We start from the raw sequence: 56,530 nt of genomic DNA, 5'->3' as shown, positions 1-56,530 counted from the left end.
CCATGTAGAGCATGTCCCCCATGCCGAGCAATTGTTCGGCGCCCTGCTCGCCGAGGATCGTGCGGCTGTCGATCTTGGAGGTGACCTGGAAGGAGATGCGCGTCGGGAAGTTCGCCTTGATCGTGCCGGTGATGACGTCGACCGAGGGACGCTGTGTTGCCATGATGACGTGGATGCCGGCCGCACGCGCCATCTGGGCGAGGCGCTGGACGGCGCCTTCGATGTCCTTGCCCGCGACCATCATCAGGTCGGCCATCTCGTCGATGATCACGACGATGTACGGCAGCGGCGTGAGGTCGAATTCCTCCGTCTCGTACATCGCTTCGCCCGTCTGGCGATCGAACCCGGTCTGAACCGTACGGGTGATCGCTTCGCCCTTGGCGAGCGCCTGCTCGACGCGGGTGTTGAAGCCGTCGATGTTGCGCACACCGATCTTGGACATTTTCTTGTAGCGCTCTTCCATCTCGCGCACGGTCCATTTCAGCGCGACGACGGCCTTCTTCGGATCGGTCACAACAGGCGAAAGCAGGTGCGGGATGCCGTCATAGACAGAGAGTTCCAGCATCTTCGGGTCGATCATGATCAGGCGGCACTGATCTGGCCTGAGCCGATAGAGCAGTGACAGGATCATTGTGTTGATCGCCACCGACTTGCCCGAACCGGTGGTACCGGCGACGAGCAGATGCGGCATCTTTGCGAGATCGGCGATCACGGGCTCGCCGCCGATGGTCTTGCCGAGCGCCATGGCGAGCCTGGTCTTGGTCGTCTCGAAGTCGCGCGAGCCGATTAGCTCGCGCAGGTAGACGGTTTCGCGCCGCTGGTTCGGCAGCTCGATGCCGATGGCATTGCGGCCCGGAACGACGGCGACACGGGCGGCGATCGCGCTCATCGAGCGGGCGATGTCGTCGGCAAGGCCGATGACGCGGGAGGATTTGATGCCCGGTGCCGGCTCGAGTTCGTAAAGCGTGACCACGGGGCCGGGGCGAACGTGGATGATCTCGCCCTTGACGCCGAAATCCTCGAGCACGCCCTCGAGCATGCGGGCGTTCTGTTCGAGCGCGTCGGACGAAAGCGAGGGATCGCGGGTGACGTTCTTCGGCTCGGCGAGGAAGTGCATCGGCGGCAGCACGAAATCGCCGTCGTCGTCGACAAACGAGCGCTGAGCTTCGCGTTCGATGCGCTGGCCCGATTTGGGGCGCGGCGCCGGCGATGCGACGCGGGATCCGGCCTTGGCGAGCGCTGCTGCCTTCGGCGGAGCGGCTTTCGGCGCCCAGTCGGCGGCCACGTCGTCGTAGTCATCATCCGGCAGGATGCCGGCGGGGCGCTGCTCGTCGGGATCGAAGGGCGGATCGTCATCGTCGTCGGCCATGATCGGCGGCGGCGTGACGATGCGGCGTTCCGAGCGGTCGAGCGAAGGCTCGATACGGTCGGTGGAGGCCAGCGGTTTCGGCCGCGCCGGTTCGTTCAACGTGCCGAATTCGTCGTTGTTGAAATCATAGGGTTCGTCGTATTGGCGTTTAGCGCTTCGCGTGCCGCTCATGCCGAAGGCGCGCCGTAGGCGGGCCTCAAGCGTAAAGCGCATATGGGCGAGCGAGCCCATGAGCAAGGTGAACGGACCTTCCGCGTCCTCATCCTCGATTTCCTCGCCGACGGTGCGGGCCTTGCTCGGCGCGGCTTGCTCCGCCTGGGCTTCCTCTTGCTCCTCGCTGACGCCGATGAGGCCGGCGCTATAGATCAGGCACCAGGCAGCCGGGGCGGCGAAAAGGCAGGCGAGAACGGTGGCAAACGTGCCGGTCGGGAAGGCGCCGGTGAAAAGGGCCGGGAAGCGCAGGATCATGTCGCCGAAAACACCGCCGAGGCCGTTCGGAAGCGGCCAGGTAATCGGCGCCGGAACACAGCTCAGCGCCGCGCCCGCAAGCGCGGAGCCGACGAACCAGAAGCCGAGACGCTTGAATACCTTGTCGAACGGTTTGCCGCCGATGAGAACCAGCGCCCAGGCGACTGCGGGCAGCAGCGCGACGACGCTCGCCAGCCCGAAGAATTGCATGAAGATGTCGGCGAAGGCGGCGCCCGCATAGCCGAGCACATTGGTCGGCTCGTCCGAGGTTGCGTAGGAAAAGCTCGGGTCAGACACGTTCCATGTCGAGAGCGCCGCGACGGCGAGCGCCAGTGCGCCGAACAGGGCAAAGCCCGCCAGCGAGGCGACCTGTCGCCAAACGAAGGTGGCCAGCACGAACCGGTTGGAACGGCTGTCAAGCGTTGCGGGATTGCTTCTGCTCATGTTGCCTGTTGCCCGTGTCGATCCTGCGGAGCGCCGCGCGTTCATGGGTAGACCATGGGGACGTTCCAGTACTTTGATTCCGGAGCACCACGCCCAGCTTGGAAGGTTGCTGCGTGCGAGCGGGATGCTTCGGGCACATTGCGTGCCATGGAATCAACCTACGCGGAGTAGGGTTAATGCGACATTAACCATGAGCGTGTGCCGGTAAAATACCGATTGCGCGGCCGCCAGACAAAGGGGGCATCGGACAAAAAAGGCCCGGATCTTGGGGATCCGGGCCAGGAGCGGTCCGCAATAACCAGACGGACCGCGACGGGACTGTCGGCGGCGCCGCCCAAATGCAGGGGGCGCCGCAATCGCTTAGCTCGCGTGGTAGGCGGCTTCGCCGTGCGAGGAGAGGTCGAGACCCTCACGCTCGGCTTCGACCGAGACGCGCAGACCGACGATCGCGTCGACCACCTTGTAGAGGATGGCCGAGCCGATGCCGGACCAGACGACGGTGACGAGGACGCCCTTGAGCTGCGCCCAGACCTGCGTTGCCGTGCCGGCGTAGCCAGCAGCGAAGTCGGCGGTCGAGTAGTCGACGATGCCTGCGCCGCCGAGCGCCGGGTTGACGAGGATACCGGTTCCGATCGCGCCGAGGATGCCGCCGACGCCGTGGATGCCGAACACGTCGAGGCTGTCGTCATAGTTGAACTTGTTCTTCACCACGTCGACGAAGAAGTAGCAGACCGGCGAGACGATGAGGCCGAGAACGATCGCGCCCATCGGGCCGGCGAAGCCGGCAGCCGGCGTGACGGCGACGAGGCCGGCAACGGCACCCGATGCAGCGCCGAGCATCGAAGCCTTGCCGCGGACGAGCGTTTCAACCACGGCCCAGGAGATGATTGCGGCGGCCGTTGCGAGGAATGTGTTGATCATGGCGAGCGCCGCATAGGCATTGGCTTCGAGGTTGGAGCCGGCATTGAAGCCGAACCAGCCGACCCACAGCAGCGAGGCGCCGACCATCGTGAGCGTCATCGAATGCGGTGCCATGATCTCTTTCTTGTAGCCCGTGCGCTTGCCGAGCAGGATCGCGCCGACGAGACCTGCGATACCGGCATTGATGTGGACGACAGTGCCGCCGGCAAAGTCGATGGCGCCGAAGGAGAAGATCAGGCCGGTCGGGGCCGTGTAGGCGCTCGGGCCGCCCCAGAACCAGACCATGTGGGCGATCGGGAAGTAGACGAAGGTGACCCAGAGGACGACGAACAGCACGACGGCCGAGAAGCGGATGCGCTCGGCGAAAGCGCCGACGATCAGCGCCGGCGTGATGCAGGCGAAGGTCATCTGGAACACCACGAAGACGTATTCGGGAATGAAGACGCCCTTCGAGAAGCTTTCCGCGAGCGTCGTCGTGTCGACGCCGGCAAGGAACATCTTGGAGAAGCCGCCGATAAAGGAGTTGAGCGAACCACCATCGGTGAACGCCAGCGAATAGCCGTAGGTCACCCAGATAATCATGACGATGGCGGTGATCATCAGAACCTGCATCAGCACCGAGAGCATGTTCTTGGCGCGCACGAGGCCGCCGTAGAAGAGCGCCAGCCCCGGAACGGTCATGAGCAGAACGAGGATGGTCGACAGCAGCATCCAGGTGGTGTCGCCCTTGTCGGGAACAGGGGTTGCCGCAACGGCCTCGGCGGCGGCAGGGGCCGCCTCCTGGGCGAAGGCGACGACCGGCGCAAGCAGGGCGGCAGCGGTTGCGCCCAAGCGTCCGAGAGAGGTGGAAAGTTTGAACGATGACATTTGACAAATGCTCCCTGAACGGCGTGGTTTACAACGCTTCTGAATCGGTTTCGCCGGTGCGGATGCGAACGGCATGGTCGATCGCATAGACAAAGATCTTGCCGTCGCCGATCTGCCCGGTCTTGGCGGCAGAGGCGATTGCGTCGACGGCCTTGTCGACGATCTCCGACGGCACGGCGATCTCGACCTTGAGCTTCGGCAGGAAGCTCACGGCGTATTCGGTGCCGCGGTAAATTTCGGTGTGCCCCTTCTGGCGGCCGTAGCCCTTCACTTCGGTTACGGTCAGCCCTTGGATGCCAACTTGAGTGAGGGCTTCACGAACCTCATCGAGCTTGAACGGCTTGATAATGGCCATCACAATTTTCATCTGGTTTCCCATCCTATTCCGCCTCCGCGGAGGCCGTTCTCCTTGCTGCTTAAGCGCGCGAAGCGCCGGGCAACCGGAAACATACATTCAAGGGGCGTGCCAGATTCGATGGGTGGGCTTAAGCCTTTGAAAAAACGCGTAAAAATCGCATTCAGTGGAGTTTGTTCCACGGAATGCTAAAAAATCATCAGATCTTCAGCGTAAAAAATAGGCAGAAATTGAAAAATGCTCAATTATTGTTCAGTTGCCTTTTTGCGGATCAATCCTTCCTGCGCCACGGAGGCAATCAGCACCCCTGAGCGGTCGAACAGGCTGCCGCGCGTCATGCCGCGGGCGCCATGTGCACTCGGGCTGTCCTGGGTATAGAGAAGCCAGTCATCCATCTTCGAGGGGCGGTGGAACCACATGGCATGGTCGAGACTGGCGACCTGCAGGTTGCGGTCGAAGACCGAGGTGCCGTGGGCATAAAGAGAGGTGTCGAGCAGGGTCATGTCCGAGAGATAGGCAAGCACGGCCGCCTGCAGATGACGCTCGTCCGGCACGGTGCCGACAGCCTTCACCCAGACATCCTGTGTCGGCTGCAGCTTGTCGCGCGAGAAATAATGCTCAAGCGAGACCGGGCGGATCTCGATCGGCCGCGGCCGCTCCCAGTACCGGCGGATCGCCTCGGGCGCATGGACCAGGAATTTCTCCCTGAGCTCACGCTCGCCCGGCAACGTTTCCGGCATGGCCACTTTCGGCATCTCGAACTGATGATCGAAACCGTCCTCGTCATATTGGAACGAGGCCGACATGGAGAAGATCGCCTTGCCGTGCTGGATCGCCACCACCCGCCGCGTGGCAAAGCTGGAACCGTCGCGGATGCGATCGACTTCGTAGATGATCGGGACCGACGGATCGCCCGGTCGCATGAAATAGGCGTGCAGCGAGTGCACATAGCGGCCCTCGTCGACGGTCCGCTGCGCCGCCACCAGCGCCTGGCCGATCACCTGTCCACCGAAGACCCGCTGCCAGCCGACCTGGGGGCTTCGGCCGCGGAACAGGTTTTCCTCAAGCTTTTCGAGGTCGAGTATCGCAAGGAGCGCATCCATGGGCGTGGCAGTTTCGGCTGGGCGCGACATTTCGGCTGTCTCCGATGGTAGGAACGGCGATGGCATTGATCTATATAGCCATAGGAAAAATGCTCAAGTGCGATGGGCTCAAGTGCGACGGGAGAAGCGGATGATCGACGTGTTGATTGCCGGAGGCGGCTATGTCGGCCTGTCGCTTGCCGTGTCGCTGAAGAAAGCAGCACCCCATTTCGCCGTCACGGTCGTCGACGGCGCGCCGGAGGGCGCCTGGAAGAAGGACGAGCGGGCGTCCGCCGTCGCCTCGGCGGCCGAGCGGATGCTTCAGGTCCTCGGCGTCTGGGATGCGATCGTGCCCGAAGCCGAACCGATCCTCAGGATGGTGATCACCGATTCCAAGGCGGCCGATCCGGTACGCCCGGTTTTCCTCACCTTCGAGGGCGACGGTGGCGACGGACGCCCCTTCGCCCATATGGTGCCGAACACGGCGATGGTCGGTGCACTGCGCACCGTCTGCAAGGACCTTGGCGTTTCCATCCAGCAATCGTCGATGGTCGAGAGCTTCAAGAGCGGCGAGCACGCGGTCGTGGTCACGCTCGCCGGTGGTGAAACGATCGAGACGCGGCTTCTGGTCGCCTGCGACGGCGTTCGCTCCAAGCTGCGCGAGGCTGCCGGCATCAAGGTGGTCGAGTTCGATTACGGCCAGTCGGGCATCGTGACGACTGTCGAGCACGAACGCCCGCACGAGGGCACGGCCGAGGAGCATTTCCTGCCCGCCGGCCCCTTCGCCACGCTGCCGCTCAAGAACAACCGTTCGTCGCTTGTCTGGACCGAAAGCACCTTCGACGCCGAACGCCTCGTCAAGGCCGACGATTTCCTCTTCGAGGAGGAACTCGAGCGCCGTTTCGGCCACAAGCTCGGCCACCTCAAGGTCGTCGGCGGCCGCAGGGCGTTTCCGCTTGGTCTGACGCTTGCCCGCGACTTCGTAGCCCCACGCTTCGCGCTTGCGGGCGACGCTGCCCATGGTATCCATCCGATTTCCGGGCAGGGACTCAATCTCGGCTTCAAGGATGTAGCGGCGCTCGCCGAAACGATCGTCGAAGCGGACCGCCTGGGCCTCGACATCGGCTCGCTCGCGGTTCTCGAGCGCTACCAGAGCTGGCGGCGTTTCGACACATTCCGGATGGGCGTGACGACGGATGTCCTGAACCGGCTGTTCTCGAACGACATCACGCCGATCAGGATCGCCCGCGATGTCGGCCTCGGCATCGTCGATCGTCTTCCGTCGCTCAAGAATTTTTTCATCCGCCAGGCGGCCGGCGTCGCCGGCGAGGGGGACCCGCGCCTGCTTGCGGGCCAGCCGATCTGAGGGGTGTGAGAGAGCTTTTCGCCTGTTGCGCCCCTCATCCGCCTGGCACCTTCTCCCCGCCGACGGGGCGAAGGAGACTCACGGCATCTGCTCAGTTCCCTCTCCCCGCGAGCGGGGAGAGGGCTAGGGTGAGGGGCTGCCACCATTCACTCGACGATCGCCCTTATTGCTCCGACAGCTTCATGTCCGGGTGATAGTCCTTGCCTGCCACTTCCTTGACCACCGCCTGGCCGCACTGCATGTGCTGGGTATCGGCATTGAAGGCATAGGTCGGTGGGCCGTGCAGAGCCCATCCCTGATTCAAAGCCGCTGTCACCTTGTGGCAGAAGGAAGCGTCGTCAGGGCCCGTGAGGAAGCGGTAGAGTTTCAAGATTTCGCCTTTCGTTTTTCGATCATGTCCGCCTTGGCGGCAAGTTTCAGGGCCTGGTCGAGATGCAGCCGTTCGACCATGCGGCCGTGGAGATTGATCACACCCTTGTCGGCGTTTTCCGGCAGATCGAATGCCGCGATGATCGCGCGCGCCTCGTCGACCGCCGCCTGATCGACGCCGAAGTGCTCGTTCGCCGGACCGATCTGCGCCGGGTGGATGAGCATCTTGCCGTCATAGCCCATGTCACGCCCTTGGCGGCATTCTGCCTCGAAACCGTCGGCGTCGCGGAAATCGTTGAAGACCGCATCGATGGCGTCAAGTCCGCTACCGCGCGCGGTGAGCAGAACCTGCATCAGCCAGGGCACGAGATAGGTGCGGCCGGCATGCGCGGGAACGCGCGTCTCCTTTCTCAAATCGTTCAGTCCGACGACAAAGCAATCGAGCCGGCCGCCGAAGGTACGACCGGTCTCGGCGATCGCCGCGACATTGAGCAGGCCGCGCGGCGTCTCGATCATCGCCCAGAGCCTGAGGCTTTCAGGCGCATCGTTCTCCGCCAGCCAGTCGACAGCCACCTGGATATCGGAGGGGCTTTCGACCTTCGGCAAAAGGATCGCATCGGGGCTGGCGGCAACCGCGGCGGTGAGGTCCATCTGGCCGAAGCCGGATCCCAGCGCATTGACACGAATGACCACTTCGCAGTCGGGTCTGTTCTTCGAAAGATGCCGGACAAGCGCTTCGCGCGCTTCGCCCTTGTGTTCGGGAGCGACAGCATCCTCCAGGTCGAAGATCACGGCATCGGCGGCAAGCTGCCGGACCTTTGCCAGCGCACGGGAATTGTCGGCCGGAACGCAAAGCACGGAGCGGCGCAGGCGGGCGGGATGATGGTCGAGAGTTGTCATGATCCCGTTGTGCCCGCCTTTCGATTTTTGCGCAAGACGAGCGACTACAGCGCAGCGCGTCCAATCGGGCGCGCTAAGATCGCTGTAGCATTTGGTGTAAGGCTTCCCTCTTGCAAGAGGCGCATACAGCCCCCACATCGCTGGTAGAAAGGTGACCATCATGCAAAGCATCCGCTCTGTTCTTCTGACGGCCGCCGCCATTGCGATCACGCTGGCAGCCCTCGTCTTCACCGCCTCGCTTGCCGTGGCCCTTGCCGGCATCGCCGCCGTCGTCGCGATCGGCAGCGCCATCGCCGCCAGGCTCAACGGCAAGCCTCAACATGCGCGCGCCCGAGCGAACCCTACCGGCGAAAGACGCGAAATGCGGATCTGGAACGACGGACGCGGCACGATCATCGATCTGTGATGCCCAGCAGTTCAAGACGCTGCAACGGCCCTTGCGCGTCCGATTGGACGCGTGGCGCTGTAGAGGCGCAGATTTCCCTTCATTTCGGCGCAAAACTGATCTAAACGCTCTTCAACATTTCCGCTGAAACCGAAGGCCAAAGTCATGGAAAAGTTCGTCAAGCTCACCGGCGTCGCTGCGCCCCTGCCCGTTGTCAATATCGACACGGACATGATCATTCCGAAGGATTACCTGAAGACGATCAAGCGCACCGGTCTCGGCAAGGGACTTTTCGCGGAAGCCCGTTACAACGAGGATGGCACGCCGAACCCGGATTTCGTGCTCAACAAGCCGGCCTATCAGAATGCCAAGATCCTGGTTGCCGGCGACAATTTCGGCTGCGGCTCCTCGCGCGAACATGCGCCGTGGGCGCTCCTCGATTTCGGCATCCGCTGCGTGATTTCGACCTCGTTCGCCGACATCTTCTACAACAACTGTTTCAAGAACGGCATTCTGCCGATCGTCGTCAGTCAGGCTGACCTCGACAAGCTGATGGACGACGCCAACCGCGGTTCCAACGCCGTGCTGTCGATCGATCTGCAAGCACAGGAAATCACCGGCCCCGACGGCGGTTCTATCAAGTTCGAGGTCGACGCGTTCAAGCGCCACTGCCTGTTGAACGGCCTCGACGACATCGGCCTGACGCTGGAAAAGGCGAGCGCCATCGACAGCTTCGAGCAGAAAAACGCCGCATCGCGTCCCTGGGCCTGAGCGCTGGCGCCCATGACGCGCAAGCTCATCTCTTCCGGCTCCCCTTTTGAGAAGACGGCAGGCTATTCGCGTGCCGTCGTTAAAGGGGATTGGTGCTTCGTCTCCGGGACGACCGGCTACGACTACGCCACCATGGCCATGCCGGAGACCGTGGAGGAACAGGCGCGCAATTGCCTGAGGACGATCGAGGGTGCCTTGAAGGAGGCCGGGTTCTCGCTTTCGGACGTGGTGCGCAACCACTACTATGTCACCGACGCCGGCTTTGCCGACCGGGTCTTTCCGATCTTCGGCGAGGTGTTCGGCGATATCCGCCCGGCGGCGACGATGATTGTCTGCGATCTCATCCGCCCGGAAATGCTGATCGAGATCGAGGTCACGGCGTTTCGCGGGTAAGGTCGGTCCTCTCCAGCCGCCGTTCAGCGTAGTCCGAAGAGAAGCCCATGCAGTTCGAAGGCACCGCCGACTACATCGCCGACAAGGACCTGATGATTGCCGTCAATGCGGCAATCCGGCTGGAGCGTCCGCTGCTCGTCAAGGGCGAGCCGGGCACCGGCAAGACCGAACTCGCCCGCCAGATCGCCGCCGCCCTCGGCCTTGAGCTTATCGAGTGGAACGTCAAGTCGACGACAAAGGCACAGCAGGGGCTTTACGAATATGATGCCGTCTCGCGGCTGCGCGACAGCCAGCTCGGCGATGCCCGCATCAACGACGTGAAGAACTACATCCGCAAGGGCAAGCTCTGGCAGGCTTTCGAGGCGCCGCGGAAGACCGTGCTCCTGATCGATGAGATCGACAAGGCGGACATCGAGTTCCCGAACGACCTCTTGCAGGAACTCGACCGGATGGAATTCCACGTCTACGAGACTGGTGAGACCATCCACGCCCCGCACCGGCCGATCGTCATCATCACCTCCAACAACGAGAAGGAACTGCCGGACGCCTTTTTGCGCCGCTGCTTCTTCCATTATATTCGGTTCCCCGACGCCGAAACGCTCGCCCGCATCGTCGAGGTGCACTATCCGGGTATCCGCAAGACGCTGCTTTCGGCGGCACTCAACGCCTTCTACGGCATCCGCGAGGTGCCGGGGCTCAAGAAGAAACCCTCGACCTCCGAAGCACTCGACTGGATCAGGCTGCTTGTCGCCGACGAGATCGATCCGGCCGACCTGCGTGCCGATCCGAAATCGATGCTGCCGAAGCTGCACGGAGCGCTTTTGAAGAACGAGCAGGACGTGCATCTCTTCGAGCGGCTGGCCTTCATGGCGCGACGCGAGGGGTGAGGCCTGCATCGGCTACGATTTAAGGAAACATGCAGTAGAAGCGTTTTTCGTTGACCGGGCGCCACGCGCCGCGCTATCAAACGATCCGTGGTGATTTGGCCGGCCGGCTTGCAGCCACGTTAAAGAAATCGCTAAAGGGCCGAGGAGAACGGATTTCCGAGGACCGGTCGCGATGATTTTCGCCGCCGGTTTTTTTGTATTGATCGAGTGGACCCATGCCCATCAAGATTCCCGATACGCTGCCCGCCTTCGAAACCCTCGTGCATGAGGGCGTGCGGGTGATGACCGAGACCGTGGCGATCCGTCAGGACATCCGCCCGCTTCAGATCGGGCTCCTGAATCTCATGCCGAACAAGGTCAAGACCGAGATCCAGATGGCGCGGCTGATCGGCGCGTCGCCGCTGCAGGTGGAATTGTCGCTGGTCCGGGTCGGCGGCCACCGGGCGAAGAACACCTCCGAGGATCACTTGCTCGCCTTCTACGAGACCTGGGAAGAGGTGAAGGGGCGCAAGTTCGACGGCTTCATCATCACCGGCGCGCCGGTCGAGACGCTCGAATACGAGGACGTGACCTATTGGGAGGAGCTGAAGCGCATCTTCGACTGGACGGAGACGAACGTGCATTCGACGCTGAACGTCTGCTGGGGCGCGATGGCAGCGATCTACCATTTCCACGGTGTTCCGAAACATCCGCTCAAGGAGAAAGCCTTCGGCGTCTATCGCCACCAGAACCTGAAACCGTCCTCGGTCTACCTGAACGGTTTTTCCGATGATTTTGCCGTTCCGGTTTCGCGCTGGACCGAGGTGCGCCGAGCCGACATCGACCGCGTGCAGGAGCTGGAGATCCTGATGGAATCGAAGGAGATGGGCGTCTGCCTGGTGCACGAAAAGAAGGGCAACCGGCTCTACATGTTCAACCACGTGGAGTATGATTCGACCTCCTTGTCGGACGAATATTTCCGCGACGTGGATGCCGGCGTGCCGATCAAGTTGCCGCACGATTATTTCCCGCACAACGATTCGAGCCTGCCGCCGCAGAACCGTTGGCGCAGCCACGCGCATCTCTTCTTTGGCAACTGGATCAACGAGATGTATCAGACGACTCCCTACGAGTTGGAGAAGATCGGCACGGGAGACTGAGGCCGGATGTTCATCCCCTTCTTCCTCGAACTGAAGGCCGCGAAAATCCCGGTGACGCTCCGGGAATTCCTGTCGCTGATCGAAGGGATGGAAACGGGGATCGCGACCTTCGACGTCGAGGCCTTCTATTTCCTCGCCCGTGCGGCGCTCGTGAAGGACGAGCGCCATATCGACCGGTTCGACAGGGTGTTTCGGCATTGTTTTGCTGGGCTCGATGCGGTTTCCCCGTCGGAAACATTTGGCGAAGCGACCATTCCCGAGGAATGGTTAAAAAAGCTCGCCGAGAAATACCTGACCGAGGAGGAGAAGAAGCTCGTCGAGGCGCTCGGTGGTTTCGACAAGCTGATGGAAACGCTGCGTCAACGGCTTGCTGAGCAGACCGGCCGTCACCAGGGCGGCTCGAAATGGATCGGCACCGCCGGCACCTCGCCCTTCGGCGCCTATGGCTACAATCCGGAAGGGGTGAGAATCGGCCAGGAGGGCTCGCGCCATCGACGCGCGGTCAAGGTCTGGGACCGGCGCGAATTCAAGGACTATGACGACACGGTCGAGCTCGGCACGCGCAACATCAAGGTGGCGCTGAAGCGGCTCCGTCGCTGGGTGCGCCAGGGTGCTGCAGAGGAGCTCGACCTTTCGGGCACGATCCGCTCCACCGCCGAGCATGGCTATCTCGACGTCGTGACGCGACCGGAGCGCCGCAACGCGGTCAAGCTCTTGATGTTCTTCGATGTCGGCGGATCGATGGACGACCATATCCGTGTCGTCGAGGAACTCTTCTCCGCCGTCCGCAGCGAATTCCGGCACATAGATTATTTCTACTTCCACAATTGCGTCTATGAGGGGCTGTGGAAGGACAATCGCCGCCGCCGCGTCGATATCACCCGCACGGCCGAACTGCTGCGCACCTTCGGCGGTGACTACCGCGCCATCTTCGTCGGCGACGCCTCGATGAGCCCTTACGAGATCAGCCATCCGGGCGGCTCGGTCGAACACTGGAACGATGCGCCCGGCGCGCTCTGGCTTGAGCGGATCACTGCGCATTTCCCGCGTTCCGTCTGGCTCAATCCTGTTCCCGAGGAGCATTGGCGCCACACCCAATCGATCGCCATGATCCGCGCGCTTTTCGGCGAGCGGATGTTCCCGCTGACGCTCGCCGGGCTGCAGGCGGCGACGAAGGAATTGTCACGTTGAATCGCCCACGGCTCGGTGCGCACTTTCGAATATGCTGCAGCATTTCGAAGTGCCGCATCTGAAAGAACGGGCTCACTGCATGCTTCCTTAAACGGATCCGATTTAAGGATGAAAAAATGCAGCACTTTCAATGGGATACGGCGCCCTTTAAGCGTCTGACGCGCGGCGCTGCAGGTCGCTGGAGAACCCGATTGCTGCGTGGTTTTGTCCTTGGATCCAAAGGAATCCTGCGGCGAAAAAGTATGACTTTACGGGTTGCCGCGCCGCCGGAAATGACGCAGGTTGTCGCCGGCCTGGAGTGGGTCCGAAGAAAAGTGTGCGGTTTGCCAATCAGAAAAGATCGCCGCTATTTTGGGTTGATCAAGAGGGGAGAATAAGATGGGAATGCCTGCGAGCACTGAAATCTTCGGGCATCTCGCCTCCGGTGAACCGGTCCATCGCGTGACCCTCGCCGGCGGCGGCCTGACGGCGAAGGTGATTACCTGGGGCGCGGTCATCCAGGACCTGCGGCTCGAAGGGCATCAGCCGCCCCTGGTTTTGGGTTTCGAGGATTTCGACAGCTATCCCGCGCATTCGTCCTATTTCGGCGCTACCCCCGGGCGCAATGCCAACCGCATCGGCGGCGGACGCTTCACGCTCGACGGCAAGGCCTATCAACTCGAACTCAACGAAAAGGGCGTGACCCACCTCCATGGTGGCAGCGATAATATCGCCAAGCGCAATTGGACGATCGTCGACGTTGCAGAGGACCGAGTGACGTTCAGGATCACCGATCCGGAGGGCCGGGCCGGCTATCCTGGAAACTGCACGGTCACCTGCACCTACGCGCTGCGGCCGGGCGGTATATTGAACGTCGTCTACGAAACCGAGGCCGACGCGCCGACTCTCGCCAATGTCTGCCAGCACAGCTATTTCAATCTCGACGGCGGCGACGACGCGCTCGACCATGACATCATGATCGCCGCCGACCACTACCTGCCGACGGACGAGCGGCAGGTGCCGACGGGCGAGATCCGGCCCGTCGTCGGCACCGCCTTCGACCTGACGGAAATGACCCCGATGCGGCGGCAGATGGAAGGCGAGAACAGCCCCTTCGACCACAATTTCTGCCTCTCGCCGGAACGGATGCAGAAACGCTCCGTGGCTCTGGTGCGCAGCATCAATTCCGGCGTCTCGCTGGAGGTGCTGACCACCGAGCCCGGCATCCAGCTCTATACCGGAGTCAAGCTGAACGTGCCGGTGCCGGGACTGGAAGGCCGCCGCTACGGCCCTTACGCGGGCTTCTGCCTCGAAACCCAGATCTGGCCCGACGCCATCAACCACGAGGGTTTCCCGAACGCGGTGCTCAGGCCGGGCGAAACACTGCGCCAGGAAACGGACTATGTTTTCATGAAGAGCTGAGGGAAGCGGGTGGCCAAAATCGATGAGAACCGAGCAGCGTGCATTTGCACGTTGCGCGAGCATGACCCAGCGATAGCAGGCCGAAAATCAAAAGGAATGAAGTGGTTGGAAAACTGGAGCGGGTGAGGCGATTCGAACGCCCGACCCCAACCTTGGCAAGGTTGTGCTCTACCCCTGAGCTACACCCGCTCATCAACCGCGGTCCGGGGGTAGTCGGTGGACCGTGGGTGCCGCCCCGTCTTGCGGCGACGGGCGCTATATGGCCTAAGCCTTTTTCAAATGCAACAGGGAAATGACGCAAATGCGAAGAATTTTTTCGGCACCATGCCAAAAGTCCGGAAATGCCAGTGTTTTCCACTGACGCATGTCGGTGGAGTGTGCGACGGCGTGAGGGCGTGTGTGAGTGGTCCCGCCGGCATGCCGCTCCAACCCATGAGAATCGCCGCACCTGAGATTGCGGAGCGCGCCTCTTCTCCGTAAAGCAGGGCGAAAAATCGCCACGACAGGAAGGATCTGGAGCATGAGCGAGGCGCAACCGAAAACCGCGGAAGACCTGTTCCGCTTTCTCGACGAGCTTGGTATCGAACACAAGACGAAGCGGCACGCACCGGTTTTCACCGTCGCCGAATCGGTGGCGCTGCGCGATGAAATTCCCGGCGGACATACAAAGAACCTGTTCGTGAAGGATAAAAAGAACAATTATTTCCTGCTGACCGTCGAGGAGCACGCGACGGTGGACCTGAAGACCGTCCATCAGACCATCGGCGCGGCGAGCAAGGTCTCCTTCGGCAAGCCGGAAAAGCTGATGGAATATCTGGGCGTCATCCCCGGCGCAGTGACCGCCTTCGGCGCGATCAACGACACGGGCGGCCATGTGAAGATGATTCTCGACGAAGCGCTGATGGCGTTCGACACGATTAATTGCCATCCGCTTTCGAATGACCAGACGACCTCGATCGCGTCGAAGGACATGCTGCGCTTCATGGAAGCAACCGGACATGAGCCGCTTGTCTTGAAAGTGACGACCTGACATACGATCTTTGACGCGAATGCATGAAGTCGGACGACAAGTCCGCGAGGAGAGAAGAATGAGCGGTAGCGACAATCCCTACGCAGGATCCTTCGGCAACCAGATGACGGCTTCGGCGTCGTTCGGCGGCCAGCCGGCGCCGAAAGCGGCAGCCGCGGGCGATCTGATCAAGGAAACGACCACCGCTACCTTCTCCCGTGACGTGCTCGAAGCTTCGAGCCAGCAGCCGGTTCTCGTCGACTTCTGGGCTCCCTGGTGCGGTCCCTGCAAGCAGCTGACCCCGGTGATCGAAAAGGTCGTGACCGAAGCTGCCGGCCGGGTGAAACTCGTCAAGATGAACATCGACGACCATCCCTCGATCGCCGGCCAACTCGGCATTCAGTCGATCCCCGCCGTCATTGCCTTTGTCGGCGGACGGCCGGTCGACGGCTTCATGGGCGCCGTTCCCGAAAGCCAGATCCGGCAGTTCATCGACCGCATCGCCGGGCCAGCCGTGAGCGATGGCAAGGCCGAGATCGAAGCCGCCCTTACCGATGCCAAGGCACTGCTCGATGCCGGTGAGGCGGAAAACGCGGCCGGCCTCTATGGCGCCGTGCTGCAGGCGGAACCGGAAAATGCCACCGCCATTGCCGGCATGGTCGAATGCATGATTGCGCTTGGACAGCTTGCCGAGGCGCGCGAGGCGCTTTCGGAACTTCCGGAAGAGCTCGCAAAGGACGCAGCCGTCGGCGCCGTGTCGAAGAAGCTCGAGCAGATCGAAGAGGCACGCAAGCTCGGCGACCCGACGGCGCTCGAACATCAGCTGGCGCTCAATCCGGATGACCACGCGGCGCGGCTGAAGCTTGCCAAGATCCGCAATGTCGAAGGCGACCGGAATGCCGCGGCCGAACACCTACTGTTGATCATGAAGCGCGACCGCAGCTTCGAAGATGATGGCGCACGGCGCGAACTCCTGGGCTTCTTCGAAGTCTGGGGACCCAAGGACCCGGCGACAGTCGCCGCGCGGCGCAAGCTTTCATCGATTCTTTTCTCTTAAGCGGCAAGACTGCAGCAGGATCCGTGTGTTTCTCCCTTGAGATTTTCGAGGGACGCACCATTTCTTGAGCGGTGGCCGCGCCTGGCGCGGCAAGCCGGTATCTGCAAGGTCCAACGGAATGCATGTCGGAAATGCGCGCTATCTCGGTCCTAAGGACTTGCCGGAGATTATTCCGGTATTTCCGCTGACGGGCGCGCTCCTGCTTCCCGGCGCGCAGCTCCCACTCAATATTTTCGAACCGCGCTATCTTGCGATGTTCGATGATGCGCTCGCCGGCAATCGCCTGATCGGCATTGTCCAGCCTTCCTTCTCCGAGGGGCGGAACGATATCGACTCCTCGCCCGTGCCGGCGCTCTGTCAGGTCGGCTGCATCGGGCGGATCACGTCGTTTGCGGAAACGGGCGACGGGCGCTACATCACATCGCTCACCGGCGTCTGCCGCTATCGGCTCTTCGCCGAGGTCGCCGGTTGTCGCGGCTACCGCCGCTTCCGCATCGGTCCTTTCGCAACCGACCTCGAAAACCCGGACGACGAGAGCCTTGTCGACCGCGAGGCGCTGCTTGCCGCCTTCAGGGCCTATCTCGATGCCAACAAGCTGGAAGCGGATTGGGAAAGCGTGGAACGGGCGAGTAACCGCACGCTCGTCAATTCCATGGCGATGATGTCGCCCTACGGCCCGGCGGAAAAGCAGGCGCTGCTCGAAGCCCCCGACCTCAAGACGCGCGCCGAAACGCTGATCGCGATCACCGAGATCGTGCTTGCCCGCAATTTCGGCGACCTCGACAACATCCTGCAGTAAGTGGCAAAGCATGGATATCAATGCAAGCAAGGTCGATCCGAAACTCCTCGAACTGCTCGTGTGCCCGCTTACGAAGGGGCGGCTGAGCTATGACGCCGAAGCGCAGGAGCTGATTTCCGAAAAGGCGCGCCTCGCTTATCCGATCCGCGACGGGGTTCCGATCATGCTCGTGTCGGAGGCACGCAAGCTCGAAGATTAGCATGCTTGAGCCAACAGGCGGATCAAAGCCATAGCGCAGCCCTTCGCCCCGCATGCGGGGAGAAGGAGGCCGGCGGGCCGGATGAGGGGCAATGAGCAGAAAACCGTGGCTCTAGCCGCCCACGTGTTCCACGCTTGCCTCGATCCGCTCCATGTCGTCGTCGGAAAGGCCGAAATGGTGGCCGATCTCATGGATCAGCACATGGGTGATGATGTCGCCCAGCGTTTCCTCGTTTTCCGCCCAATAGTCGAGGATCGGACGGCGATAGAGCGTGATCCGGTTCGGAAACTGGCCGGTCTCCATGGTGAAGCGTTCGCCGATTCCGCGGCCTTCGAACAGCCCAAGCAGATCGAAAGGCGTTTCAAGCGCCATGTCTTCGAAGACGTCGTCGCTCGGAAAATCGGCGACTTCGATAATGAGGTCGGTCGTCAGCTTGCGGAATTCCTCCGGCAGATGGCTATAGGCTTCAAGCGCAAGCAGTTCGAATGTGCTGAGCGTCGGTGCGTGGCGTTCCCGCCAATCATCGGTTTGGTCAATGCGGGCCATGGGCACTCCTTGTTGCCTCATATAACGATTTCGCCTTTATTTTTCGAGTGTTGAATTCGGTTCAGGCAGGGATCAGGAATAAATTCTCAAACTTGGTTGTTGACTCTTACCGCAGGCTCTGGAATCCATAAGAACATAACATGAACATCTGGTGGAGCCGACCGTCATGGCCGAGAAAGCCGTGCAGCGGGAAACCGTTCTTTCCCTCCGCGAAACCATAGCGCAGATTGAAAACCGCCGGCTGCCGGGAATCGTGCGTGCAGCCAAGGCGGCCGATCCTGCCGGTTTCCGGCGCAAGAGGGGGGAGGCGTCCCGCAACAAGGTCCTGCCCCTTGGCGTCCCTGAGCTTGATGACGTGCTCGACGGCGGGCTGCCGCTCGAAGGCATGACGGAAATCCGCAATGCCGAAACGCGCGATGCGGGTGCTGCCGCCGGCTTCGTGACGGCGCTTGCGGTGCTTTGTCAGCGAATGAAGAAGGAGAAGGGGCATCTCGCGCCGATCCTGTGGATCAGCCAGACCTTTGCCTCTCGCGAGGCCGGGCTTCCATACGCACCGGGCCTCAAGTCCTATGGGCTCGACATCGAGCGTTTCCTGTTCGTTTCGGTACGCACGGTCAAGGATGCGCTCTGGATTGCCGAAGCGGCTCTTTCGGTGCCGGTCTTTGCGGCCGTCATTCTGGAAATCCGCGGCAATCCCGACTGTCTCGCCTTGAGCGAGAGCAGGCGCCTGCATGTAAGGGCCCGGACGGGCGGAGTGCCTCTTCTCGTATTCCGGCAGGCGGGCGAGGCGGAGGCAAGCAGCGCCTTCTTCCGGCTTCAGATCAAACCGGCATTTGCGGGCGAGCGTCCGCTTCCGGATGGTTCGATGCTTTGCGGCAGCATCGGCCATCCAGCCTTTCACGTCCTTGTCGAAAAAAGCAGGGCTTACGCTTCTGCTGATATCTTTCTGGAATGGAATGCCCATGACCGCCGCTTCTACCCCCTCGAGCAGCACCAGTCCGTCGCTCCTCCGGCAGACGGGCAACCAGCGAATTCTGTCGATCCATTTTCCGCATCTGTCGGCCGATCGAGTGGCGCGGATTCGATGGGGCGCCTCCTGGCTTTCGCACGGGCGTCCTGATCATCCGCCCGTCGTTTTTGCCGCCAAGATCGACAATGCCATGCGGCTCGTCGCGCTCGACACGCTTGCCGAGCGGGTGGGTCTGAAGCGGGGCCAGGGGGCGGCGGAGGCCCGCGCCATGTGCCCGTCGCTCGACGTGATCATCGATGATCCGGCGGCGGATCGGGCCTTCCTGGAAGGGCTTGCCGACTGGTGCGACCGCTATACGCCGCTGGTCGCGCTCGACGGAAAGGATGGCCTGTTCCTCGACATCACCGGCTGCGCCCATCTTCACGGCGGCGAGAAGGCGCTTGTCGACGATGTGCTTTCGCGCCTCTTCCTGCTCGGCATCGAGGCGCGGGCGGTAATCTCCTCCTCTGCCGGTCTCTCCTGGGCGGTTGCCCGCTATGGCGATGCTGCCGTCATCCGGCCCGAGGATGCTGAAAGGTTTCTCGCGCCCTTGCCGGTCGCCGCGCTGCGCCTGCCGGCGGAAACCACCGCCCTGCTCGAGCGGGTCGGGTTGAAGCAAGTCGGTGATCTTCTCCAGGCGCCGCGCGCGCCTCTGGCCCGCCGCTTCGGTCCTTCTCTTCTCCTGCGGCTCGATCAGGCGAGAGGCCACGAGGACGAGCCTCTCTCACCGCGTCTCCCCGTGCCGAGTTTTTCCGCCGAACGCCGGCTTGCCGAGCCGCTTCAGGAAGAAGAGCACATTCTTGAACTGGCACGCCATCTTTCCAACGATGTCCGCCTCTCTCTGGAGCGACATGGCGAAGGCGGGCGGCTGTTCGAGCTTCTCCTCATTCGCGTCGATGGCCGGGTCTTCCGCGTTCAGGCGCATGCAGCCGTCCCCTTGAACGATGCCGATCGGATCGCGGCTCTCTTTCGCGAGCGATTGCAGGCGGTTCATGACGACCTTGATGCCGGATATGGTTTCGAGATCCTCCGGCTTTCAGTCCTTAGAAGCGAAAGGCTCGATCCTGCCCAAGAGGATTTTTCCGGAATTCCCGATGAAAGCCAGCCGCTGGCCGCCTTCGCCGACAAGCTATGTGCGCGCTTCGGGTCGGATTGCCTGACGTTTGCGATCCTTGCCGAAAGCCATCTGCCGGAACGCTCCGGCGGATTTGCTCCCTTGACGGATGTCGCGGCGGTCATGGAGCCTCGTCCGGTCGATGAAAAAGCCTGTCCCGAAAACCGCCCGCTCAGGATTTTCACGCATCCTGAACTTGTCGAAGCGACGGCCGAAGTACCCGAGGGCGCGCCGCGCAGCTTCAACTGGCGCAAGACCCAGTATCGCGTCGCCCGCGCCGAGGGGCCGGAGCGGATCGCCGCCGAATGGTGGATCGATGGAGAGGACCATCCCACGCGCGATTACTTCCGGGTCGAGGATCAGGAAGGCCGCCGTTTCTGGCTGTTCCGCGAGGGCCTTTACGGACGGGAGACCTCCTCGCCCCGCTGGTTCATGCACGGAGTTTTCGCATGAGCGCGGATCCTGTCTTCTACGAACTTGGCGCGCGCACGAATTTCTCCTTTCTCGAAGGAGCAGCGCCCGCTGAGGAAATGATCGTCTTCGCCAAGAAGGTCGGGCTTGCTGGTCTCGGCATCGCCGATCGCAACAGCGTCGCGGGCGTCGTCCGGGCCCATGCCAAGGCAAAGGTGGAGGGCTATCCTTTCCAGCCGGGCGCTCGCCTGGTTTTTGCCGACGGCACGCCGGATATCCTTGCCTATCCGAGAAACCGGAGAGGGTGGGGGCATCTGTGCCGCCTGCTCAGCACCGGAAACCTGCGCTCGAAGAAGGGTGACTGCACGCTTTATCTCGCGGATCTTTTGGAGTGGCAGGAGGATCTTCTCCTTATCGTCATGCAGGGCGAGGGGCGACCGGACGCAGGCTTTCTTGGAGATATCCTGGAGAAATTGCAGCAGCATGCGGGCAACAGGCTCTATCTCGGAATGACGCCGCGTTACGACGGCTTCGACCGGCATGATTTTGCCGTTCTTGCCACGTTCGCCCGGAAGAGCGGTGTCCGGCTTCTGGCCACCAATGACGCGCTCTATCACGATCCGCAGTACAGGCCGCTGGCGGATGTCGTCACCGCCATTCGGGAACATGTGACGATCGAGAGCGCCGGCTTCCTTCTTCAGAAGAATGCCGAGAGGCACCTGAAGGGACCGAAGGAAATGGCCCGGCTCTTCAGCGATTATCCCGAGGCTATCGACAATGCGCGCAAGTTCTTCAAGCAACTCGCCTTCAATCTCGACGAGCTCAGCCATCAATATCCGGACGAAAACACCAAAGGCGAGACGCCGGCGCAAACCTTGAGGCGGCTTGTCGACGAAGGCGCGGCGGAACGTTATCCCGCCGGCGTGCCGGAAAAGGTGAAGCGGCAGATCGAATACGAGCTGGAACTCATCAGCGACAAGAAATACGAACCTTATTTTCTGACCGTCCATAAGCTGGTGAAGTTTGCCCGCAGTGAGAAAATTCTTTGTCAGGGGCGGGGGTCCGCCGCCAATTCCTCGGTCTGTTTCTGTCTCGGCATCACCGAGGTCGACCCGCAGAAGTTCACGCTCCTGTTCGACCGGTTCCTGTCACGCGATCGCGACGAGCCGCCCGATATCGATGTCGACTTCGAGCACGAGCGTCGCGAAGAGGTCATCCAATATATCTATAGAACCTACGGCAGGGAGCATGCCGGTCTGACTGCCGCGGTCATCAGCTATCGCTCGCGCTCCGCCGGGCGCGAAGTCGCCAAGGCGTTTGGCCTTTCGGAGGATGTCCAGTCCGCTCTCGTCAGTTCGATCTGGGGCTGGGGAACCTCGCCCTTCACGCAGGAGCAGGCGAAGGGTGCGGGTCTCGATGCGTCGGAGCCGCTCACCAAGCGCGTTCTTGGCTATGCCAGCCTGCTCATGAACTTTCCGCGGCACCTGTCGCAGCATGTCGGCGGCTTCGTGATCACCCGCGACAGGCTCGACGAGGTTGTGCCGATCATGAACACGGCCATGCCCGATCGTTACATGATCGAATGGGACAAGGACGATCTCGACCAGTTGAAGATCCTCAAGGTCGACGTGCTGGCACTCGGCATGCTGACCTGCCTCGCCAAGGCCTTCAAGTTACTGGAGGGGCATTACGGAGAGCCGAAAACGCTCGCCGAAATCTACGAGGATCATCAGGACCGCGTTTACGACATGATCTGCCGCGCCGACACGATCGGCGTCTTCCAGATCGAAAGCCGCGCGCAGATGAGCATGCTGCCTCGCCTCCAGCCGCGCGAAATGTATGATCTGGTGATCGAGGTCGCGATCGTTCGCCCGGGCCCTATCCAGGGCAACATGGTGCATCCCTACCTAAAACGACGCGAGGCGCAGCGGAAAAGACAGGAGCCGGTCGAATATCCGAAACCGGAATTGAAGGCGGTCCTGGAAAGGACGCTCGGCGTGCCGTTGTTTCAGGAGCAGGCGATGCAGATCGCGATCACGGCCGCCGGTTTTTCACCCAGTGAAGCCGATCTCCTGCGCCGCGCCATGGCGACCTTCAAGCGGACCGGCACCATCCATACGTTCAAACAGAAAATGATCGATGGCATGGTCAGGAATGGTTACGAGAAGGATTTTGCCGAGCGCTGCTTCAAGCAGATCGAAGGCTTCGGCGAATACGGCTTTCCCGAAAGCCATGCCGCCTCCTTCGCTTCCCTCGTCTATGCCTCGTCCTGGTTCAAGGCCTATTATCCGGATATCTTCTGCGCGGCACTCCTGAATTCGCAGCCGATGGGCTTTTATGCACCCGCACAGCTCGTGCGCGATGCCCGCGAACACGGGGTCAAGGTCCTGCCGGTCGACATCAATCACTCGAACTGGGACGCTTTGCTCGAAGGTGACGGCCCGTTCGACAGGAAGGCGATCCATCGGCGTCATGCCGAAATGGAGAATGTGATCAAGACGCAAAAGGCGGTCCGGCTCGGTTTCAGGCTGGTCAAGGGACTAAGGCAAAAGGATATAGATGCGCTCGTTGCGCGCCGGGGTAGGGGATACCGCTCCATCCACGATCTCTGGATCCGTTCCGGGCTTACCCGCTCCGTTCTGGAGCGCCTTGCGGATGCGGATGCCTTCCGCTCCATCGGCCTCGACCGGCGCGCAGCTCTCTGGGCCGTGAAGGCCCTGGATGAGGCGTCGGCGGTCGAGCGCCTGCCGCTTTTCGATGGCGGGGGTTCTGCGGATCTGCGGGCCGAACCCGCGGTCACTCTGCCCGACATGCTTCCCGGGGAGCATGTCATCAACGACTACCGCTACCTGACGCTTTCGCTGAAAGCTCATCCTGTTTCCTTCATGCGGGGCGATTTCTCGCGAATGGGCATAGTTCCCAATCGCGATCTGGCGCAGACCGCAACAGGACGAAGGGTCACTGTCGCCGGCCTTGTGCTCGTTCGCCAGCGTCCGGGTTCTGCCAAGGGCGTCATCTTCATGACGATCGAGGACGAGACCGGCGTCGCCAATATCATCGTCTGGGAAAGGATGTTCGAGAAATACCGGGCGCAGGTCATGGGCTCGCGGCTTGTGAAGATCCGTGGTCGCTTACAGAGCGAAAGCGGTGTCATCCATGTGGTCGCGGAACATGTCGAGGACATAACGCCCATGCTCGGCCTCTTGCGCAACGAAGCACGGCGTTTCGGAGCCAACGACCGTACGGACGAGGCCTTGCGGCAGACGGCCGACGCTCGCGAAAAGAAAGCGCTTAAACAATTGCGCCTGGCCTTGCCCGCTCGCCCAAATCAGCACGCGGAAGCGACAACCGACGTGGCCGATGTCATGCCGAAAGGGCGCAACTTCCACTGAGCTTCGACGAGGTCGTATCGTTTCCGGCAGGTTTTGCGCCGTACCGATCACGCCTGTGTAAAAATGTCGCACGTGGCTCGCCCGAAATTGCAAGTTCTGGAAGAAAAATCGCCTCCTTAGAATCGGCTAATGTAATGAAAAAGCGATGTTTCTTGTCAAGTTTAGAACCAGTCTAATATGCCCCTCAACTTTACGGGGAGGAGTTTTTTCTTGACGGCAAATATCCTCTTTTGCTTTATGCACGAAATCAGGGCGTTGCGTTTGATGGGCAAGACGAGATGCTGGTTTGCAGCTGCAATTTCATCACTGAAAAAGAGATCGAAGACACGATCATCGGCCTTCTCGACGAAGACTGTTGGCAGCTGATCGTTCCGGCAAAAGTCTATCACGCGATGGAAAAGCGCGGCCGTTGCTGCGGCTGTTTTCCGAATGTCGTCGACATCATCATCCGCACCACCGAGGAATATCACGCCCGCCGCGACTCGACGGAAGCCGAGATATTTGATTTCATGATCCGCCTAAAACAATTCCACGAGGAAAACCGGAGGGCGGATATTGAAAGGCGACAAAAAGGTCATCGAGCAGCTTAACGAAGCGCTCTTTCTCGAACTCGGTGCCGTCAACCAGTACTGGCTGCATTACCGCCTACTCGAAGATTGGGGTTACACGCTGCTCGCAAAAAAAGAGCGTGAGGAATCCATCGAGGAAATGCACCATGCCGACAAGCTCATCGACCGCATCATCTTCCTTGAAGGCCATCCAAACCTGCAGACGGTCGCGCCGCTGCGGATCGGGCAGAACGTCAAGGAAGTGCTGAAGGCCGACCTCGCGGGCGAGTATGATGCGCGCAATGCCTACAAGAATTCCCGCGATGTCTGTCACGCGGCCGGCGACTATGTCTCGATGAAGCTCTTCGAGGAACTGCTCGCAGACGAGGAAGGCCATATCAACTTCCTCGAGTCGCAGCTTCAGCTGCTCGACACGATCGGCGAGGAGAAGTACGGACAGCTCAACGCCGCCCCCGCCAACGAAGCCGAGTAAGCGTTGTTCATTCTCTGACGCGAGCGCCGCGCGCCTTTCAAACGCGCACGGCGCTCTTTCTTTACCGGTCGAACTGGCCCTCGCCCCGGCCCGCCGCCTGCAGGCGGAAAGAAGGTTCCGGCGCCAGGACCAGCGGAGAAACGCAGGCGGAAAACCGCCATTTCCTCAACGCACCAGATGGGAGAAGGCGGCAACGACTTCCTCGTACACCTTGCGTTTGAAGGGCACGATCAGATGCGGCAATTCGTGCATTGGCTTCCACTCCCAGGCATCGAATTCCGGATCGTGGTCGCCGGGCGGTGGATTGATGGCGATTTCGCTTTCGTCGCCTTCGAAGCGGAAGGCATACCAGCGCTGCGTCTGCCCGCGATATTTGCCCTTAAGGCCGATCCCGATCAATTGCGGCGGCAGATCGTAGTTGATCCAGTTTGGGGCCTCCGCAAGCAGTGAGACAGAGTGAATGCCGGTCTCCTCGTAAAGCTCGCGGTAAGCGGCCTTGAGTGGATCCTCGCCCTCGTCGATCCCACCCTGGGGCATCTGCCAGCGTTGCGGCGAGCCGTCATATTCCGAATTGCCGGCGGCGATCCGGTGGCCCACCCAGACGAGGCCTTCGCGGTTCAGGACCATGACGCCGACGCAGCGCCGGTAGGGCAGATCTCCCGCCTTGACCACCTTGCTCTTTTCCTTGTTCATACTGACTTCCCTTTTTCCGCCCGGGGCTACCGGCCCGCATGACCCGATGCGACGGTCATAGCGATTGCAGTGCATGGCAACCGCTCGAGCGGGAACGCTGCCTCTTTCGCCCCGCTTACCTCAATTTTGTTGCGGATCGTTGACGAGCGCCGAAACGCCTACGAATTCGATGCCGCGTCCGCCGGCTTCCTGCATCCATTCTGCGATCGCCGCCACGCTTTCCTCGAAGGCGGAGGCGACGCCGATCGCCGTGCCGTTGCGCCTTGCGACGCGCTCGAGCTCGTCGAGCTTACGCAGGATCGCGCCCCGGCTGAGTTCGCTGTCGACGATGAGATCGGCAAAGCCGTGGGGCACGTCGAAGGCGCCGGCGAGTGTCCCCGAGAGTGATTGCGCCGACGTACCGTCGTCGAGAAAGAGCAGTCCGCGCTTGCCGATGTCGCGCATCACCGGCTCAAGCGCGTCGGCGTCGGAAAGGAAACGTCCGCCAAGATAGTTCATGATGCCGGTGTAGTTGGTAATCTGGCCCATGCTTCGGTGCAGTTCGGTGAGGTTCTTCGCGGCGCTGAGCGAAACGCGCAGCGCATGCGGACCCGGATCATTGTCCGGATAGTCGAACGGCTCCATCGGAATCTGCAGCAGGATCTCGTGGCCGTCGCGTCGCGCGTCCTGCATCCAGCGCTGCAGGCTGTTGCCGGCGGTCGCGAGGCCGAGCGTCACCTCCGGCGGAAGGCCTTGGATCGCCCGCTGCGTTCCGGTCTGGCTGAGGCCGAGGCCGCCGACGACGAGCGCGATGCGGGTGCCGCGTGCGCCGGACCAGGGGCGCGCGTATTGATCCATCGGCTTCAGCCCATCGGGACCGACGACAGGCAGCCGGCCCTGCGGGCCATCCTCCAGCAGGTCCTCGTTCGGCAGCGCCGCCATGCGCGGATCCTGGCCGCGAACGGGTCCGACATTGATAAATGCCGGGCCGTCGCTCTCGCGCGATCGCGGCGTGTACTTCGTCACTGTCGCCCCATCATTGGTCAGCATCTCCTCCACATGAGCGCCGGAAAGCGCAGCGTCCGGGCGAAGGGGACTTCTTCGTCTTCCTGCGGCCTCAGTCGCTCCGGCCGTTGCGGATGTCTCTCCGGCAGAGCCCGCGCCTTTCCCGGCGAGTTCCGGTGCCCCGGGCGCACGGGTGAGGCCGTCGGGAAACAAGGCGCTCCATGCGGAAAGGCCGACGACAGTGACCGCACAGAGGCTCACGAATGAATAGCCGAGGAGGCTGCGGGAGTCGCGCCGACGCGCAGGCCTGACCTTCCGGTTCTGGCCAAGTGGGGCATTGAGATCGGTTCCCAAACGGAGCCTCGGTCGACGTGAAGGAAATTGCCTGTGAAGAATGCCGCTCACGAAGAATCATCGGATCCTCGCTGCTTTATCGCTGCATAATATAAAGGCGCCGGGTTGAACAGCCCGGCGCCCATGTTCAGGAATTTCCTACAGCGCCATGCGTCTTTTCAGACGCACAAAGATCGCTGTAGCACTCTGAGCCACTACATGTTCTCATCCTTAAATCGGCTCTGATTTAAGGAAACATGCAGCAGCGTTACTTCTTGAGCTCGGCCTGCTCCGGATTGGCCGGGAAGGTCGGATCCGTCTTCTTGCCGCGCAACAGGTCAAGCGCGTAGTTGAGCTGAATGTCGTCCTTGGCTTCCGGCGGGACATAGGCGACGGAGCCGGAACCCTCATCGTCCTCGTTCTGGCCCTTGATGTGGCCGCGCAGGTCGGATTCGCCCTGCGCTTCCACCTTGCCCAGAAGCTCCGGCGGCAGCGGCTGCTCGACCTTGATGTCCGGTGTGATACCCGTGCCCTGGATCGACTTGCCCGACGGCGTGTAGTAGAGCGCGGTCGTCAGGCGCAGTGCGCCGGCATCGCCGAGCGGAATGATCGTCTGAACCGAGCCCTTGCCGAAGGAACGCGTGCCGAGCACTGTCGCGCGCTTCATATCCTGGAGCGCACCCGCGACGATCTCCGATGCCGAAGCCGAGCCGCCGTTGACGAGCACGATGACGGGTTTGCCGTCGGCGAGGTCACCCGGCGTCGCGTTGAAGCGGCGCGTCTCGTCCGGGTTGCGACCGCGGGTCGAAACGACCTCGCCGCGTTCCATGAAGGCGTCCGAAACATTGATCGCCTGGTCGAGAAGACCGCCCGGATTGAGGCGCAGGTCAAGTACATAGCCCTTGAGCTTGTCTGCCGGAACCTCCGCCTTGACCTTCTCGATGCCCTTCTTCAGATCGTCGAAGGTCTTCTCGGTGAAGGAGATCACCCGAAGGTAGCCGACATCGCCTTCGACGCGGACCTTGACCGCACGCACGGCGATCACGTCGCGCACGATCGTCAGTTCGATCGGCTTTTCGGCGCCCTTTCGCAGAATCGTCAGCTTGATCGGCGTGCCAACGGCGCCGCGCATCTTGTCGACCGCTTCCTCGAGCTTCAGACCGCGAACGTCCTGACCGTCGATCTTCGAGATGAAGTCGCCGGCAAGCACACCGGCGCGCGCAGCAGGCGTTTCGTCGATCGGGCTCGTCACCTTGACGAGATCGTCTTCCATGGTCACTTCGATACCGAGACCGCCGAATTCACCGCGCGTCTGAGTGCGCATATCCTCGGCGTCCGTCGAGTTCATGTAACTCGAATGCGGGTCGAGAGAAGAGAGCATGCCGTTGATGGCATTCTCGATCAGTTTGTCGTCCTGCGGGGGCGTCACATATTGCGCCCGCACGCGCTCGAAAACATCGCCGAAGATCGCCAGTTCGCGGTACGTCGACGAATTGGCAGCCACGGCCGGAATGGTCGCCGAATAGACGACGCCCATCGCCGTCGCACCCATCAGCGCCCCGACCAGAACAAGTGAAGCTCTACGTATCATTTCGCGCCTTTCCAACCTCTGCTGCGGACCACCACGGTCGGGAATCAACCGGTTTTCCGTCTTTCCGGAATTCAATGTAAAGCGTTGGCCTGTCTGTTTCCAGCGCCAAGGCCGCCGCACTCGCCACTCTTTTTGCACCCATTGTCGCCAGCGGCTCCCCTGCCACGACGAACTGTCCCGGCCGGACACTGACGTTTTCCATTCCCGACAGAACGATATGGTACCCATCGCCGGGATGGAGAATGATCATCTGCCCGTAACTGCGGAAACTTCCGGCGTAGACGATCCACCCGTCCGCCGGCGTGGTCACCAGTGCGCCTGCATTGGTTTCCAGCATGATGCCTTGCAGCGAATGCCCGGTGCCGTCGGCATCGCCAAACTGCCGCAGGAGCGCCCCCGCCACGGGATAGGCAAGCCTTTCCCGCAACTCCGAAAATACGTATGCGGGCGCAATGCGGTTTTTGTCGGGCACCGCGCTACGGGCGAGTTCGCGTGCGGCCTCCCGTTCTGCCTCGTTCATCCGCCGGCGCTCTTCTTCTTGCGCACGGGCCGCCTCGGCGGCTTCGCGCACGGAGGAGATCTCGTTCTCGAGCGACGAGATCAGGCCCTCGAGGTTGGTCGCCTGCGAGGCCAGTTCGCCTGCCTTGCGCTGCTCGGCCGCAAGTTCGTTTGCATTCTGCTGTCGTAGCTTCTCCTTTTCGGCCACCAGCATCGACATGCGGCGCTCTTCCTCGACATTGGCCGTCATTGCCGCCGTCAATTCCTCTCGCTGCTTTCCAATGCCGCTGCGAATGTCCGCAAGCGCCTTCAGGTCGGCGACGAGACTATCGGTCTGTTCGCGTATCTCCGGCACAACGGCGCCGAGGAGGATTGCACTGCGAACGGAGGCCAGTGCGTCCTCCGGCGTGACAAGGATGGCCGGCGGCGGATTTCGCCCCATGCGCTGCAGGGCAGCAAGCACTTCGGCAAGCAAGCCGCGCCGGGCGCGAAGAGACAGCCGCACCACGTCCTCTTTCACGCGCAGGTCATTAAGCTTTTTTTCGCCGTCGGCAATCTGCTGCTCGAGTCCTCGCCGCTTGCTTGCTGAATCGACGATTGCCGCGCGGAGCGTCTCGTTGCTCTTGTCGATCTCGGCGATCGTTTGTTCGAGTGCTTCGGCGCGCTCGCGCGACAGCGTGATCGTCCTCGAGAGCGCTTCGAGCTCGCTGCGCGTGCTATCGCGCCGGAGCGCCAGACCGGCGGCGGGGTCCGGCGGTCCCTGTTCTTTCGACGTCTCGGCGGAAGGTGCCTCGATGGCTGCATCCTGGGCAGTGGCCGGCGCGATCACGCCAAGCAGAAGGGTCAATGCCGCGACACCGCGTCCGATCCGCCGTGCGTCACGCACGGTCCACCCCAAATCGGCTCGTTTCTCTCGGCGCGTCATCCGGCCCGATACTTCCCTGCAAAACTAAGTGAGGAAACCCTAATCTGATTTGGCTGGGCCGACCAATACATAATCGTGTTATCGCATACCTGCGGACCTGCCCGGCAACTCAAGCGAATTCAGTCAAGCTCGGTGATAGGGGTGGCCCGACAGGATGGTGACGGCGCGGTAGAGCTGTTCGGCTATGAGAATGCGCACGAGCTGGTGCGGCCAGGTCATCTTGCCAAGACAAAGGATCGCGTCGGCGCGCGCATGCAGCGCCGGATCAAGGCCATCGGCGCCGCCGATCGCGATCGTCAGATCGCGTTTTCCGCTATCCCTGAAGGAGCCGAGCAGCGAAGCGAACGCTTCCGAATCGATCGCCTTTCCGCGTTCATCGAGCAGCACAAGCAGGCTGCCGTCGGCGAGCATCTTTTCGAGTTGAGCAGCTTCCTCGCGCTTGCGCGTCTCCGCGTTCGCTGCCCGGCTCTCGCCCACTTCCACGAGCCGAGCGAGCTCCAGGCCAACCGCCGGCCCCGCCTTAGCGAAGCGGTCGAGATAACGGCTCGCGAGATCCTTTTCCGGGCCTGTCTTGAGACGGCCGACTGCGAAAAGTCCGATACGCACGACCCGATCATTCCCCACCGGTGGCCAGATCGATCCTGCGATCCGACTGGCAAAACCACTCTCGCCACCATCAGCCCGGTCGGGCGATGACAGCCGCATTTTCATTCGACACCGGCGCTGCCGCTCCGCCCTGAGGTGACGGGTCAGGCTCGGGCGGCGCGTCTCAGTGCAGGGTACCGTCCTCGATTTCCGGGGCGGCCCACATCTTTTCGATGTTGTAGAACTCCCGGATTTCCGGCCGGAAAATGTGAACGATCACATCGCCGGTGTCGATCAGCACCCAGTCGCCACCTTCAAGACCTTCGACGCGGGAATTGCCAAACCCCTCGTCCTTCAGGTCCGTGATCAGGTGGTCGGCAATCGCCATCACATGCCTGTTCGATCGCCCGGAGACAACGACCATGAAGTCTCCCAGCGCCGATTTTCCGGCAATGTTGATGGTGACGATATTTTCTGCTTTCGAGTCCTCTAGGCTTTCGAGGACCAGGTTAAGCGCACGGATAGCGGCTTCGTCGCTTGATCCCGTGCTGCGCGGGTATGCGGTTGCCGCATAACCCTTGGCGTGTACTGTTGTCAGGGTCTTTCCTTTCTAAAAGAACAGAACAGGCACTTCCGATTCGATGATCAGGATCGAACCGTCCGTAAATGTAGGCACCAAACCATGTGGGTTTCAAGACGCGAGAAGTGAATCATGGGAATTCACGCTGATTTCGCGACTGCATGGTGCCCTAAATCGAGGCCGGTTTAAGGGAACAGCAACTCAAGGCGCTACAGCGACCTTTGCGCGTCTGATGAGACGCGCGGCGTTGTAGAGCGAAGCGCCGTGGAACTGAGCGGCGAGCGCGGCCCATGAATGAATGTCCAGGCGGGTGCGGCGTAGAAGGCGAGCGACAGGGCGTCGTCCTCGTCGATGCGGGCATAATCGAAAGTCCGGGCCATGCGCGAGGAAAGATAGGCGAGCGTCGAGCCCGGCCGGTCGACAACCGCGATCGGAAAGGTCGAGACGATCTTGCGCCAGTTCTGCCAGCGGTGGAAATTCTTTAGATTGTCCGCGCCCATGATCCAGACGAAGCGCACATCGCGATTGCGTGCGCGCACGATTTCGAGCGTGCGCGCCGTATAGCTCTGGCCAAGCGCCTGCTCGAAAGCCGTAACCTTGATGCGCGGATTGGGAGCGATTTTTTCGCTAAGCGCGATGCGTTCAGCCAACGGCGCGAGATCGTTGTGGTTCTTCAGCGGATTGCCGGGCGTCACGATCCACCAGAGCTGGTCGAGACCGAGCTTGCGCAGCGCCGTATCGGCGACAAGGGCGTGGCCTTCATGAGGCGGGTTGAACGACCCGCCGAAGAGGCCGACCTTCATCCCGCTTTCGACATGCGGCATGCGCAGGTAGCGCGCGTTCACTTGAGGGTGGATCACGTCAGGACCGCACCTGTCCCGTGCCGCGCACGCGGTATTTGAAAGAGGTCAGCTGCTCGACGCCGACGGGACCGCGCGCATGCATCTTGCCGGTGGCGATGCCGATCTCGCCGCCCATGCCGAACTCGCCGCCGTCGGCAAACTGCGTCGAGGCATTGTGCAGGAGGATCGCGGAATCGATCTCCGAGAAGAAGCGTTCCACCGCACCCGGATCTTGCGCGATGATCGCTTCGGTATGGGCCGACGACCAGGTGTTGATATGGTCGATGGCGCCGGAAATACCGTCGACCAGCTTCGCCGAAATGATCGCGTCGAGGTATTCGGTCGCCCAATCCGCGTCCGTCGCGGGTCTAAGACCCGGCAGCAGCTGTTCCAGCTCTTTCGAGACTCTGACTTCGCAGCCAGCGTCAGCAAGCGCCTGAAGCAGCGGCTTTGCCAACCGATCTGCGGCGTTGCGGTCGATCAGCAGCGTTTCGGCAGCGCCGCAGATGCCGGTGCGGCGCATCTTGGCGTTGACGACGATCTTCTTCGCCATGTCGAGATCGGCCGAGGCATCGACGTAGATGTGGCAGAGGCCCTCGAGATGCGCGAAGACCGGCACCCGCGCCTCGCTCTGAACGCGGGCGACAAGGCTTTTTCCCCCGCGCGGCACGATCACGTCGATCGCGCCGTTGAGGCCGGAAAGCATGGCGCCGACGGCGGCGCGGTCGGCGACCGGCACCATCTGGATCGCATGCTCCGGAAGGGCCGCGGCCTTCAGCCCCTCGACCAGGCAGGCATGGATCGCCCGCGACGAATGAAAGCTGTCGGAGCCGCCTCGTAGGATCACCGCATTGCCGGCCTTTAGGCAGAGCGCGCCGGCGTCGGCCGTGACGTTCGGCCGGCTTTCGTAAATCACGCCGATCACGCCGAGCGGCGTGCGCACGCGCTCGATATGCAGCCCGTTCGGGCGATCCCAGTCCGCGATCACGTCGCCGATCGGATCCTTGAACGCGGCAATGGCGCGGATGCCTTCGGCCATGTCGCGGATGCGGTCCCGGTTAAGCGTGAGACGATCGATGAAGGCCTTGGCGACGCCGGTTTCCCGGGCGTTTTCAAGATCGATTGCATTGGCCGCGAGGATCTCGTCGGTCCTGGCGACGATGGCGTCCGCCATGGCAATCAGGGCCGCGTGCTTGCGCTCGGCGCTGGCAATGGCGAGCGGGCGGCTTGCCGCCTTGGCCCGGCGGCCGATTTCCAGCATGACGCTGTTGACATCTTCGCCGTTCTTGGCCGCGTCAGGCATGAACCTCGCCTTTCCTCTCGTCTCTTCCATCATCCAGCCGCGCCCCGGCGGGACCCGTCATCAAATGTTCTGCGCAGGGCGTCGTCTTTGTGCGGCCGGCATAGCCGAGGATCGCGGCGATCTCGGCCGACTTCTTGCCGGCGATCTGACGCGCCTCGTCGGCATCGTAGCCGGCGAGGCCGCGGGCGATTTCGCGGCCGGACATGCCGAGGATCGCAATCGTATCGCCACGGCTGAAGCTGCCCGTTACCTGCCGGACACCGGCCGGCAGCAGGCTCTTGCCGGAGCACAAGGCGGTTTCGGCGCCAGCGTCTATTGCGAGCGAGCCGGCCGGCAGCAGCTGCCCGGCAATCCAGGTCTTGCGCGCCGTGACCGGCGAGCCGGCCGGCGCGAACCAGGAGGAACGGGCGCCGGACTCGATCGCGTTCAGCGGATGCTCCGGCTTGCCCGAGGCGATGATCATCGCACAACCAGCCGTCGTTGCGATCTTGCCGGCGTCGATCTTGGTGCGCATGCCGCCGCGCGAAAGCTCGGAAGCCGCACCCCCGGCCATCGCCTCGATTTCCGGGGTGATCTCGGCGATTGTGTCGAGGAAGCGCGCGTGGGGGTCGAGATGCGGTGGGGCGGTGTAAAGGCCGTCGATATCGGAGAGCAGCACGAGCAGATCGGCGCCGACCATGGTTGCAACCCGGGCGGCGAGCCGGTCGTTGTCGCCATAACGGATCTCGGTGGTTGCCACCGTGTCGTTTTCATTGATGATCGGCACCGCGCCGAGCTTCAGCAACTGGCTGATCGTCGCTCGGGCATTGAGGTAGCGGCGGCGCTCCTCCGTATCGCCGAGCGTCAGCAGGATCTGGCCCGCGATGATCTGATCGGTCGAGAGGCTTTCCGACCAGGCGCGCGCCAATGCGATCTGGCCGACGGCGGCGGCGGCCTGGCTTTCCTCGAGCTTCAAGGCGCCGGCCGGAAGGTCCAGCACCGTTCGCCCGAGCGCAATGGCGCCCGAAGAGACGACGAGCACCTCCACGCCCTTCGTCTTCAGTTCGGCAATGTCGGCGCACATAGCGTCGAGCCAGGCTTTTTTCAGCCCTGATTTGCGATCGACCAGCAGCGCCGACCCGATCTTGATGACGACCCGGCGGTATTTTTGTAGCGGCTTGCGGGTCTTTGTCATTCTAGGTGCTCTCTTCTCCGGCCTTGGCCGCGGAAATGACGCTGCGAAGCGCCCGGAGCGCTTCGGTCATGCCCTTGCCGGTGACCGCCGAAATCAAAAGCGGCGGCGTCCCGCAGGCTTTGGCGAGCGCCTTGGCCTTGGCCTTCAACTCGTCCTCATCCAGCACGTCGATCTGCGACAGTGCGACGATTTCCGGCTTTTCCTCCAGTCCGCCGCCATAGGCCTCTAGCTCGTGCTTCACGGTCTTGTAGGCCTTGGCGACATCCTCTTCCTGCGCCGAGACGAGATGCAAGAGCACGCGCGTACGCTCGACATGGCCGAGGAAGCGGTCGCCGATACCAACACCTTCATGGGCGCCCTCGATGAGGCCGGGAATGTCGGCCAGGATGAACTCCTGGCCATCGATGGTGGCGACGCCGAGATTGGGATGGAGCGTCGTAAAGGGATAGTTCGCGATCTTCGGCCGGGCACGGGTGCAGGCGGCGAGAAAGGTCGATTTGCCGGCATTCGGCAGGCCGACGAGGCCGGCATCCGCGATCAGCTTCAGCCGGAGCCAGATCGTCTTTTCCTCGCCTTCAAGGCCTGGATTGGCCCAGTTCGGCGCCTGGTTGGTGGAGGATTTGAAATGGGCGTTGCCGAAACCGCCATTGCCGCCGGCGGCAAGCCGATAGCGCTGGCCCTCCGCCACCATGTCGACGATCAGCGTCTCGTTGTCTTCCTCGAAAATCTGCGTGCCGACCGGCACTTTCAGCGTCACGTCGGCGCCACCGGCGCCGGTGCGATTGCGGCCCATGCCGTGCATGCCCGTCTTCGCTTTGAAGTGCTGCTGGTAACGGAAATCGATCAGGGTGTTGAGACCGTTGACAGCCTCGACCCAGACGTCGCCGCCGCGGCCGCCGTCGCCGCCGTCGGGCCCGCCGAATTCGATGAATTTCTCGCGGCGGAACGAGACCGCGCCTGCGCCGCCGTCCCCCGACCGGATATAGACTTTCGCTTCGTCGAGAAATTTCATGTGGCTGCCATCTGTTCGGTAATATTCGCCGCCATCGATATAGGTGCTTCCTCGGGAGGTCAAAGATTATCGTGCGGTTTCCTGGCTATCACAATCAATAGAGCATCGGTCTCGATAGGCGCTTCGACCCGGCGCGCATCACCGCCTCTCTCGATCATGTCGACATCATCGCGCCGCAGGAAAAGACGCGCATCTTCCGCTGCGACGGCGATGCCGTGTCTTCAGAAAACCCGCGAAGGCTACAGCGCCGTGCGTCTTTTCAGACGCACAAAGGTCGCTGTAGCACTTTGAATTGCTGCATGTGCAGTAGCCTTCGCGGGTCTCCTTCAGTTCGGCCGGCGCAGATCCGCCGCCGTCAGCCGTGTCTCGATATGCGCGACCATGGCATTGCGGGCGAGCGCATAGATCTGGCTGCAGCCGGTGATCCCGAAGCCGAGCTTCTCCTGCACCCGCAAGGAGCCGGGATTGTCGGCAAAGACGCCCGAATGGAGCACCGTTTCCGGCATGCGCCGGAAGAAGCGCTCGATCGCCGCATGGACCGCCTCGCTCGCGAGCCCCTTGCCCCAATAGAACCGGTTCAGCCAGTAGCCGACATGCCACTGACCGTGCCTGATCTCGATGCCGACGCAGCCGATATGGACGTCATCGCCCGTGGTGATGGCGAGCGTCCAGTCGGGCAGGACATTGGCCGCTTGGCGGTTCAGCCAGTCGAGCGCATCCTGGTGGTCATAGGGCGCCGGGACGCGCGCCAGCATGCGCGCGACCTGAAAATCGCCGAGCGACTGGGCGATCGCTCCGGCATCGGCAAGTCGGTGCGGCCGGAGCCGCAACCGCTCCGTCTCGATGACGGGGCAAGGGCCGGGGTCGGGGCGGACGATGATCCGCGACCGTTCGGAAACGAGCGCGTTCATCGCATGCCTCCCCAGCTTCTCAGCGAAACCCAGGTCTTACGGTCGAGCCGGTACCATTCGACGGACATCATGCCGCCGAGCGCGAGGCTGTCGACCATGCCGGAGCCCTGGAACTGGAAGCCGCACTTCTGGATGACGCGGCGCGAGGCGATGTTCATGACCCGGCAGCGCGCATCGATCTGGTCGATGTCGCGGGTGCGGAAGGCCATGTCCGTCAGCGCCTGTGCCGCCTCGGTGGCGTAGCCCTGGTTCCAATAGGGTTCACCCAGCCAGTAGCCGAGCTCCGCCGTCTTGCCGTCGGGATGCGGCTCTATACCGCAGCAACCCAGGAATGCGCCATTGTCCGCCTTGGTAATCGCGTAGACGCACTTGCCAATCGTGCCGGCTTTTGCGCGTCGCACGAAATCGGCCGCATCCGCCGTGGTGTAGGGATGCGGCATGCGCGAGACCATGGTGGCGATGTTGGCGTTGTTGGCAAGATGGGCAAGGGCGTCGATATCGTCTTCATGCGGCGCGCGCAAAACGAGCCGGGGTGATAACAATATCGGGCAATCGGTCCTTGACCGCTGAGGCCTCAGCCTTTGGTCGGGAGACCGGGATTGGTCTTCCCTCAACAGCTCGGTTTGCATGGTTCTTCCTCCAGACATGGGAAAAGGGGAGTTGGGTATCGCCCCATCTCCCCTTGAAGTCTGGCCTTGAACCTTGCGGGTGCATCAGCCGGGTCGATGAGACGCCGGCTGTTTTAGAGCGCTACCGGCTTATTCCGCTGCTTCCGCTTTCGGCATTACAGACACGTACACGCGGCCATTGGCCTTCGTACGGAAGTCCACGTTACCTGCCGTAAGCGCAAAAATCGTATGGTCCTTGCCGAGGCCGACATTGGCGCCCGGATGCCACTTCGTGCCGCGCTGGCGCACGATGATGTTGCCTGCAATGACGGTTTCGCCGCCGAACTTCTTCACGCCAAGGCGCTTGGACTCGGAATCGCGACCGTTACGCGACGAACCGCCAGCTTTTTTGTGTGCCATTGGTGTTCTCCTTTAAACCTTCGATCCCAAACTCAGTTTGCTTCAGTGGCGGCTTCGGTCTTCTTCGAAGACTTCTTTGCCTTGCCGTCGGCAGCAGCGATGTCCAGGATGCGGACGGTCGTCTGATGCTGGCGATGGCCGCGCGAGCGCTTGGAGTTCTGGCGGCGGCGCTTCTTGAAGGCGATGACCTTCTTGGCGCGGCCCTGTTCCACAACTTCGGCGCTGACGACGGCACCTTCGACAAACGGAGCACCGATAGTGGCATCGGCGCCGGCGCCGACCATCAGGATCTCGGTGAATTCAATCTTGTCGCCTTGAACGCCTTCCAGCTTTTCGATGGTGATGACGTCGTTGGCCGACACGCGGTACTGCTTACCGCCGGTCTTGATGACTGCGAACATATTTTATCCTTTCATGTTCGGTCCGGCTCATTACCTCAAAAGGCAAGGCCGTCTTTTTGTCAGTCGCTACGTTGAGCGGAGCGCCTCGGAAAACCCTTGACCTCCACCAGTGGGTGGGCACAAACTGTTACCCTTCGCGGTGCGGGCAGACCACACCACTTCATTGCGCGGATTACGGGAATCGCTCTTCCCTGTCAAGACGAAAGGCGCGGCCAAGCAAGATAATCTTTCCACGGCCCCTTGTCAGGGCGCAAATCTGCCGCTATGAACCCGACCGCGCCGACAAAGCGCCACCGGCCCCGCGGAGAGGTGGCAGAGTGGTTGAATGCACCGCACTCGAAATGCGGCATGGGTGCAAGCCCATCGGGGGTTCGAATCCCCCCCTCTCCGCCAGCGGATTTCTACTCTCCGCCAGTTTCCCCGCAGGTTTTCTGAGAGAGCAGCCCAGCAAAGGGTCTTCCGCCATGAAAAATGCGCGCAATGTATCGCGCCGGTTATCGTCTCATGTATCGCCGGACGATGCGGAAATCATTTCCGCGAAGAAACGGAATCGTAAAAAAGCGATTCTCCGGCCTCTATCTGGTGAGAAGCGGCGGCATCTACCTCTTCCAGATCAGATTGCCGAAACGGATCGGCGGCGGCGCGGGCGCGCGTCCGATCCGCATCAGCCTCGCCAATCTCCTCGGCATCGATTCCGAGGGCATGCTTGCCGATGACGATTGGCCCTACGAGTTGACCAGCCTTGTTCTCAAAGGCGGCCTGTCCCCGATCCCGCTCGCCACTCTGTACACAAGCTCATCATCGCGCCCCGACGTCATGCAAACAGTGCTCTCAAGCGCGACAAGGACATAATGCAGGCCGGAATCCTCGTCGAATCCCTCCTGCAAGCGAAGCGATCTCCCGATCTGGCGATGGCCTATCGAAGCGTGAAACGCGGGCCCGCATGGGAGGAAGCCATCAAGATCGGAGCCGCGATGTTACCGGATGAGCGGAAGGACCTTCTCGGGGAATGTCTCGATACCGGGAGCCGGGAAATAGGAGAGAAGACAGTCCTGCCGTTCTGAGGATCCATGGCAGGAGCACCAGGCGTGCCTCGCCCGGTTCGAAGATTTTCCGATAACTATCGGTGTCGGTATGACATCCCGGAATCGATTGCTACTCCGGCCTCCATTGCCATCGGCGGCCAAGTCACCGGCACCACGATCGCAGACCCGAACCGGGATGACGACTGATACCAGGTGAACACTGTTGCCTGCCAGTATTATACCGTCACCTTGACCGGCAGCGGCGCTAAACCACTATGCCGGGCTCGGACGATGGTCGCCAACGGCCTTTCGAATTCCCCGTGCCTGCGGAAGGAGATGCCTGGTTGGCATCAGTGCAACGCGCGAGTTCATGCACCGATGATCTTGCCAGCAGGAGGTGCTCCCCTAGTTGGGCAAGGATGGAGCTTAAGGAAAGCGCACTTGCTGACAGTCACGTGACCACCTCCCCGGAAATGAGGTCTCAGCCGCCCAACCCGGTTGTCATGACCGAAGTCGAGCGCCTGCTTGCAGGCCGCACGCGTGACATCCGCCTCAAAGGTGAGCTTGCTCGCCTGTTCCAAGAGCGTTCGTGGGCGCGGACGGCCAAGATCATTCGCGCGTGGATGATATGGGTGGTCTTGCTGGACGTATTGACGCTGGGTCTCAACGCGATCCTGCTTCCAAGGGCGGTCGCACTGTCGATGCTTCCGCCAGCCTGCATTCTTCCTCCCGCCGCTCTGGTGACCGCTCTTGTCTGGCGAAAACCGCGCAGCGTTTGGTTTCAAAGGATGTCTTTGCTCACGGGCTTGTTCCTCATCCTCCTGTCGGTCGCGTTGGTGGGCGTGAGCGCAGGTGGCGAGTTCTATGAACGGCACTTGAACATTATGCTGTTCGTCGCCATCACCGCGATCATCATCTTCGCCGTTCCTCTGGGTTGGACGGTGACGGTCGCCTCGTTCGCTCTTGCCCTCTACCTTATTTTTCAGTTGCAGAACCCGATCCTCAATAGGGGCAGCGCCGTGGCTGGGACGCTGTTTTTTGCCAGCGGCATCGTCGCGACGATCGTTGCCCGACGCACGATGACGATCCTGGCCCAGAAGACCTTCCTTCTTGAACTTCGCGACAAGCGCCGGGTAGCGGAGCTTGCCGACGCCAATGCCCGCCTCGAGCGCCTTGCAAAAACCGATCCCCTGACCGGAATCGCCAACAGGCGCTGGATGATGGAAACCTTGAATCGCCTCTGGAGCGCAGGCGCGGAGCGCCCGCCGGGTAACGCCATGCTGATGTGCGACATCGACGACTTCAAGAACCTGAACGATCGCCTTGGTCACGCTGAGGGCGATCGCTGCCTCGTGAAAGTTGCCGGCATCATTCAGAGCAGCGTCAGGCGAAACCGCGACCATGTAGCCCGCTACGGCGGTGAGGAGTTTCTCGTCGTGCTTCCGGGCGCAGATGAACGAGCGGCGCTGGCCACGGCTGAACGAATTAGGGCGAGCGTTGAAGCCGCCTCCCTTCCGAACCCCGCATCCCGCGTATCGCCTTATGTCACCCTCAGCATTGGCGTGGCGGCGCAGGCGTCAAGTGAAGCGATCATCGCGCCGGAGAAGCTTCAGAACCAGGCTGACGAGGCACTCTATCTGGCCAAGAAAACGGGCCGCAATCGCGTGATACTCTTTCAGCCGGATTCACCAACCGCATAGCTGCGCCGTCGAATCCAACGAACGGTTTAGCACGCCGGGGCGAGCGGAAGGTGCGGAGCCAATGCATTCATGGCTCTGCGCCTGCCGCCTTTGTCCGCCCGACTCTGATTGGCCCACAGCCAGACCGACGCGTCCCCGATCGCGGCGATGGCGGCACTCTGCCGGGCGAGCTTGCCCGAAAGCGCGTGGATTTCAGGCTGATGCTCAGCGGCATCGGCTACGAAGTTGGGAGCTTGATCGCTCCGCGGCATCGGATAGGTGTGCGCCAGCCATCAATCAGCCGGAGCCATGCAGTCTCGCTCTGATTGAGTTCATCTGCTCGATTTCCTTGCGCTGCCCTTGAGAGATTTGATCGCACAGATCGACCAGTTCCTCGTCCGTGAGGTTCGCTTCGCGACACATCAGAATCGCTCCTGTATCTGGAAGAGCGGCGCTGCGGAACCTAATAGGGCGAACGCGGAGAGGGCTGCTATTGCACCTTCCGCAGGATCAGCTTGCCCTCCGGCGAAACGGATCGCTCGTAGCGCGGCAGATCGGCGAACGTGGGGCTCTCGGCATCGATTGCCGGCTGGCCCTCATGCGGTGCCGAAAGTTCCACTCCGGAGGCCGTTGCCGGCGGGGCGTCGATGCGCGCCACGCCCTTTCCGGGCGCGCTCAAGATGACGGAGCCGCCGGAGGCGAGGGAGCCGGAACGCATCCGCTCACTGAGGAGGGATAGGTCTTTCCGCAATTTCTCGACCTGCTGGCGAATAGGCGCAGCGTCGTCGGTCCTGTCGATGTGGCGGTCTTGTTTGCCGATCTGCAGCCTCAGACCGTCAATCGATCGTTTGACCGCAGCAAGCGCCTCGCGGCTCTCACGGACATCCGCTGCGTTCTTGGCCGTGTAGAGCAGCGTGCCGGCATTTAGGGGGAGGAAAACAAGGGCCAAGGCAATGAACGGCGCGTTGCCCGTCCGCGCCTTTGCCACTCGAACGCCACTCGCATCGCCGGGTTCAATTTCCACATTCGCCAAGCCGGTCATCAGCTTCCTCCGCCGCAAGCCGGGCCGAAGCCCAAAGCTTCGCTTCCGGCTCCGGCTATTTCTTTGTCTCCCGCGAACTCGCGCTTTTGGTCGTTCCACTACTTCGCCACCACTGTGGCTCCGGTTTTCACCGGTCAAAAAGATCGATGACATCGGCATTGCTCATCCGAAAGCAGCCAGAGGATGCAAATTCACCGACCATCGACTGCTCCTTCGTCCCATGAATGCGGTAGAGCGTGTCCCCGACATGCGCAGTCACGTCAGTTTTCCGCGCCATTGCCGGACGCCCCATTGGTCTGCGTAGGAGGCGTGGCCGTCGGCAGGATTACGGACGAGGGGGCTGGTGCGGCGCGGGGTTCTTCGCCCTTATAGGTGCGGATCGCCCGGTAAATCACTTTGCCGTCGCCGGGAATGCCCGTCTTCTGCGCTACCCTTGGGAGTGGGTCCTGAATATGGATGCCCTTATTCGCCTCTGTCGCGTTGCCGGCACCGAAGGTGATCGTGTCGCGATGATTCATGTAGTCGGCGCATCCGGAAAGGAGCGCTGCGGCGACCACTAAAACAGGGGCGCGACTACTTCTTCGAAAGGGCATGCGCGCCTCCCACATCGAGATCGAGACGGTGGCCATAGGGCCCTTCGATGCCTTCGCCATTTCTGAAGCGGCGCAGCATGTCCTTGTCGACCTCCAGCAGGCCGAGGGCAAAGAGCTCGACGTCGTTGGACGAGCGCGTCTGGTCGAGCGGGCTGTAGAGGTCCTCGCCCGGCGATGCTGGTCGCACGATATGCGGGGTGACGACGATGACGAGATCCGATTCCCTTTTCTGGAAGCTCGTCGAGCGGAACAGTGCGCCGATAACGGGGAGCTGTCCCAGACCCGGCAATTGCTGGATGTCCTTGGCATTGACGGACTGCAGAAGCCCGGCCATGGCGAAGCTCTGGCCATCCCGCAATGCGACCGTGGTTTTCGCCGCGCGCGAGACGAAGCCGGGATTGCCGTTGACGCTGATCGACGTATCGATCTCAGAAACCTCCGGTTCGATCTTCAGATTGATCAGTCCGTCGTCGAGCACGACGGGCGTGAACGTCAAACGCACGCCGAACGGTCGGTAATCGGTTTCGGTTGCAACCGTCGCCCCGTTCGCCACCGTCCTCTGGATAGGCACCTCGCCGCCGGCGTGGAAGCTCGCCGTCTCGCCGCTCATCGCAATGAGATTCGGCTGTGCCAGACGCCGCACCAGACCCTTCTGCTCCAGCGCGTTAATGACGACATCGATTTGGCCGCCGGCAATCGTCAGCACCTTGGCGATGAGTTGGCCGAAGGGCTGCATCCCCGTTGCCGCGCCCGCGGCGTCTCCGAGCGTGCGGACAAGGTTTCCGTCATCATCGACGCCGATGCCTTGGCTGGTCGTTGCCTTGCCGATCCCGTTTCGACCCTGCCCGGACCAGCCGATGCCGAGGTCGCGGCCGGTCTGGCGCGAGGCCTCGATCACTCTGACCTCCAGCATGACCTGTTGGGAATCGGCGACGCGCAACTGGTTCAACACCGGCTGTTCCGAATAGGACTGGGCGATTTCGATCACCCGCTGCAATTCGACCGCATCACGCACCACACCCGTTAGTCGGATGCGATCGTTGGAGTTGAACACACGAATCCTCGCTGAAGGCGCAGCGGAACGGATCGCCGCCGCTACCTCACTGAAGTCACTGGCGACACGGATGTCGATTACGCCTATCAGCGCCTTGTTGTCGTCATAGACCGAGATATTGGTGGCGCCGATCTGCTTGCCGCGGATGAAGAGAGACCTCTCGGAGAGGGGCACGACATCGATCAACTCGGCGCTGCCGATCACGAGGTCGCCGAAGGACTTGCTAGTCCTGATCGTCATGGTGTCGTTCGGCGCCAATGTCACGTGCTGCACGGTGCCAGTAAGGCTGACGAACTCTTCCTGAGCGTCCGCCCGACCGATGAAATAGGGGCTTGAGAAACCACAGGCGACCACTACCGACGTCAATGCCGGAAGGGTTCCGGCTCGCGCCAACCCCTTGCTCATTCTCCTTAGCATTCCCGCTTAAGCCTCCGTTCGTTTTCCACCGCCCGGCGGCAAAGCCGCACCCTTAATTCTGGCCCCTCAACCCGACTCGATGCCCCTTACGCGAAGCCGCGCTAGAGAACGGTCGCCCATTTTGGCTCTACCGGCAAGGGTGGCTGCGCATTTCACTCGCAATCTCTGACTGTTTTTCGCAAGGTGTTTCCGTCCCCTCGCTGCCTACCAGGTCGCTCGCCAAGGCGACTTTCTCACGCTCGCGTACTCTTCGTTTCGGGAGGCGCAAAACGCTTGGGGGCCAAGAAATCGATCGGTCGTTGGACAGGCCCCGGTCGAAATCGCCGGGACCGATGGTTCATAAGTCGCATAGCGTAAGCGAGGGGAACCAGTTGCATCGAAACGAGTTAGTCTAGGTTGTATGACCTGGCGGGGGCTCGACTACTGCGATATGGGCCTGTTGCCACCCAGTCCAAGGGTAGTGGTATGAACGCTCCGGCTCCCGAACGTTCGCCAAGGAAGTCCTATGACTTCTTTCAGTATCTTGTCGATGGCATCGCCGAACCGGTGATCGTCAAAGACGAGGCGTCGCGTTTTGTTTTCATAAACAGCGAAGCCTGTGCGCTTCTCGGCAAAACGCGCGACGAGCTCATCGGACGCACCGACTATGATTTCTTGCCAAGTGAGGAAGCCGATAGGATTGTCGCGCTTGACAGAGCCGTCCTCTCGACCGGCCAGGACTGCCAACTCGAAGAGCAAATCACGACACCGGATGGCGCCACGCGGACGCTCCTGACGAAGAAGCGCTGCGTGCGCATACCGGTCGGCGCGACGGACGAGAGATTCCTGGTCGCCGCCATCATGGACATTACACATCTGCGTAAGACCGAAGCAACGCTGCGCGCCAGTGAGGAGCATTATCGGTCTCTCGTGGACTTGCACCCCCAGGTTCCTTGGACGGCTGACGCAAGGGGGGAGGTGTTGGAGGTAGGCCCGCGATGGACGGAATTTACCGGATTGCATGAGGGGGAGACGCTGGGACGTGGATGGGCAAAAGCCGTGCATCCGCAGGACGCCGCCATGGTCCACGCGCAATGGCAACGCTCTCTTTCGAGCGGCGAACCGCTCAATATCGAATACCGGCTTTTGACCGCAACTGGTCGTCATCGCTGGTTCCGAGCCCGTGCAGTCGCCAAGCGTAGCAGCGTTGGAGAAATCGTGCGCTGGTACGGCCTCCTGGAGGATATCGACGAAAGGCGACGAGCCATTGATGCTTTGCGTGAAAGCGAGGCACGCTTTCGGGCAATCGCTGATGACGCCCCGGTGATGATCTGGGTGGCCGACCCAACGGGCGACACCAGTTTTTTTAATCGCTTGTGGTTGGAGACGACCGGCCAAACGGAGACCGAAGCGCTCGGTTTCGGCTGGGTGGATGTGATCCACCCCGATGATCGGGAAAAAGTGCAGCGAGCATTTTTCAGCGCGGCCGCAGGAAAAGAGGCTGTCCGCAGCGAGTACCGGTTGCGGCGGGCCGATGGAAGCTGGGCATGGGTGATAGATGTCGGTCAGCCCCGCTTTTCCGCCGATGGAGCCTTTCTCGGTTATGTAGGGTCGGTTCTCGACATCACGGAACGTCGAGCCGCTGAGATCGCTCAACAGGAAGCGCAGGCGTTCATCAGAAGTATTTTCGACAGCAGTCCCGACTGTGTGCGCGTGCTCGATTTGGAAGGGCGGCCGTTGCTAATGAACGAGGCTGGCCGGCGCATCTTCGGTCTGGCGGAAGGGGCTCCGCTTACAAAAACGACGTGGGATGTCGTGGGCAACGCTTCCGACGCACAAAGGGTCCAGGCGGGCTGGGAAAAGGTCAGAGCGGGCGAGACGGCTCGCTTCGAGATCAGCGTACGGGTCAAGGACGAAGAAAGATGCATGGACGTGATCTCAGCCCCGATCATGGGGCGCGAAGGAAAGCCCATCAGAATGCTTTCGATCTGGCGCGACATCACCGATGCGAAGCGCGCCAGCGAGGAAATAAGCCGCGCGCAGAAGAGAGCCGAAGCCGCGGCTGATCAGCTTTCGTCGGTTCTCGAAAGCACCATGGACAGCGTCATGCTCCTCGATGCCCAGTGGCGTGTCCGTTATTTGAACGAAAACGCCAAGGCGCTCTTGCGGATCGGGGACGAGTCGCTGGGAAAAGTCTTTTGGAAGCAGTTCCCGAAAGAAAGGAAGGGGAACTTTGGCAAACACTGCCAGGAGATCATGGACCGCCGTGTCCGGTCCTTCTTCGAGGATTACTTGCCATCCCTCGATCGATGGATCGAGGCAATTGCTTCTCCAGCGCAAGACGGCATTTCTGTTTTCTGCCGAGACATAACGGAGCGTCGCCGGGCCGAGGAGGACAAGTTGCTCGCCCAGAAGCAGATGGCCCACTTGGCCAGGCACGACATGCTGACCGGGCTTGCAAACCGGATGTTCTTCCGTGAATGCTTCGATCGGGCCCTTAGCGAGAAGAGTGCCGCCGGCCGCATGGCTGTGCTGTGCCTCGACCTTGATGGGTTCAAGGCGATAAACGATACGCTTGGCCATCCCGCTGGCGACGCCTTGTTGCGCCAGGTGTCGGCGCGACTCGTCCAATCCGTGAGAGCCACGGACATCGTCGCGCGCCTCGGGGGTGACGAATTTGCGATCATACACCGCTTGGCAAGGAGCCGTGACGAGGCGTTTCGCCTCGCCCAGCGGGTTATCGACGCACTCTGCGAACCGTTCATCATAGAAAGCGTTAGCGCCACTGTCGGGGCGAGCGTCGGCATTGCTTTTGCGCCGGACGATGGGACTTCCGCGGATGAATTGATCAAGGCCGCCGACATCGCCCTCTACAACGCAAAGTCAAGCGGGCGCGGCACTTACAAGCGCTTCGACGCGGCCATGCATGCGGAGTTGCAGGCGCACCAGCAGGTTAAGGTTGCACTCAGAGGCGCTTTGGAAAGGAACGAGTTCGAACTGCATTATCAGCCGCTGATAAGCTTGAGATCCCGCCGCGTAACAGGCTGCGAAGCGCTTTTGCGGTGGCGCAGTCCCGAAAGAGGAATGATCGCGCCCTCCGACTTCATCCCCACTGCTGAAGAAACGGGACTGATCGTGCCGATCGGTAAGTGGATTCTTGATCAAGCCTGTCGCCAGGCCGCGTCCTGGCCGGAACATATCAGTATTGCTGTCAACCTCTCACCGGTCCAGTTCAAGCATCGGGATCTCGTGAAGGCAGTGGCCGATGCACTCTCGGCCTCTCGTCTCGATCCCGCCCGCTTGCAATTGGAGATAACGGAGTCGGTCTTGCTGGACGAGAGCGAACACAACCGCCAACTGCTGCTGGAGTTGCGTGGCCTCGGTGTGAAAATCGCGATGGACGACTTCGGAACAGGCTACTCATCCCTCGGTTACCTGAGAAGTTTCCCTTTCGACAAAATCAAAGTGGACCAAGCCTTCGTCCGCGACTTGCCCGACGGCAAAGAATCTCTCGCGATCGTCAGAGCCGTCGCCGGTCTTGGACATAGCCTGGGCATGACGACGACGATCGAGGGCATTGAAACAGAGGACCAATTGGCGATCGTTAATGCGGAAGGGTTCCACGAGGCTCAGGGTTACATCTTCTCGCGACCCCTGCCGGCATCGGAAGTGTCGAAGTTGATTGACAACCCCTTGTAACAGTTGGCGCGTCATGCGTTTCAGAGCGTTTTTGCGAAGCGGCGTCGATCATTGCAGCAGCATTGGCCCTACACGTCGCCAGGCGTGTGTGGCACAATCTGCATACTACCGCGCATTGATACGCAATGACGGGAACGCATTCGCTGAGACGATCGTTAGTTGCATACCGGCTAGCGAGCCGAATGATGGCCCGCAAGCGCCAGACAACCGGCGAGGAAAGCGTAATGAATGCCTCACGCGTCGCACTTATTGCCGATGATGATGAATTCTTCCGAATTGCGCTTGGCTTCATCTTGAAGAGCAAATTGCACTTCACGGAGATCATCGAAACCGGATCGCTTGACGAAGCGATTGAACGGCTCAGCGAGCGCGAGGACATATCGCTGGCGTTGTTCGATTTGGCGATGCCCGGCATGCAAAGCGTAGTCAGCCTTGCGGCCGTGCGCGACATCCACCCCGATCTAAAGGTCGTCGTCGTGTCGGCATCATCGCGCCGGTCGGACATCTTGTCTGCCCTCACTGCGGGTATAAACGGCTATGTGCCAAAGGGCCTCGGCGCAAGCGATGTTGCCGAGGCAATTGGGGCGATCCTGAACGGCGCCGTTTACGTACCCCCGTCTATAGCGGGCCGCGCCTCTCCCTCCGAGGAAGCAGAGGTGCCCCAGGCCACGCGCGGAAACCAGGACGGACGCAGCCATCGCACAATCGAACTCCTCACCCCGAGGCAGCGCGAGGTCCTCCTGCTCCTTGTGCAGGGCTTCTCGAACAAGGAAATCGCCCGCAAGCTGAAACTCGGCGAGGGAACCGTGAAGATCCACATGGCAGCACTCTTCCGTAGTCTGCGGGTAAGAAACCGCCAGGAGGCGGCAGCCGCAGGGGCGCGCCTGTTGCCCATGACCGAAAGCTAGGTCGACATAGTCCGGTCGGATAGGCCGTCGTCTAAGCCATCCGGACGAGTAGCGCAAATGCATGCCAGGGCATAGTGACGACAGCACCGGAAATGAATGTGGAACCAATGCGCCAGCCTGCTTCGACAGCCAACTTATCTCGACCCCCCGCTTCACGCTTGCCCGGCAAACGAGCAGGGGAGCGTTCCGTGACAGGGCGCGCGCCGTCACCAAATCTCGCCGAACAGGCAGCCCACAGGGTCGGTCTGAGCTTTCCAGCGTCCAGGAAAGGGGCCATCGCTTCGGCGATCGCCCGGCTCATGGTGCGGCGTGGGATTGGTGACAGCCGGACGTTTCTCGACCGGCTGGGGCTGGACGAGGATTTGACCGATGATGCGGTCGCAGCGATGACGGTCGGAGAAACGCATTTCTTTCGAGATCCAGCTCAATTCCAGCTTATACGGCAGACAATCCTTCCCGAATTGCGGCGACGGCGGTCCGACGGCGCTCCCGCCAGGATCTGGAGCCTTGGCTGTGCAACGGGTGAGGAGCCCTACTCCCTTGCCATTCTCTGTGACGAGGAAGGTCTTTTGGAGAATGTTCGAATAAGCGCAGCGGACATCTCCAGGAGGGCGCTCGTCACTGCGAAGGCCGCCGAGTATGGCGAATGGTCCTTGAGGAATACGGATCACAAGCTGAGGAAACGCTACTTCACCTCTTGCGAAGAACGCTTTCGACTGCACGAACGACTGCGCCGGCAGGTCGAGTTCACTCAACTTAACCTTGGTACAGATGAGCTTCCGGCACCCGAAAGGAACTTGGCTGATTTCGATTTGATCCTTTGCCGCAACGTCCTCGTCTATCTCGATGCAATCGCAGTGCGCCGGATTGCGCGCCAGCTATTCGCCTGCCTCGTTGATGGTGGCTGGTTGTTGACCGCTCCGACCGATCCGCCCTTGTGGCAATACGCCCCTTTCGAAACGTCGATCACGCCCGCCGGTGTGATCTATCGGCACATGATGGCTCATTCAGACACTTCGAAACGGTCGATCTCACGCGTCACCTCTGTTCAATGCCAAACCAAGAACCCTCTCGCGCGCGTCCCGCCTGCTCGTGCTTGCGTTGCCGATGCGCGAAAAACACTCGGCGACAACGCCGTTGAGGCGATCACCCGACAAATCCGCTCGCGTTCTGATATGGGTGAGACCCGCGACGCCGCGCGCCTCGCTGCGCAAGCCGTTGAAAGTCACCCGCTCTCGGCGGAACTGCATTTTCTCCAAGGACTCTCCCAGATGACCCACGGAGAGACCGACGCGGCTGCAGCGGCGCTGCGACGGGTGATTTATCTGGACAGCGATCTGGCTGCCGCGCAGTTCTTTCTCGGTGTCTGTCTCAAGGACAGCGATCCGCAAGCGGCCCTACGTGCCCTCGAAAACGCGCTCCTGTTTTGCCTCTCTCGTCCGCAGCGCGAACGCGTCGCCCTGATGTCTGGGGCGACGGCGGGACATCTCGCGGAGCGCGCAAGGCGGGAGATCGGTAAAATTCGGTGGCATCCGGGGAGCGAGGGCCTATGACGACACCTCTCCGGCCCGCCGCCCGTCCGATCGACTGGACCGCCGTCAGAAGGCGGATGGCAGCAGCGATAGAACAGACGGAAGTGCTTTTGGAAGCGGCACAACAGGATGAGCAATACGAGCGGCAGTCACCGCACCTGGCTGGTGATGCGTTGCCCGGACAGAGCGAACAGCAGGCAGCCGGTCTTGTGACCTTCATGCTGTCGAATCGCCGGTTTGCATTGGAGATCCGATACGTCTGCGAAATCGTTTCGAAGGCACGCGTCAGTCCGCTCCCCGGAATGCCCTCGCATGCCTGTGGCGTCTACGATTTACGCGGCCATTTGCTTCCCGTCTTCGACCTATGCGGACTGCTCGATCTCCCGCGTGGGACCCGCACCGCCAATGACTGGGCGATCGTATGCGGCCAAACACAGCCGGAGTTCTTGATCTTATCTGACACTGCGCCCGAAGTATTGACGCTCCCCCTGGAGGAAATCGGAGCGGCGGAAGCCGATCTCGGGGGTGACGCCTGGTATTGCACGACCACGAAAGCGGGCACGGTCATTCTGGACGGCGACCTTCTGTTGAACGACCGTCAATTCTTTCTTGAGGACGAGCGGGTCATCGCGAGTGACGAAACGGAAAGGACCGAGATCCATGAGCCCCCGATTGGCAAATAGCCTCTATGGCGCGTTGGGGTTGGCAATGCTGCTGTTCGTGGCCGCTTCGGCGCTGCTCGTCGGGTCCAGCTTTATTGCCCTGGAACGGGTCCGGGCCGATCTTGCCGCGACGTCCTCGTTGGGCAAGGAACGTGTTGCCTACCAGATGGTCTATGCGGCCGGGCGCATGGAAAGGGCGGAGGGGGCCGCCCGGGCCGCTGCTGCCGATGAACTGCGTGGCCTGATGAATCGCAACGAGCGGCTGCTTGCGAGTCTGGTCGATGGCGACGGAAGGCTCGGGCTGGAGGCAACGACCGATCCCGCCGCCCGCACGCAGCTTGAACAAGCGCGCCAACAATGGCTGGAGCAGGTGAGGCCCGCTCTGGAAAGCGCAATCGCCAATGCGCCGATCGATCACGCCGCACTGGATGAGCTCGACCCAAAGATCAGGACTTTTGCCGCGCGAGTGGACGAATTGATCGACCAGATCGAGCAGGCGGGAGTTGACCGGCTCCAACGCTCTCAATTGCTGCAACTTGGTTTTTCCGCTCTCGCCGTTCTCCTGCTCCTTCACGTGCTCCGGGTCGCGCGTCGACTCGTCCGGCGCACCCGCGCGCTCGCCGGCGTGGCGGAAAAGGTCAGCGCCGGTGACCTGGAGCAGAAGGCCTCCGTAGAGGGTAACGACGAGCTCGCGGTTCTCGGCGCCTCCTTCAACACAATGACCGCAAGGCTCGCCGGAATGATCGACAACGAGCGAGGCAGCAGGGAGCGACTTGAAGAGCTGCTCGCCATGATCTCGGAAACGGCGCAACACCTTTCGTCGTCCGCCGCCGAGATCCTCGCCGGAACCACGCAACAGGTCGAAGGCATGCGTGAGCAATCGTCGGCCGTCGCCCAGACAGTTACGAGCGTCGATGAGGTGCTGCAGACGTCGGAACAGGCAGCGCAGCGCGCGCAGCAGGTTGCTTTCTCCTACGATCAGGCCGTCAAGATCAGCAATGAGGGCCGCAGAGCGCTCGATGACACCGTGCACGTAATGAATACGGTTAGCGCACGCACGGAAGCGATTGCCGGAGACATTCTTTCCTTGGCAGAAAACAGCTTGGAAATCGGCGAGATCGTCTCGGTCGTCGCCGAAATCGCAGACCAGACGAACCTATTGGCGCTGAACGCTGCCATAGAGGCTTCACGTGCAGGCGAGCACGGCAAGGGCTTTAGTGTCGTTGCCAGTGAGATCAGGACACTTGCCGACGAATCGAAATCCGCGACAACGCGGGTCCGTCGAATTCTGATGGAGATCCAGAAAGCGACAAACGCGGCGGTTATTGGCGCCGAGGATGGAACGAAGAGTGTCAGCCGCGCGCTTGAGACGGTGAACGAAGCAGGCGAAACGATCCGGCAGCTCGAGTCGATCGTTGCCGATTCCGCGCGTTCGGTCGCGCAGATCGCCGCTTCCGCGGGCCAGCAAAAAGCGGGCATGAAGCACATTCACGACGCAATGCATTATATCGAGCAGACGAGCAGCCAGAATCTTTCGGCGATCCGGCAAGCGGAGGAGGCCGCGAAAGATCTCAACGAGCTAGGCTCGAGGCTGAATGAAATGCTCGATTACCATGGCAACTGACATGACGAAACCCGAAGAATTCGACCGTGGACTGCTGCACATGTTCACCGAGGAGGTGGGGGAGCGTGCGTCCGACATGGAGCAGGCTTTGCTCGCAATCGAGGATACCGGGGAGGCTGATGAGAAACTCCGTCTGCAGGAGCAGCTTTTGAGGATGGCGCATAGCCTTAAGGGAGCCGCCGGGTTGCTTCAGGTGCGGGGAGTGGAAGCGATCTGTCACTGGATGGAAGAGGTACTCTCCATCACTGTGAATGAGCAGCTCGTGCTCGAAAAATCCAAACTGGACCTGCTGCTGAAGGCCACAGACACAATCAGGGACGCGGCCCTGCTCCTAGAGAGTGGCGAGACGCTTCCGCCGGCGCACGGCGAGAGTGTCGTCGATGCGCTGAAGGCTGCCATAGCGAGAAGGGCGGATCACCGCGGCGGCAAGCCGAAGTTGGGACCGCCTTCGGGGGGATTGAAGGTGCCGGTTCGCGCTAGTGATACCGACGGCTCGATGCGCGTCTCCGCCGATCGACTGGATACCCTTCTCTACAGGAGCGGCGAATTGCTGTCCTTCAACGCAATCATACGCCGCCACGCCGAGGAGGCGTCCTTGCTGCGGGAGCAGGCGCGGAAACTGCGTGGGGTCGGCACCGAGTTCGCCACGCTGGCGGCTAGCATCGAGATCGGACTGCGCCAGCTTGCGACATCGCTACGCCAGGACACAAGAGTGATGCACAGTGCCGCGACAGCACTTGACCATGAGGTGCGGCACGCGCGCACACAGCCCTTTGCAGAGGCCTGCAAGGGGTTCGACCGTGTCGTGCGGGACGTGGCGTCCGCATCGGGCAAATTGGCAGAGCTGGAAATCAAAGGTGGAGAGATCGAGATCGATCGCTCAATCCTTTCGGGCCTTCAGGATTCACTTCGGCATCTCGTGCGCAATGCAGTCGCGCATGGCATCCAGCGGCCGGAGGAACGCCGGGCAGCAGGAAAACCGGAAAAGGGCAAAGTCCTGATCACGGCCGCTATCTCCGGAGACCGGATGCAGGTGCGTGTCGAGGATGACGGCCGCGGCCTTGATGCAGCCCTGCTAAGGAAGGCAGCGGGCGAAGCTTTGGAAGACGTGAAAGACGAAGCGGAACTCCTGCGGCGCGTATTCGAGCCGGGCGTATCGACGTCGGCGACGGTCACAAACCTATCGGGGCGTGGAATAGGTCTCGACATCGTCAAGCGAAATGTCGAAACGCTGCGTGGCACAGCGGAGATTTCCCAAGTGCAGACGGGAGGCGCCGCATTCACCCTCACGCTCCCCCTGACATTAGCGACGGTTCGCACACTGGAGGTCATTGCAGGGGAGCATGTGCTCACGATTGACACGGCGTCTGTTCAGCGGGTGATACGCATTCATGCGCAAGACTTCGCCATGTCTGGACACAGGTGCGTCGTCAGGACGCCGATAGGCGCAATACCGTTTGTGGATCTGGCCACTTGGCTAGGAGTGAAGCTGTGCAGAGGCGATATCCGGCAGGCTATGCCAGCCATAATCGTCGACGCCCCGGGCGGGCCGATCGCGGTACTCGTCGATGCCGTTGCCGGTGAACAGGAACTTCTTGCCCGTCCACTCGGACCGCGGCTCGCGAAAGTTCGTCGTTATAGCGCTGGCACGGTACTGCCTGACGGGCATATCGCCCTTCTCCTGAACGTCGCCGCGCTCGCGGAGGCCGCCGCCGAGGCGCGATTACCAGACGGCGCACGCGTGCCCCAGCCGATTCCAACAGTGAGTCGCAAGGTGCTCGTCGTCGACGATTCAAAATATATACGGACGTTGGTGAAACTCATCCTCGAGGGCGCAGGCTACGATGTCGTGATGGCAAGCAATGGCAAGGAAGCGTTCGACCAGCTTCGTGACCGCGGCGCTGACGTGGTTGTCGCGGACGTCGACATGCCGTCCATGAACGGCTTCGAACTCACCGAGGCCATTCGTCGATCGGAGCGTTTCACCGACACGCCCGTCGTCCTCGTGACGGGCCGTGAAACGCTTGAAGATAAAGTCCGGGGGCTGCGTGCTGGCGCAAATGCCTATCTGAGAAAGGACCAGTTCGATGCGCAGCACTTCCTGGAGACGATGCGCCGGGTCGTGTGAGGACGAGGATGACACGTATTCTACTTGCGACATCGACACCCGCCCTTGAACAACTCTTCAAAAAGGCGGCCGGTACCGACGCTGCCGTAAAGCTCGTGGGCGTCGCAAGAAGCGGCAAGGACGCAGTGAGGCTGACCGGTGAACTTTTGCCGGACATCATCGTAGTGGATCTCCGCGACGACGACACCGCCGAAACCGTCAGGGAGATAATGATCGCCGTGCCGACGCCAGTCGTGATGGTGTCATATCAGGACGGTTCGCAATTGGGAGCGATGTCTGCGCGCGCACTCGACGCGGGCGCGCTCGCGGTCATCCCGGCGCCGACCGCATCCGGCACGTCTCTCGACCAAGCGGCCTTCGACAAGTTCCTGTCGACTATCAAGGCCATGGCACAAGTCAAGGTCGTTCGCCAGTGGCGCAAGAAAACCCGTGGTGATCACCGGGTCAAAGAGGCACCCGAGGCTGCGGCTCACACTCGGATCGCGATCGTGGGGATCGCCGCCTCCACCGGCGGACCGGCCGCGATCCGCTCTATATTGAGGGAGCTCCCTGCCGATTTTCCCGCACCCATTCTCGTCGTGCAGCATATGTCGAACGGCTTCATCGACGGCGTTGCCGCATCCCTCGACGCGACGGTTGCACTCAAGGTGAAGGTCGGTGCGAATGGCGAACGACTGAGGCCCGGGACCGTTTACCTTGCTCCGGATGGCCATCAGCTCGGCGTCTCCGGCAAGTTGCGCCTGCGTGTCGTGGACGAAGATCCCATCCAGGGGTTCAAGCCGTCCGGATCCTATCTCTTCGGTTCGATTGCTCGCGCTTTCAAGGACGAGTCTCTTGCGGTCATCCTGACGGGGATGGGCGATGACGGCACCGAGGGCCTTCGAGCGCTGCGTATGGCGGGCGGAAGGGTAATTGCTCAGAATGAGAAGAGCTCGATCGTCTTCGGAATGCCGAAATCGGCGATCAACGCCGGTCTCGTCGATTTCGTCCTGCCGGTTGAAGACATCGCCGCGAAGATCACCGCTCTCGCTGCTGCATGATTCCTCAAATCGGAATCGCTGGCTCAGGCGGAATGAGAAAAGCGGCGCCGCGCGCCGAACCTCCGCGCAGCGCCGCTCTCGCCCCACCCCAACTCTGCGCTGGAGCGATTCCGGATCGGGAAAGGCGAACTCAGGGAGCGCCTTTCGCGCTCGTCCGCCCGTATCATTCATCGCCTCCTACATGCTCATGATCTGGATGGCGGCCGGCGTGATGATGACCGCGAAGAGCACAGGCAGGAAGAAGATGATCATCGGCACCGTAAGCTTCGGCGGAAGAGCGGCTGCCCGCTTTTCCGCCTCGCTCATGCGCATGTCACGGTTCTCTTGTGCCATCACGCGGAGCGCTTGACCGAGGGGCGTGCCGTATTTTTCTGCCTGGATGAGGCTGGTCACGACGGCGCGCACACCCTCAACGCCGGTTCTCTGCCCCAGATTCTCGAAGGCCTGCCGTCGGTCCTGCAGGTAGGACAGCTCCGCAGTGGTGAGTAGGACTTCCTCCGCGATCTCCGGCGATTGCGCGCCGATCTCCTCGCCCACTTTCCGAAAGGCGCTTTCGATGCCCATGCCGGATTCGACGGTGATCAACAGGAGGTCCAGCGCCTCCGGCCATGATCGACTGATCGCCTGCTGCCGCTTGGTGGTTCTGTTCCTGATGAAGACCGCAGGGGCGAAGTAACCGAACGACCCGATTCCGGCCGCCATCGCCACAACCAATATCAACGGCGCCTCCGGCCGGATGATGAAGAGGAGATAGAGCAGAGCGGCAATGAACATCACCACCGGCGCAATCAACCGCACGGCAAGGAAGGTCGTCACCGGAGCATGACCGCGATAGCCTGCCGCACTCAATCTGCGGACGATTTCGCCGTCCTCCGCCTGCTTGGCAAGATTGAAACGGTCGACTATCGCCTGAAAGAGGCGCTTGGGTTCTGCGCGCAGCGAAACCTTGCTCTGCCCGGCCTCCAATCGCGCCCGCTCGCGCTGGCGGATACGTTCGCGCTCGCCTTCCACCCTTCTCATTCGATCGGCCAGGGTGTCGCGAAAGACATAGGGCCAGGAAACGACGATGACCGCGGAAAAGGCGGAAAGGCCGGCCATCAAGACGGACAACTGCTCCGGGTCGGGGATATAGGCAACGAGGCTCATGTCGGTTCTCAGAAGTCGAAGTTGATCATTCTGCGCATAACGAGAATGCCGAGGCCCATCCAAAGTCCACAGCCGACAAGCACGAGCTTTCCGGTCAGCGTCGTGACTAGAAGCATCATGTAGTCCGGACTGGTCAGATACACGGCACCGGCGACGAAAAACGGCAGAGCACCGATGATGCCGGCGGAGGATTTTGCTTCGGCGCTCATCGCTTTGATCTTGCTTTTCATCTTCTTGCGCTCCCGCAGCACCTTCGA

At 61.5% G+C, this 56,530-nt stretch carries 54 protein-coding genes, 2 tRNA genes, 2 pseudogenes and 1 riboswitch (2 of these 59 running past the window's edge); of the genes and pseudogenes, 29 read left to right on the top strand and 29 right to left on the bottom strand.

Features of this window, described 5'->3' with window-relative positions:
• From QN219_RS12810 to tesB, 4 genes are all read right to left on the bottom strand, one after another.
• Positions 1-2,281 carry the 5' portion of a DNA translocase FtsK gene (locus tag QN219_RS12810; RefSeq protein WP_284000066.1) on the bottom strand. The gene continues 386 nt to the left of window position 1, outside the view, so 2,281 of the gene's 2,667 nt are visible here — the first part of the coding sequence; its start codon is at positions 2,279-2,281; the stop codon falls past the left edge of the window.
• A 360-nt stretch (positions 2,282-2,641) separates the two neighbouring features.
• Positions 2,642-4,069 (bottom strand): ammonium transporter, encoded by a 1,428-nt coding sequence (locus QN219_RS12805; RefSeq protein WP_284000065.1) that lies wholly within the window; start codon positions 4,067-4,069, stop codon positions 2,642-2,644.
• A 28-nt stretch (positions 4,070-4,097) separates the two neighbouring features.
• The gene (locus QN219_RS12800) at positions 4,098-4,448 is read right to left on the bottom strand and encodes a P-II family nitrogen regulator (RefSeq protein WP_167528132.1); all 351 of its coding nucleotides are present in this window, start codon (positions 4,446-4,448) and stop codon (positions 4,098-4,100) included.
• A 221-nt stretch (positions 4,449-4,669) separates the two neighbouring features.
• Positions 4,670-5,557, bottom strand: a complete 888-nt coding sequence (gene tesB, locus QN219_RS12795) for an acyl-CoA thioesterase II (RefSeq protein ID WP_284000064.1) — start codon at positions 5,555-5,557, stop codon at positions 4,670-4,672.
• Between tesB and QN219_RS12790 the strand changes: the two genes are divergently transcribed.
• Entirely contained in the window at positions 5,526-6,872 is a 1,347-nt protein-coding gene (locus QN219_RS12790) for a ubiquinone biosynthesis hydroxylase (protein WP_284000063.1), read from the top strand. The two genes, tesB and QN219_RS12790, sit on opposite strands and share 32 nt — an antisense overlap.
• A gap of 163 nt (positions 6,873-7,035) precedes the next feature.
• Here the strand turns inward: QN219_RS12790 and QN219_RS12785 are convergent, their stop codons facing one another.
• Together QN219_RS12785 and QN219_RS12780 are read right to left on the bottom strand one after the other, a co-directional pair.
• Entirely contained in the window at positions 7,036-7,242 is a 207-nt protein-coding gene (locus QN219_RS12785) for a DUF1737 domain-containing protein (protein WP_173508747.1), read from the bottom strand.
• On the bottom strand, positions 7,239-8,141 hold the full coding sequence (locus tag QN219_RS12780; protein ID WP_284000062.1) for a CoA ester lyase: 903 nt from the start codon (positions 8,139-8,141) through the stop codon (positions 7,239-7,241). Before QN219_RS12780 ends, QN219_RS12785 begins: the two co-directional genes overlap by 4 nt.
• Positions 8,142-8,301: 160 nt before the next feature.
• Between QN219_RS12780 and QN219_RS12775 the strand changes: the two genes are divergently transcribed.
• The 8 genes from QN219_RS12775 to QN219_RS12740 all read left to right on the top strand — a co-directional run bounded on the left by QN219_RS12775 (position 8,302) and on the right by QN219_RS12740 (position 14,308).
• On the top strand, positions 8,302-8,547 hold the full coding sequence (locus QN219_RS12775; protein WP_173508749.1) for a hypothetical protein: 246 nt from the start codon (positions 8,302-8,304) through the stop codon (positions 8,545-8,547).
• Between the two features lie 144 nt (positions 8,548-8,691).
• Positions 8,692-9,297 carry a 3-isopropylmalate dehydratase small subunit gene (gene leuD / locus QN219_RS12770; protein ID WP_284000061.1) on the top strand — a complete coding sequence of 202 codons (606 nt, stop codon included), beginning with the start codon at positions 8,692-8,694 and terminating at the stop codon, positions 9,295-9,297.
• Between the two features lie 12 nt (positions 9,298-9,309).
• Complete coding sequence (locus QN219_RS12765) at positions 9,310-9,690, top strand: RidA family protein (protein ID WP_173508751.1); 381 nt, start codon at positions 9,310-9,312, stop codon at positions 9,688-9,690.
• A gap of 47 nt (positions 9,691-9,737) precedes the next feature.
• Positions 9,738-10,577, top strand: a complete 840-nt coding sequence (locus tag QN219_RS12760; RefSeq protein WP_284000059.1) for a MoxR family ATPase — start codon at positions 9,738-9,740, stop codon at positions 10,575-10,577.
• 77 nt (positions 10,578-10,654) lie between these two features.
• Positions 10,655-10,732: riboswitch (SAM riboswitch) on the top strand.
• Between the two features lie 60 nt (positions 10,733-10,792).
• Positions 10,793-11,716: a homoserine O-succinyltransferase gene (gene metA / locus QN219_RS12755; protein WP_173508753.1), complete on the top strand. Its 924-nt coding sequence runs from the start codon at positions 10,793-10,795 to the stop codon at positions 11,714-11,716.
• A gap of 6 nt (positions 11,717-11,722) precedes the next feature.
• Positions 11,723-12,907 carry a VWA domain-containing protein gene (locus QN219_RS12750; protein WP_284000058.1) on the top strand — a complete coding sequence of 395 codons (1,185 nt, stop codon included), beginning with the start codon at positions 11,723-11,725 and terminating at the stop codon, positions 12,905-12,907.
• A gap of 116 nt (positions 12,908-13,023) precedes the next feature.
• Positions 13,024-13,284 carry a hypothetical protein gene (locus QN219_RS12745; protein ID WP_284000057.1) on the top strand — a complete coding sequence of 87 codons (261 nt, stop codon included), beginning with the start codon at positions 13,024-13,026 and terminating at the stop codon, positions 13,282-13,284.
• A gap of 7 nt (positions 13,285-13,291) precedes the next feature.
• Positions 13,292-14,308, top strand: a complete 1,017-nt coding sequence (locus QN219_RS12740; RefSeq protein WP_284000055.1) for an aldose epimerase family protein — start codon at positions 13,292-13,294, stop codon at positions 14,306-14,308.
• 114 nt (positions 14,309-14,422) lie between these two features.
• Here the strand turns inward: QN219_RS12740 and QN219_RS12735 are convergent.
• Positions 14,423-14,497 (bottom strand) — tRNA-Gly (locus QN219_RS12735).
• 331 nt (positions 14,498-14,828) lie between these two features.
• Between QN219_RS12735 and QN219_RS12730 the strand changes: the two genes are divergently transcribed.
• The 4 genes from QN219_RS12730 (at position 14,829) to QN219_RS12715 (ending at position 17,372) form a co-directional block, all read left to right on the top strand.
• A complete protein-coding gene (locus tag QN219_RS12730) occupies positions 14,829-15,338 on the top strand; it encodes a prolyl-tRNA synthetase associated domain-containing protein (RefSeq protein ID WP_284000053.1) in 510 nt (169 codons plus the stop codon).
• 58 nt (positions 15,339-15,396) lie between these two features.
• Positions 15,397-16,374: a thioredoxin gene (gene trxA / locus QN219_RS12725; RefSeq protein WP_284000052.1), complete on the top strand. Its 978-nt coding sequence runs from the start codon at positions 15,397-15,399 to the stop codon at positions 16,372-16,374.
• A 118-nt stretch (positions 16,375-16,492) separates the two neighbouring features.
• Positions 16,493-17,173, top strand: coding sequence for an LON peptidase substrate-binding domain-containing protein (locus QN219_RS12720; protein ID WP_173508757.1), 681 nt, complete (start codon positions 16,493-16,495; stop codon positions 17,171-17,173).
• Positions 17,174-17,183: 10 nt separating this feature from the next.
• The gene (locus QN219_RS12715) at positions 17,184-17,372 is read left to right on the top strand and encodes a Trm112 family protein (protein WP_136505413.1); all 189 of its coding nucleotides are present in this window, start codon (positions 17,184-17,186) and stop codon (positions 17,370-17,372) included.
• A gap of 111 nt (positions 17,373-17,483) precedes the next feature.
• Here QN219_RS12715 and QN219_RS12710 read toward each other — a convergent pair whose 3' ends face one another.
• The gene (locus QN219_RS12710) at positions 17,484-17,918 is read right to left on the bottom strand and encodes a metallopeptidase family protein (protein WP_225108994.1); all 435 of its coding nucleotides are present in this window, start codon (positions 17,916-17,918) and stop codon (positions 17,484-17,486) included.
• 166 nt (positions 17,919-18,084) lie between these two features.
• On the opposite strand from QN219_RS12710, the gene QN219_RS12705 reads away from it, so the two are divergent.
• The 5 genes from QN219_RS12705 to bfr all read left to right on the top strand — a co-directional run bounded on the left by QN219_RS12705 (position 18,085) and on the right by bfr (position 24,885).
• Positions 18,085-19,038 carry a hypothetical protein gene (locus QN219_RS12705; protein WP_284000042.1) on the top strand — a complete coding sequence of 318 codons (954 nt, stop codon included), beginning with the start codon at positions 18,085-18,087 and terminating at the stop codon, positions 19,036-19,038.
• On the top strand, positions 18,989-20,494 hold the full coding sequence (locus QN219_RS12700) for a DUF6504 family protein (RefSeq protein ID WP_284000291.1): 1,506 nt from the start codon (positions 18,989-18,991) through the stop codon (positions 20,492-20,494). Before QN219_RS12705 ends, QN219_RS12700 begins: the two co-directional genes overlap by 50 nt.
• Positions 20,491-23,844 carry an error-prone DNA polymerase gene (locus QN219_RS12695; RefSeq protein WP_284000041.1) on the top strand — a complete coding sequence of 1,118 codons (3,354 nt, stop codon included), beginning with the start codon at positions 20,491-20,493 and terminating at the stop codon, positions 23,842-23,844. The genes QN219_RS12700 and QN219_RS12695 overlap by 4 nt, the downstream gene beginning before the upstream one ends.
• A gap of 278 nt (positions 23,845-24,122) precedes the next feature.
• Positions 24,123-24,434 carry a (2Fe-2S)-binding protein gene (locus tag QN219_RS12690; protein ID WP_284000040.1) on the top strand — a complete coding sequence of 104 codons (312 nt, stop codon included), beginning with the start codon at positions 24,123-24,125 and terminating at the stop codon, positions 24,432-24,434.
• Positions 24,400-24,885 (top strand): bacterioferritin, encoded by a 486-nt coding sequence (bfr, locus tag QN219_RS12685; protein WP_284000039.1) that lies wholly within the window; start codon positions 24,400-24,402, stop codon positions 24,883-24,885. The genes QN219_RS12690 and bfr overlap by 35 nt, the downstream gene beginning before the upstream one ends.
• A gap of 165 nt (positions 24,886-25,050) precedes the next feature.
• On the opposite strand, the gene QN219_RS12680 is transcribed toward bfr, so the two are convergent.
• The 14 genes from QN219_RS12680 to rplU all read right to left on the bottom strand — a co-directional run bounded on the left by QN219_RS12680 (position 25,051) and on the right by rplU (position 37,745).
• Positions 25,051-25,578, bottom strand: coding sequence for an RNA pyrophosphohydrolase (locus QN219_RS12680; protein ID WP_284000038.1), 528 nt, complete (start codon positions 25,576-25,578; stop codon positions 25,051-25,053).
• A gap of 120 nt (positions 25,579-25,698) precedes the next feature.
• Positions 25,699-26,916 (bottom strand): divergent polysaccharide deacetylase family protein, encoded by a 1,218-nt coding sequence (locus QN219_RS12675; RefSeq protein WP_284000037.1) that lies wholly within the window; start codon positions 26,914-26,916, stop codon positions 25,699-25,701.
• A 247-nt stretch (positions 26,917-27,163) separates the two neighbouring features.
• Positions 27,164-28,486 (bottom strand): S41 family peptidase, encoded by a 1,323-nt coding sequence (locus tag QN219_RS12670; protein WP_284000036.1) that lies wholly within the window; start codon positions 28,484-28,486, stop codon positions 27,164-27,166.
• Positions 28,476-29,870 (bottom strand): murein hydrolase activator EnvC family protein, encoded by a 1,395-nt coding sequence (locus QN219_RS12665; RefSeq protein WP_405052133.1) that lies wholly within the window; start codon positions 29,868-29,870, stop codon positions 28,476-28,478. Before QN219_RS12665 ends, QN219_RS12670 begins: the two co-directional genes overlap by 11 nt.
• 162 nt (positions 29,871-30,032) lie before the next feature.
• Positions 30,033-30,515 carry a 23S rRNA (pseudouridine(1915)-N(3))-methyltransferase RlmH gene (gene rlmH, locus QN219_RS12660; RefSeq protein ID WP_284000033.1) on the bottom strand — a complete coding sequence of 161 codons (483 nt, stop codon included), beginning with the start codon at positions 30,513-30,515 and terminating at the stop codon, positions 30,033-30,035.
• Positions 30,516-30,678: 163 nt separating this feature from the next.
• The gene (gene rsfS / locus QN219_RS12655) at positions 30,679-31,092 is read right to left on the bottom strand and encodes a ribosome silencing factor (protein WP_173510118.1); all 414 of its coding nucleotides are present in this window, start codon (positions 31,090-31,092) and stop codon (positions 30,679-30,681) included.
• Between the two features lie 191 nt (positions 31,093-31,283).
• Positions 31,284-31,898, bottom strand: a complete 615-nt coding sequence (locus tag QN219_RS12650; RefSeq protein WP_284000290.1) for a nicotinate-nucleotide adenylyltransferase — start codon at positions 31,896-31,898, stop codon at positions 31,284-31,286.
• Positions 31,899-31,935: 37 nt separating this feature from the next.
• On the bottom strand, positions 31,936-33,219 hold the full coding sequence (locus QN219_RS12645) for a glutamate-5-semialdehyde dehydrogenase (RefSeq protein ID WP_284000032.1): 1,284 nt from the start codon (positions 33,217-33,219) through the stop codon (positions 31,936-31,938).
• Positions 33,212-34,393 (bottom strand): glutamate 5-kinase, encoded by a 1,182-nt coding sequence (gene proB / locus QN219_RS12640; RefSeq protein WP_284000031.1) that lies wholly within the window; start codon positions 34,391-34,393, stop codon positions 33,212-33,214. Before proB ends, QN219_RS12645 begins: the two co-directional genes overlap by 8 nt.
• Before the next feature lies 1 nt (position 34,394).
• Complete coding sequence (gene obgE, locus QN219_RS12635) at positions 34,395-35,405, bottom strand: GTPase ObgE (RefSeq protein ID WP_284000289.1); 1,011 nt, start codon at positions 35,403-35,405, stop codon at positions 34,395-34,397.
• Positions 35,406-35,731: 326 nt separating this feature from the next.
• A complete protein-coding gene (locus QN219_RS12630) occupies positions 35,732-36,316 on the bottom strand; it encodes a GNAT family N-acetyltransferase (RefSeq protein ID WP_284000029.1) in 585 nt (194 codons plus the stop codon).
• Complete coding sequence (locus tag QN219_RS12625) at positions 36,313-36,945, bottom strand: GNAT family protein (RefSeq protein ID WP_284000028.1); 633 nt, start codon at positions 36,943-36,945, stop codon at positions 36,313-36,315. The genes QN219_RS12630 and QN219_RS12625 overlap by 4 nt, the downstream gene beginning before the upstream one ends.
• A 129-nt stretch (positions 36,946-37,074) precedes the next feature.
• Complete coding sequence (gene rpmA / locus QN219_RS12620; protein WP_097539554.1) at positions 37,075-37,344, bottom strand: 50S ribosomal protein L27; 270 nt, start codon at positions 37,342-37,344, stop codon at positions 37,075-37,077.
• Positions 37,345-37,376: 32 nt separating this feature from the next.
• Entirely contained in the window at positions 37,377-37,745 is a 369-nt protein-coding gene (gene rplU / locus QN219_RS12615; protein ID WP_284000027.1) for a 50S ribosomal protein L21, read from the bottom strand.
• A gap of 303 nt (positions 37,746-38,048) precedes the next feature.
• Between rplU and QN219_RS12610 the strand changes: the two genes are divergently transcribed.
• From QN219_RS12610 to QN219_RS12600, 4 genes are all read left to right on the top strand, one after another.
• Positions 38,049-38,138: transfer RNA gene (locus tag QN219_RS12610), tRNA-Ser, on the top strand.
• 87 nt (positions 38,139-38,225) lie between these two features.
• The gene (locus QN219_RS12605; protein WP_284000026.1) at positions 38,226-38,597 is read left to right on the top strand and encodes a hypothetical protein; all 372 of its coding nucleotides are present in this window, start codon (positions 38,226-38,228) and stop codon (positions 38,595-38,597) included.
• On the top strand, positions 38,543-38,809 hold the full coding sequence (locus tag QN219_RS34145) for a hypothetical protein (protein WP_405052137.1): 267 nt from the start codon (positions 38,543-38,545) through the stop codon (positions 38,807-38,809). The genes QN219_RS12605 and QN219_RS34145 overlap by 55 nt, the downstream gene beginning before the upstream one ends.
• Positions 38,810-39,189: 380 nt before the next feature.
• On the top strand, positions 39,190-40,470 hold the full coding sequence (locus QN219_RS12600; protein WP_284000024.1) for a GGDEF domain-containing protein: 1,281 nt from the start codon (positions 39,190-39,192) through the stop codon (positions 40,468-40,470).
• Between the two features lie 276 nt (positions 40,471-40,746).
• Here QN219_RS12600 and QN219_RS12595 read toward each other — a convergent pair.
• The 5 genes and pseudogenes from QN219_RS12595 to QN219_RS12575 form a co-directional block, all read right to left on the bottom strand.
• Positions 40,747-40,887, bottom strand: a pseudogene (locus QN219_RS12595) (DUF305 domain-containing protein); the annotation flags it as partial.
• A 52-nt stretch (positions 40,888-40,939) separates the two neighbouring features.
• Complete coding sequence (locus QN219_RS12590; RefSeq protein WP_284000023.1) at positions 40,940-41,491, bottom strand: hypothetical protein; 552 nt, start codon at positions 41,489-41,491, stop codon at positions 40,940-40,942.
• A 98-nt stretch (positions 41,492-41,589) separates the two neighbouring features.
• Positions 41,590-41,732, bottom strand: a pseudogene (locus tag QN219_RS12585) (L,D-transpeptidase); the annotation flags it as partial.
• Between the two features lie 19 nt (positions 41,733-41,751).
• Positions 41,752-42,084 carry a pilus assembly protein gene (locus QN219_RS12580; RefSeq protein ID WP_284000022.1) on the bottom strand — a complete coding sequence of 111 codons (333 nt, stop codon included), beginning with the start codon at positions 42,082-42,084 and terminating at the stop codon, positions 41,752-41,754.
• Positions 42,065-43,543, bottom strand: coding sequence for a type II and III secretion system protein family protein (locus tag QN219_RS12575; RefSeq protein ID WP_284000021.1), 1,479 nt, complete (start codon positions 43,541-43,543; stop codon positions 42,065-42,067). Before QN219_RS12575 ends, QN219_RS12580 begins: the two co-directional genes overlap by 20 nt.
• A gap of 477 nt (positions 43,544-44,020) precedes the next feature.
• Here QN219_RS12575 and QN219_RS12570 point away from each other — a divergent pair, with 477 nt between their 5' ends.
• The 7 genes from QN219_RS12570 (at position 44,021) to QN219_RS12540 (ending at position 55,127) form a co-directional block, all read left to right on the top strand.
• Positions 44,021-47,233 (top strand): PAS domain S-box protein, encoded by a 3,213-nt coding sequence (locus tag QN219_RS12570; protein WP_309486585.1) that lies wholly within the window; start codon positions 44,021-44,023, stop codon positions 47,231-47,233.
• A 224-nt stretch (positions 47,234-47,457) separates the two neighbouring features.
• Positions 47,458-48,141, top strand: a complete 684-nt coding sequence (locus QN219_RS12565) for a response regulator transcription factor (RefSeq protein WP_284000019.1) — start codon at positions 47,458-47,460, stop codon at positions 48,139-48,141.
• A 188-nt stretch (positions 48,142-48,329) separates the two neighbouring features.
• Positions 48,330-49,694: a CheR family methyltransferase gene (locus tag QN219_RS12560; protein WP_284000018.1), complete on the top strand. Its 1,365-nt coding sequence runs from the start codon at positions 48,330-48,332 to the stop codon at positions 49,692-49,694.
• Positions 49,691-50,356, top strand: a complete 666-nt coding sequence (locus tag QN219_RS12555) for a chemotaxis protein CheW (RefSeq protein ID WP_284000017.1) — start codon at positions 49,691-49,693, stop codon at positions 50,354-50,356. The genes QN219_RS12560 and QN219_RS12555 overlap by 4 nt, the downstream gene beginning before the upstream one ends.
• Positions 50,334-51,959 carry a methyl-accepting chemotaxis protein gene (locus QN219_RS12550; RefSeq protein ID WP_284000016.1) on the top strand — a complete coding sequence of 542 codons (1,626 nt, stop codon included), beginning with the start codon at positions 50,334-50,336 and terminating at the stop codon, positions 51,957-51,959. The genes QN219_RS12555 and QN219_RS12550 overlap by 23 nt, the downstream gene beginning before the upstream one ends.
• A 1-nt stretch (position 51,960) precedes the next feature.
• Positions 51,961-54,087 (top strand): response regulator, encoded by a 2,127-nt coding sequence (locus QN219_RS12545; RefSeq protein WP_284000015.1) that lies wholly within the window; start codon positions 51,961-51,963, stop codon positions 54,085-54,087.
• An 8-nt stretch (positions 54,088-54,095) separates the two neighbouring features.
• Positions 54,096-55,127, top strand: a complete 1,032-nt coding sequence (locus QN219_RS12540; protein ID WP_284000014.1) for a chemotaxis protein CheB — start codon at positions 54,096-54,098, stop codon at positions 55,125-55,127.
• A gap of 177 nt (positions 55,128-55,304) precedes the next feature.
• On the opposite strand, the gene QN219_RS12535 is transcribed toward QN219_RS12540, so the two are convergent.
• Positions 55,305-56,273, bottom strand: coding sequence for a type II secretion system F family protein (locus QN219_RS12535; protein ID WP_284000013.1), 969 nt, complete (start codon positions 56,271-56,273; stop codon positions 55,305-55,307).
• Between the two features lie 8 nt (positions 56,274-56,281).
• Positions 56,282-56,530: the final stretch of a type II secretion system F family protein gene (locus QN219_RS12530; RefSeq protein WP_284000012.1), read on the bottom strand. 753 nt of this gene lie beyond the right edge of the window; the window shows 249 of its 1,002 coding nt (coding positions 754-1,002); its start codon lies off the right edge, out of view; it ends in the stop codon at positions 56,282-56,284.

Origin of the sequence: Sinorhizobium sp. 8-89 (assembly GCF_030124325.1) — a bacterium.
Classification (GTDB): domain Bacteria; phylum Pseudomonadota; class Alphaproteobacteria; order Rhizobiales; family Rhizobiaceae; genus Sinorhizobium.
The sequence above is the reverse complement of the archived record's forward strand: the minus strand, read 5'-3'. Positions and strand labels throughout refer to the sequence as shown.

Coding starts and splice junctions, on each gene's coding strand:
- QN219_RS12780 (WP_284000062.1), bottom strand. CDS start 8,141: ATGACAACTCTCGACCATCATCCCGCCCGCCTGCGCCGCTCCGTGCTT.
- QN219_RS12740 (WP_284000055.1), top strand. CDS start 13,292: ATGCCTGCGAGCACTGAAATCTTCGGGCATCTCGCCTCCGGTGAACCG.
- QN219_RS12575 (WP_284000021.1), bottom strand. CDS start 43,543: ATGAGCAAGGGGTTGGCGCGAGCCGGAACCCTTCCGGCATTGACGTCG.
- tesB (WP_284000064.1), bottom strand. CDS start 5,557: ATGTCGCGCCCAGCCGAAACTGCCACGCCCATGGATGCGCTCCTTGCG.
- rpmA (WP_097539554.1), bottom strand. CDS start 37,344: ATGGCACACAAAAAAGCTGGCGGTTCGTCGCGTAACGGTCGCGATTCC.
- QN219_RS12545 (WP_284000015.1), top strand. CDS start 51,961: ATGACGAAACCCGAAGAATTCGACCGTGGACTGCTGCACATGTTCACC.
- QN219_RS12570 (WP_309486585.1), top strand. CDS start 44,021: ATGAACGCTCCGGCTCCCGAACGTTCGCCAAGGAAGTCCTATGACTTC.
- QN219_RS12540 (WP_284000014.1), top strand. CDS start 54,096: ATGACACGTATTCTACTTGCGACATCGACACCCGCCCTTGAACAACTC.
- QN219_RS12790 (WP_284000063.1), top strand. CDS start 5,526: ATGGGCGTGGCAGTTTCGGCTGGGCGCGACATTTCGGCTGTCTCCGAT.
- QN219_RS12630 (WP_284000029.1), bottom strand. CDS start 36,316: ATGAACGCGCTCGTTTCCGAACGGTCGCGGATCATCGTCCGCCCCGAC.
- QN219_RS12670 (WP_284000036.1), bottom strand. CDS start 28,486: ATGATACGTAGAGCTTCACTTGTTCTGGTCGGGGCGCTGATGGGTGCG.
- QN219_RS12535 (WP_284000013.1), bottom strand. CDS start 56,273: ATGAGCCTCGTTGCCTATATCCCCGACCCGGAGCAGTTGTCCGTCTTG.
- QN219_RS12590 (WP_284000023.1), bottom strand. CDS start 41,491: ATGACCGGCTTGGCGAATGTGGAAATTGAACCCGGCGATGCGAGTGGC.
- QN219_RS12760 (WP_284000059.1), top strand. CDS start 9,738: ATGCAGTTCGAAGGCACCGCCGACTACATCGCCGACAAGGACCTGATG.
- QN219_RS12645 (WP_284000032.1), bottom strand. CDS start 33,219: ATGCCTGACGCGGCCAAGAACGGCGAAGATGTCAACAGCGTCATGCTG.
- QN219_RS12600 (WP_284000024.1), top strand. CDS start 39,190: ATGGAGCTTAAGGAAAGCGCACTTGCTGACAGTCACGTGACCACCTCC.
- QN219_RS12715 (WP_136505413.1), top strand. CDS start 17,184: ATGGATATCAATGCAAGCAAGGTCGATCCGAAACTCCTCGAACTGCTC.
- metA (WP_173508753.1), top strand. CDS start 10,793: ATGCCCATCAAGATTCCCGATACGCTGCCCGCCTTCGAAACCCTCGTG.
- QN219_RS12800 (WP_167528132.1), bottom strand. CDS start 4,448: ATGGGAAACCAGATGAAAATTGTGATGGCCATTATCAAGCCGTTCAAG.
- QN219_RS12565 (WP_284000019.1), top strand. CDS start 47,458: ATGAATGCCTCACGCGTCGCACTTATTGCCGATGATGATGAATTCTTC.
- QN219_RS12750 (WP_284000058.1), top strand. CDS start 11,723: ATGTTCATCCCCTTCTTCCTCGAACTGAAGGCCGCGAAAATCCCGGTG.
- QN219_RS12625 (WP_284000028.1), bottom strand. CDS start 36,945: ATGCAAACCGAGCTGTTGAGGGAAGACCAATCCCGGTCTCCCGACCAA.
- QN219_RS12705 (WP_284000042.1), top strand. CDS start 18,085: ATGGCCGAGAAAGCCGTGCAGCGGGAAACCGTTCTTTCCCTCCGCGAA.
- obgE (WP_284000289.1), bottom strand. CDS start 35,405: ATGAAATTTCTCGACGAAGCGAAAGTCTATATCCGGTCGGGGGACGGC.
- QN219_RS12805 (WP_284000065.1), bottom strand. CDS start 4,069: ATGTCATCGTTCAAACTTTCCACCTCTCTCGGACGCTTGGGCGCAACC.
- QN219_RS12550 (WP_284000016.1), top strand. CDS start 50,334: ATGAGCCCCCGATTGGCAAATAGCCTCTATGGCGCGTTGGGGTTGGCA.
- QN219_RS12555 (WP_284000017.1), top strand. CDS start 49,691: ATGACGACACCTCTCCGGCCCGCCGCCCGTCCGATCGACTGGACCGCC.
- rplU (WP_284000027.1), bottom strand. CDS start 37,745: ATGTTCGCAGTCATCAAGACCGGCGGTAAGCAGTACCGCGTGTCGGCC.
- QN219_RS12720 (WP_173508757.1), top strand. CDS start 16,493: ATGCATGTCGGAAATGCGCGCTATCTCGGTCCTAAGGACTTGCCGGAG.
- proB (WP_284000031.1), bottom strand. CDS start 34,393: ATGACAAAGACCCGCAAGCCGCTACAAAAATACCGCCGGGTCGTCATC.
- QN219_RS12765 (WP_173508751.1), top strand. CDS start 9,310: ATGACGCGCAAGCTCATCTCTTCCGGCTCCCCTTTTGAGAAGACGGCA.
- QN219_RS12775 (WP_173508749.1), top strand. CDS start 8,302: ATGCAAAGCATCCGCTCTGTTCTTCTGACGGCCGCCGCCATTGCGATC.
- QN219_RS12650 (WP_284000290.1), bottom strand. CDS start 31,898: ATGCCGCATGTCGAAAGCGGGATGAAGGTCGGCCTCTTCGGCGGGTCG.
- QN219_RS12580 (WP_284000022.1), bottom strand. CDS start 42,084: ATGCCCTTTCGAAGAAGTAGTCGCGCCCCTGTTTTAGTGGTCGCCGCA.
- trxA (WP_284000052.1), top strand. CDS start 15,397: ATGAGCGGTAGCGACAATCCCTACGCAGGATCCTTCGGCAACCAGATG.
- QN219_RS12730 (WP_284000053.1), top strand. CDS start 14,829: ATGAGCGAGGCGCAACCGAAAACCGCGGAAGACCTGTTCCGCTTTCTC.
- QN219_RS12745 (WP_284000057.1), top strand. CDS start 13,024: ATGCAGCACTTTCAATGGGATACGGCGCCCTTTAAGCGTCTGACGCGC.
- leuD (WP_284000061.1), top strand. CDS start 8,692: ATGGAAAAGTTCGTCAAGCTCACCGGCGTCGCTGCGCCCCTGCCCGTT.
- QN219_RS12695 (WP_284000041.1), top strand. CDS start 20,491: ATGAGCGCGGATCCTGTCTTCTACGAACTTGGCGCGCGCACGAATTTC.
- QN219_RS12680 (WP_284000038.1), bottom strand. CDS start 25,578: ATGAACAAGGAAAAGAGCAAGGTGGTCAAGGCGGGAGATCTGCCCTAC.
- QN219_RS12605 (WP_284000026.1), top strand. CDS start 38,226: ATGTATCGCGCCGGTTATCGTCTCATGTATCGCCGGACGATGCGGAAA.
- QN219_RS12710 (WP_225108994.1), bottom strand. CDS start 17,918: ATGGCCCGCATTGACCAAACCGATGATTGGCGGGAACGCCACGCACCG.
- QN219_RS12690 (WP_284000040.1), top strand. CDS start 24,123: ATGCTGGTTTGCAGCTGCAATTTCATCACTGAAAAAGAGATCGAAGAC.